Annotated in this window: 56 protein-coding genes; 44 read left to right on the top strand and 12 right to left on the bottom strand. The window is 44.3% G+C overall.

Going from position 1 to position 57,671, the window contains the following annotated elements; all coding sequences use genetic code 11:
- Positions 1-70: 70 nt before the first annotated feature.
- Entirely contained in the window at positions 71-772 is a 702-nt protein-coding gene (locus tag MHI48_RS18645; RefSeq protein WP_076328445.1) for a Crp/Fnr family transcriptional regulator, read from the bottom strand.
- 177 nt (positions 773-949) lie between these two features.
- Here MHI48_RS18645 and MHI48_RS18640 point away from each other — a divergent pair, with 177 nt between their 5' ends.
- Positions 950-1,672 carry a ZIP family metal transporter gene (locus tag MHI48_RS18640; RefSeq protein ID WP_076328446.1) on the top strand — a complete coding sequence of 241 codons (723 nt, stop codon included), beginning with the start codon at positions 950-952 and terminating at the stop codon, positions 1,670-1,672.
- A 129-nt stretch (positions 1,673-1,801) separates the two neighbouring features.
- On the opposite strand, the gene MHI48_RS18635 is transcribed toward MHI48_RS18640, so the two are convergent.
- Together MHI48_RS18635 and MHI48_RS18630 are read right to left on the bottom strand one after the other, a co-directional pair.
- The gene (locus MHI48_RS18635; RefSeq protein ID WP_036672895.1) at positions 1,802-2,503 is read right to left on the bottom strand and encodes a Crp/Fnr family transcriptional regulator; all 702 of its coding nucleotides are present in this window, start codon (positions 2,501-2,503) and stop codon (positions 1,802-1,804) included.
- 56 nt (positions 2,504-2,559) lie between these two features.
- Positions 2,560-3,552: a multicopper oxidase domain-containing protein gene (locus MHI48_RS18630; protein WP_076328447.1), complete on the bottom strand. Its 993-nt coding sequence runs from the start codon at positions 3,550-3,552 to the stop codon at positions 2,560-2,562.
- Positions 3,553-3,831: 279 nt separating this feature from the next.
- Between MHI48_RS18630 and MHI48_RS18625 the strand changes: the two genes are divergently transcribed.
- Genes MHI48_RS18625 through MHI48_RS18590 form a run of 8 tightly spaced genes read left to right on the top strand, consistent with a single transcriptional unit; the run spans position 3,832 to position 8,871 of the window.
- Complete coding sequence (locus MHI48_RS18625) at positions 3,832-4,056, top strand: hypothetical protein (RefSeq protein WP_405141413.1); 225 nt, start codon at positions 3,832-3,834, stop codon at positions 4,054-4,056.
- Positions 4,057-4,062: 6 nt separating this feature from the next.
- Positions 4,063-4,440 (top strand): hypothetical protein, encoded by a 378-nt coding sequence (locus MHI48_RS18620; protein ID WP_405141411.1) that lies wholly within the window; start codon positions 4,063-4,065, stop codon positions 4,438-4,440.
- A gap of 39 nt (positions 4,441-4,479) precedes the next feature.
- A complete protein-coding gene (locus tag MHI48_RS18615; protein WP_036672890.1) occupies positions 4,480-5,130 on the top strand; it encodes a hypothetical protein in 651 nt (216 codons plus the stop codon).
- The gene (locus tag MHI48_RS18610; RefSeq protein WP_076250061.1) at positions 5,127-5,687 is read left to right on the top strand and encodes a hypothetical protein; all 561 of its coding nucleotides are present in this window, start codon (positions 5,127-5,129) and stop codon (positions 5,685-5,687) included. Before MHI48_RS18615 ends, MHI48_RS18610 begins: the two co-directional genes overlap by 4 nt.
- A 45-nt stretch (positions 5,688-5,732) precedes the next feature.
- Positions 5,733-6,467, top strand: coding sequence for an SMI1/KNR4 family protein (locus tag MHI48_RS18605; RefSeq protein ID WP_036672888.1), 735 nt, complete (start codon positions 5,733-5,735; stop codon positions 6,465-6,467).
- A 21-nt stretch (positions 6,468-6,488) separates the two neighbouring features.
- Positions 6,489-7,790 carry a hypothetical protein gene (locus MHI48_RS18600; protein WP_076317542.1) on the top strand — a complete coding sequence of 434 codons (1,302 nt, stop codon included), beginning with the start codon at positions 6,489-6,491 and terminating at the stop codon, positions 7,788-7,790.
- Between the two features lie 31 nt (positions 7,791-7,821).
- Positions 7,822-8,244 carry a hypothetical protein gene (locus tag MHI48_RS18595; protein ID WP_076317543.1) on the top strand — a complete coding sequence of 141 codons (423 nt, stop codon included), beginning with the start codon at positions 7,822-7,824 and terminating at the stop codon, positions 8,242-8,244.
- Positions 8,245-8,265: 21 nt separating this feature from the next.
- Positions 8,266-8,871 (top strand): SMI1/KNR4 family protein, encoded by a 606-nt coding sequence (locus MHI48_RS18590; protein ID WP_256721183.1) that lies wholly within the window; start codon positions 8,266-8,268, stop codon positions 8,869-8,871.
- Between the two features lie 91 nt (positions 8,872-8,962).
- Here MHI48_RS18590 and MHI48_RS18585 read toward each other — a convergent pair whose 3' ends face one another.
- Entirely contained in the window at positions 8,963-9,316 is a 354-nt protein-coding gene (locus MHI48_RS18585) for a hypothetical protein (RefSeq protein ID WP_143780977.1), read from the bottom strand.
- A 108-nt stretch (positions 9,317-9,424) separates the two neighbouring features.
- On the opposite strand from MHI48_RS18585, the gene MHI48_RS18580 reads away from it, so the two are divergent.
- Positions 9,425-10,477: a leucine-rich repeat domain-containing protein gene (locus tag MHI48_RS18580; RefSeq protein WP_405141407.1), complete on the top strand. Its 1,053-nt coding sequence runs from the start codon at positions 9,425-9,427 to the stop codon at positions 10,475-10,477.
- A 149-nt stretch (positions 10,478-10,626) separates the two neighbouring features.
- Positions 10,627-11,448 carry a cupin domain-containing protein gene (locus tag MHI48_RS18575; protein ID WP_405141405.1) on the top strand — a complete coding sequence of 274 codons (822 nt, stop codon included), beginning with the start codon at positions 10,627-10,629 and terminating at the stop codon, positions 11,446-11,448.
- A gap of 593 nt (positions 11,449-12,041) precedes the next feature.
- Here the strand turns inward: MHI48_RS18575 and MHI48_RS18570 are convergent.
- The gene (locus MHI48_RS18570) at positions 12,042-13,088 is read right to left on the bottom strand and encodes an aromatic ring-hydroxylating dioxygenase subunit alpha (protein WP_211084762.1); all 1,047 of its coding nucleotides are present in this window, start codon (positions 13,086-13,088) and stop codon (positions 12,042-12,044) included.
- A gap of 406 nt (positions 13,089-13,494) precedes the next feature.
- Between MHI48_RS18570 and MHI48_RS18565 the strand changes: the two genes are divergently transcribed.
- Positions 13,495-13,941: a carboxymuconolactone decarboxylase family protein gene (locus tag MHI48_RS18565; RefSeq protein ID WP_076328453.1), complete on the top strand. Its 447-nt coding sequence runs from the start codon at positions 13,495-13,497 to the stop codon at positions 13,939-13,941.
- Between the two features lie 33 nt (positions 13,942-13,974).
- A complete protein-coding gene (locus tag MHI48_RS18560; RefSeq protein ID WP_076328454.1) occupies positions 13,975-14,901 on the top strand; it encodes a sigma-70 family RNA polymerase sigma factor in 927 nt (308 codons plus the stop codon).
- Between the two features lie 108 nt (positions 14,902-15,009).
- On the opposite strand, the gene MHI48_RS18555 is transcribed toward MHI48_RS18560, so the two are convergent.
- Both MHI48_RS18555 and MHI48_RS18550 read right to left on the bottom strand, forming a co-directional pair.
- Complete coding sequence (locus MHI48_RS18555; protein WP_405141402.1) at positions 15,010-15,963, bottom strand: hypothetical protein; 954 nt, start codon at positions 15,961-15,963, stop codon at positions 15,010-15,012.
- 240 nt (positions 15,964-16,203) lie between these two features.
- Positions 16,204-16,845: a spore coat protein gene (locus tag MHI48_RS18550; protein WP_051447307.1), complete on the bottom strand. Its 642-nt coding sequence runs from the start codon at positions 16,843-16,845 to the stop codon at positions 16,204-16,206.
- Between the two features lie 361 nt (positions 16,846-17,206).
- On the opposite strand from MHI48_RS18550, the gene MHI48_RS18545 reads away from it, so the two are divergent.
- The 3 genes from MHI48_RS18545 (at position 17,207) to MHI48_RS18535 (ending at position 19,763) form a co-directional block, all read left to right on the top strand.
- Entirely contained in the window at positions 17,207-17,743 is a 537-nt protein-coding gene (locus tag MHI48_RS18545; protein WP_405141400.1) for a hypothetical protein, read from the top strand.
- Between the two features lie 29 nt (positions 17,744-17,772).
- Complete coding sequence (locus tag MHI48_RS18540) at positions 17,773-18,501, top strand: DUF1361 domain-containing protein (protein WP_405141398.1); 729 nt, start codon at positions 17,773-17,775, stop codon at positions 18,499-18,501.
- A gap of 239 nt (positions 18,502-18,740) precedes the next feature.
- Positions 18,741-19,763, top strand: a complete 1,023-nt coding sequence (locus MHI48_RS18535; protein ID WP_405144688.1) for a serine hydrolase domain-containing protein — start codon at positions 18,741-18,743, stop codon at positions 19,761-19,763.
- A gap of 83 nt (positions 19,764-19,846) precedes the next feature.
- Here MHI48_RS18535 and MHI48_RS18530 read toward each other — a convergent pair whose 3' ends face one another.
- Positions 19,847-20,827 (bottom strand): serine hydrolase domain-containing protein, encoded by a 981-nt coding sequence (locus MHI48_RS18530; RefSeq protein WP_405141396.1) that lies wholly within the window; start codon positions 20,825-20,827, stop codon positions 19,847-19,849.
- A 253-nt stretch (positions 20,828-21,080) separates the two neighbouring features.
- Here MHI48_RS18530 and MHI48_RS18525 point away from each other — a divergent pair, with 253 nt between their 5' ends.
- The 7 genes from MHI48_RS18525 (at position 21,081) to MHI48_RS18495 (ending at position 26,774) form a co-directional block, all read left to right on the top strand.
- Positions 21,081-21,350 (top strand): DUF6809 family protein, encoded by a 270-nt coding sequence (locus MHI48_RS18525; protein ID WP_405141394.1) that lies wholly within the window; start codon positions 21,081-21,083, stop codon positions 21,348-21,350.
- 285 nt (positions 21,351-21,635) lie between these two features.
- Positions 21,636-22,943, top strand: coding sequence for an SPFH domain-containing protein (locus tag MHI48_RS18520; protein WP_047843479.1), 1,308 nt, complete (start codon positions 21,636-21,638; stop codon positions 22,941-22,943).
- A 53-nt stretch (positions 22,944-22,996) separates the two neighbouring features.
- Positions 22,997-23,686: a hypothetical protein gene (locus tag MHI48_RS18515; protein ID WP_405141392.1), complete on the top strand. Its 690-nt coding sequence runs from the start codon at positions 22,997-22,999 to the stop codon at positions 23,684-23,686.
- 18 nt (positions 23,687-23,704) lie between these two features.
- A complete protein-coding gene (locus MHI48_RS18510; protein ID WP_340935508.1) occupies positions 23,705-24,085 on the top strand; it encodes a hypothetical protein in 381 nt (126 codons plus the stop codon).
- A gap of 87 nt (positions 24,086-24,172) precedes the next feature.
- Positions 24,173-24,550 (top strand): DUF3784 domain-containing protein, encoded by a 378-nt coding sequence (locus MHI48_RS18505; protein ID WP_076317559.1) that lies wholly within the window; start codon positions 24,173-24,175, stop codon positions 24,548-24,550.
- A gap of 92 nt (positions 24,551-24,642) precedes the next feature.
- Complete coding sequence (locus MHI48_RS18500) at positions 24,643-25,128, top strand: hypothetical protein (RefSeq protein ID WP_076317560.1); 486 nt, start codon at positions 24,643-24,645, stop codon at positions 25,126-25,128.
- A 293-nt stretch (positions 25,129-25,421) separates the two neighbouring features.
- Positions 25,422-26,774 (top strand): glucoamylase family protein, encoded by a 1,353-nt coding sequence (locus tag MHI48_RS18495; protein WP_405141390.1) that lies wholly within the window; start codon positions 25,422-25,424, stop codon positions 26,772-26,774.
- Positions 26,775-26,891: 117 nt separating this feature from the next.
- Here the strand turns inward: MHI48_RS18495 and MHI48_RS18490 are convergent, their stop codons facing one another.
- The gene (locus tag MHI48_RS18490; RefSeq protein WP_405141388.1) at positions 26,892-27,530 is read right to left on the bottom strand and encodes a TetR/AcrR family transcriptional regulator; all 639 of its coding nucleotides are present in this window, start codon (positions 27,528-27,530) and stop codon (positions 26,892-26,894) included.
- 125 nt (positions 27,531-27,655) lie between these two features.
- Between MHI48_RS18490 and MHI48_RS18485 the strand changes: the two genes are divergently transcribed.
- Positions 27,656-29,218, top strand: a complete 1,563-nt coding sequence (locus MHI48_RS18485; protein ID WP_405141386.1) for an FAD-dependent monooxygenase — start codon at positions 27,656-27,658, stop codon at positions 29,216-29,218.
- 120 nt (positions 29,219-29,338) lie between these two features.
- Here MHI48_RS18485 and MHI48_RS18480 read toward each other — a convergent pair whose 3' ends face one another.
- Positions 29,339-30,877 carry a hypothetical protein gene (locus MHI48_RS18480; protein WP_405141384.1) on the bottom strand — a complete coding sequence of 513 codons (1,539 nt, stop codon included), beginning with the start codon at positions 30,875-30,877 and terminating at the stop codon, positions 29,339-29,341.
- A 155-nt stretch (positions 30,878-31,032) separates the two neighbouring features.
- Here MHI48_RS18480 and MHI48_RS18475 point away from each other — a divergent pair, with 155 nt between their 5' ends.
- The 7 genes from MHI48_RS18475 to MHI48_RS18445 all read left to right on the top strand — a co-directional run bounded on the left by MHI48_RS18475 (position 31,033) and on the right by MHI48_RS18445 (position 39,179).
- Positions 31,033-31,845 carry a helix-turn-helix transcriptional regulator gene (locus MHI48_RS18475; protein WP_405141382.1) on the top strand — a complete coding sequence of 271 codons (813 nt, stop codon included), beginning with the start codon at positions 31,033-31,035 and terminating at the stop codon, positions 31,843-31,845.
- A 135-nt stretch (positions 31,846-31,980) separates the two neighbouring features.
- A complete protein-coding gene (locus MHI48_RS18470) occupies positions 31,981-32,937 on the top strand; it encodes an aldo/keto reductase (RefSeq protein WP_405141380.1) in 957 nt (318 codons plus the stop codon).
- A gap of 139 nt (positions 32,938-33,076) precedes the next feature.
- Positions 33,077-33,673, top strand: coding sequence for a cupin domain-containing protein (locus tag MHI48_RS18465; RefSeq protein ID WP_036613444.1), 597 nt, complete (start codon positions 33,077-33,079; stop codon positions 33,671-33,673).
- Positions 33,674-33,880: 207 nt separating this feature from the next.
- Positions 33,881-34,561 (top strand): hypothetical protein, encoded by a 681-nt coding sequence (locus tag MHI48_RS18460; protein ID WP_340017740.1) that lies wholly within the window; start codon positions 33,881-33,883, stop codon positions 34,559-34,561.
- Between the two features lie 548 nt (positions 34,562-35,109).
- Positions 35,110-36,699 carry a methyl-accepting chemotaxis protein gene (locus MHI48_RS18455; RefSeq protein ID WP_340029118.1) on the top strand — a complete coding sequence of 530 codons (1,590 nt, stop codon included), beginning with the start codon at positions 35,110-35,112 and terminating at the stop codon, positions 36,697-36,699.
- Between the two features lie 24 nt (positions 36,700-36,723).
- Complete coding sequence (locus tag MHI48_RS18450) at positions 36,724-37,149, top strand: chemotaxis protein CheW (protein ID WP_017687852.1); 426 nt, start codon at positions 36,724-36,726, stop codon at positions 37,147-37,149.
- Between the two features lie 14 nt (positions 37,150-37,163).
- The gene (locus MHI48_RS18445; RefSeq protein WP_036672845.1) at positions 37,164-39,179 is read left to right on the top strand and encodes a chemotaxis protein CheA; all 2,016 of its coding nucleotides are present in this window, start codon (positions 37,164-37,166) and stop codon (positions 39,177-39,179) included.
- Between the two features lie 95 nt (positions 39,180-39,274).
- Here MHI48_RS18445 and MHI48_RS18440 read toward each other — a convergent pair whose 3' ends face one another.
- Positions 39,275-40,159, bottom strand: coding sequence for a LysR family transcriptional regulator (locus MHI48_RS18440; RefSeq protein ID WP_036672843.1), 885 nt, complete (start codon positions 40,157-40,159; stop codon positions 39,275-39,277).
- Positions 40,160-40,271: 112 nt separating this feature from the next.
- Between MHI48_RS18440 and zwf the strand changes: the two genes are divergently transcribed.
- The 8 genes from zwf (at position 40,272) to MHI48_RS18400 (ending at position 50,822) form a co-directional block, all read left to right on the top strand.
- The gene (gene zwf / locus MHI48_RS18435) at positions 40,272-41,795 is read left to right on the top strand and encodes a glucose-6-phosphate dehydrogenase (protein ID WP_036613459.1); all 1,524 of its coding nucleotides are present in this window, start codon (positions 40,272-40,274) and stop codon (positions 41,793-41,795) included.
- Between the two features lie 36 nt (positions 41,796-41,831).
- Entirely contained in the window at positions 41,832-42,497 is a 666-nt protein-coding gene (fsa, locus tag MHI48_RS18430; RefSeq protein ID WP_036613461.1) for a fructose-6-phosphate aldolase, read from the top strand.
- Positions 42,498-42,565: 68 nt separating this feature from the next.
- Positions 42,566-43,984, top strand: coding sequence for an NADP-dependent phosphogluconate dehydrogenase (gndA, locus tag MHI48_RS18425; RefSeq protein WP_036672842.1), 1,419 nt, complete (start codon positions 42,566-42,568; stop codon positions 43,982-43,984).
- Positions 43,985-44,230: 246 nt separating this feature from the next.
- A complete protein-coding gene (locus tag MHI48_RS18420) occupies positions 44,231-45,334 on the top strand; it encodes a metallophosphoesterase (RefSeq protein WP_036672840.1) in 1,104 nt (367 codons plus the stop codon).
- 333 nt (positions 45,335-45,667) lie between these two features.
- Positions 45,668-46,522 (top strand): BglG family transcription antiterminator LicT, encoded by an 855-nt coding sequence (licT, locus tag MHI48_RS18415; protein WP_036613466.1) that lies wholly within the window; start codon positions 45,668-45,670, stop codon positions 46,520-46,522.
- A 132-nt stretch (positions 46,523-46,654) separates the two neighbouring features.
- The gene (locus MHI48_RS18410; protein ID WP_076250091.1) at positions 46,655-48,574 is read left to right on the top strand and encodes a beta-glucoside-specific PTS transporter subunit IIABC; all 1,920 of its coding nucleotides are present in this window, start codon (positions 46,655-46,657) and stop codon (positions 48,572-48,574) included.
- 49 nt (positions 48,575-48,623) lie between these two features.
- On the top strand, positions 48,624-50,087 hold the full coding sequence (locus tag MHI48_RS18405) for a glycoside hydrolase family 1 protein (RefSeq protein WP_076250093.1): 1,464 nt from the start codon (positions 48,624-48,626) through the stop codon (positions 50,085-50,087).
- 168 nt (positions 50,088-50,255) lie between these two features.
- Positions 50,256-50,822, top strand: coding sequence for a 5' nucleotidase, NT5C type (locus tag MHI48_RS18400; RefSeq protein ID WP_047843459.1), 567 nt, complete (start codon positions 50,256-50,258; stop codon positions 50,820-50,822).
- 9 nt (positions 50,823-50,831) lie between these two features.
- Here the strand turns inward: MHI48_RS18400 and MHI48_RS18395 are convergent, their stop codons facing one another.
- Entirely contained in the window at positions 50,832-51,716 is an 885-nt protein-coding gene (locus MHI48_RS18395) for an AraC family transcriptional regulator (protein WP_083669597.1), read from the bottom strand.
- 242 nt (positions 51,717-51,958) lie between these two features.
- Here MHI48_RS18395 and MHI48_RS18390 point away from each other — a divergent pair, with 242 nt between their 5' ends.
- From MHI48_RS18390 to MHI48_RS18370, 5 genes are all read left to right on the top strand, one after another.
- Positions 51,959-54,580, top strand: a complete 2,622-nt coding sequence (locus tag MHI48_RS18390; protein ID WP_341344031.1) for a family 78 glycoside hydrolase catalytic domain — start codon at positions 51,959-51,961, stop codon at positions 54,578-54,580.
- A 114-nt stretch (positions 54,581-54,694) separates the two neighbouring features.
- Positions 54,695-55,168, top strand: coding sequence for a putative immunity protein (locus tag MHI48_RS18385; protein ID WP_076250096.1), 474 nt, complete (start codon positions 54,695-54,697; stop codon positions 55,166-55,168).
- A complete protein-coding gene (locus MHI48_RS18380; protein WP_076250098.1) occupies positions 55,143-55,682 on the top strand; it encodes a GNAT family N-acetyltransferase in 540 nt (179 codons plus the stop codon). The genes MHI48_RS18385 and MHI48_RS18380 overlap by 26 nt, the downstream gene beginning before the upstream one ends.
- Before the next feature lie 71 nt (positions 55,683-55,753).
- Positions 55,754-56,911 carry an acyltransferase gene (locus tag MHI48_RS18375; protein WP_143780982.1) on the top strand — a complete coding sequence of 386 codons (1,158 nt, stop codon included), beginning with the start codon at positions 55,754-55,756 and terminating at the stop codon, positions 56,909-56,911.
- Positions 56,912-57,076: 165 nt separating this feature from the next.
- A complete protein-coding gene (locus tag MHI48_RS18370; protein ID WP_036613482.1) occupies positions 57,077-57,637 on the top strand; it encodes an AAA family ATPase in 561 nt (186 codons plus the stop codon).
- Positions 57,638-57,671 lie beyond the last annotated feature (34 nt).

Raw genomic sequence — 57,671 nt, 5'->3', positions numbered from 1 at the left:
AGGTCTCTTTGTGCACACACAGTTTAATGTAATAGCGTGGGAGAAAACAGTGTAGCTGGGTGCAGGGTGGTCACGTATCCCTTTGTTCCTTCAAAGCTTGCAAATCATGAATGATGATCCGGCTGCGATCCACTTCGAGCAAATTCTCTTTTGTAAGCTGGTTTAAAAGCCGATTCGCTGTTTCCCTTGTAGTTCCAATGGAGTTGGCAAACTCCTGATGTGTCATGGGCAGGTTGATGATAATCTGGTCTCCATGCGTCTGTCCGTGCTGATCTGCGAGCATGAGTAGGAAGGAAAGTACACGATTGCGTACATCCTGACCAGAGAGCACCTGCAATTTATCCTGTAATTCTCTTATTTTGTCACCGAGCACACGCATAATTTTGATCGCAATTGAAGGTGTACTCAGCATTAATCGTTCGAAAAGTCGGACAGGTATGGCTAGTAGTTCGGTAGGGGTAATGGCTTCTGCGGTAGCCGGGTAAGGGTGCGCATTAAAAAAGCCGGTGTGTGGGAACATATCTCCTGTTTTGAGGAAAGAGACAATCTGTTCATGCCCGTTCTCATCGGTTTTATAAGCCTTTACAATGCCAGTACGGATAAAAAAGACAGCTTCTTTTTCGCTTCCTTCGCTGAAAATAACCGATTTCTTCTGAATGCTTCTGGAAATGGCGATATCTTCGACTTGCTTTAATTCCTCGGGGCTAAGGTCCTGGAAGATGGGGAACTGTTGTAGAAACTCTGCTGTTGTATCTTTGTTTACCCTACTCATGAGAATCTCTCCTCTCTGTGTTCATAGTTCTGAACGACGACATCATTTTATCATAACGTGATTTTTGAACACATCAGGTGATATAGATCACCGTAAAGCCACATCACTGTTTTTGATTACTCAACCTGGGTTAATGGAATGATAGAATATGATTGAACAAGAGAGGGGTCGGCCTGGATGTGGACTGCATTCATGTGGGGCGGCATCTCTGCCTCAGCGGTTGTCATTGGCGCACTCGCAGCCTTGTTTCTGAAGATTCCCAAACGAGTCATTGGATGGATCATGGCTTTTGGGACAGGAACATTAATAGGTGCAGCGACCTTCGAACTTCTCGGAGATGCGCTGAATGATGGAGGAATTATACCTACCGCCATTGGATTTACGGCGGGTGCCGTCGTGTATACCCTGTTTGACCTGCTCGTTTCTGCAAAGGGAGGAGCAGGGCGTAAACGTTCGGCAAAGTCGGGAGACTCGAATCAAAGCGGGCTTGGGATCTTTGCAGGCACGGTAATGGATGCTATCCCGGAATCTATCATGCTTGGAGCCAGCTTGCTCGCCGGAAACGGTGTCAGTGTGGTTCTGGTAGTATCAATCTTTGTCAGCAACATCCCTGAAGGTCTGTCCAGTACGGTTGGACTACAAGGCAAGTACAGTCGTGGCAAAATCATATTGATGTGGCTGAGTGTATTGTTGATCTCCGCGCTTGCAGCACTGGGCGGATATCTGTTTCTGGAACAGCTTCCAGAGGAGATGGGTGCAGCGATTGGTGCATTTGCAGGTGGTGGAATCATTGCCATGATCTGCTCGACGATGATGCCGGAAGCCTTTGAAGAGGGTGGGCCAATTGTGGGTTTGATTGCATCTATGGGATTGCTTGTGTCGCTGTTGCTGGATCTGTAGATGACAGAACAAGCTTCCGATCTATTGGTTGAATTTATATAAAAAGAGTATCCGAACAGAGTGGTTTCTGATCGGATACTCTTTTTTGCCAAAACAGCTTCCTCGCATCCACAAGCTTTCTTACCCAGTTCATTGGCTTCGGGCAGGCGATTCAATTTTTTCCCTAAGCTGCTCCAATTGCAGAATAAGGATGCAGTTTCCTGTAACCTGAAGCAGTCCCTGAGTTTGCATCATGGCAAGTTTACGACTAAGTGTTTCGGGTGTGATCCCGAGTAACAGAGCCATATCTTTTTTGAATACAGGCAAGCGGATCTCATGTTTTGCATGATTTCGGGTATGGAAATACAAAAGCAACTTGGCAATCTTCTGTTCCGTTGTCATCGCACTTAGCGAGCTGTTCCATTCATCTGTTTCACGGAGCAGCTTGGTAATGGCAAGCAGGAAATGATAAGCAAGCTTCGGATCGTGTTCAAGTAATTGGTCAAAGTCATGCTTGCTGATAGAGCAGATGGCCGAAGGCTCCAGAACTTCGGCGTTTGCGACATGTGGTTTTTGGTGTAACAGGGAATCTTGTCCGAAGAAATCACCGGGAAACAGAAACCGAATAATATGTTCCTTGCCATTTTCATTGTATTTGGATAACTTCACACCTCCCTGATGAACCACATAAAGCGTATCTGAGCGTTCTCCCTCCTGGACGACAACTTCGCCTTTGTTATATTTGCGGGTATGTAGAAGGGAGATCAACAAGACAGCTTCGGATGGATCAAGATGCTGGAACAGAGATACTTTGGAGAAACAGGCATCCTTCGCTTCGTGTGTACAGATCATCGTTTAATCACCTCGAATGGTTCAGGATAGGTATAGCCATTATCTATTGTCATGTCTCAGTGAGACATCGCGGGTCCACCATGATCAGTTCCATCCTTGGTCACACGCAGAACAGCGGCAGCTCCTTTGGCTACATGGTTGAACTGATGGGTTACAATCGCATAATCACCTTCTTCGGTCACGGTGAACTCTACGACAGCTCCACCACTTGCGGGAAGCATAACCGTCTGTATTCCATACTGGATGTTGCGTGGATTCCCATCGGTATACACACGGTCCATAATGGTACCCACAACGTGGAAGGATGAGACTTCATTGGGTCCTGCATTACTGACATAGACTCGCACCGTATCTCCTACTTTGGCTAACAGGGGATGTTTTATTAATCCATAATCATTGCCGTTAAATACGACATAATCCGGTTCCCCGTTCAAAAAAGCTTCATAATCATGCTCTTTATACCATTCACTCTGAACAAGAGTATACTCACGATCAACCAAGTGATCGGAAGGGTATCCTGCTTTGGGATCAACAATAATCATGCCGTACATCCCGTTGGCGATATGGGCAAGAACCGGTTTGGTTCCACAGTGATACATGAATACACCGGGTGAGGAGGTTGGATAGGTGAACGTACCTTCCTTGCCTGGCATAACATCAATAAATTTGCTGCTGGGAGCAGCATGTACAGCGTGAAAATCCATGGAGTGAGGCAGGCTGGAATCTTTATTTTTCAACGTGAACACCAAGGTATCTCCCTCGGTCACTCGTAGGACGGGTCCGGGAACGGTACCATTAAATGTCCAAGCGTTGTATATCACTCCTTCTGAGATTTCGACATCTGTAACCTGGGCCGTCATTTCAATATATACCGTAGTACCTTCTCTGCGAATGATCGGGTCCACCGGGGGTTGACTGATCGCAGAGGAGGAGGAGACTTCATCGTGGTGAACAGGTTTAACCGTATCGGTTGAACTACAGTGAGAGAGAGTTGCTGTGAATATAGCAAATACGAGTGACCATTTGTATACATTCAGTAAGGAGAACATAGTTGCACAACCTTTACTCAAGTGATGTTTTTCACAATCTAAAAAGCAGGTTTTCTTTCATTTCAGTAGTTATTTAGTTATAGATTACGTTATTGAGGTGGAGACGGGTGTGATGAGGCACACACTTGGGTATGTCGTATTAGAGGCATTTCCAACAATCTGTCTTCAATTGTTGTGCTGAGCAACGGAGTTTCATATAATTTTAGAGAGATGGATTGGTAAATGTTGAGTATTTTGACGCTGTGTATGTCGTAGTTTCAGAAGAAAGGTGGATACAGGATGAAACGTTTCGAAGATGAAGGTGCGTATAAGTATAGTTTCTATTCGGTCCTTCGACGGGGAGAGCGGATTGATGTGAAATGTCCCAAATGCGGTGGGCACGCTTCGATTGATCAACGGAATGGTCAAATGGGGTGGAAGTGTTACGAATGTTACGCTCAAGCTTTTGAAGAACCAGTATATCAATATAAAGCCAAGGGGAATTGTGCTGTATGTGAACGTTGATTTAACGTGGAAGTCACAGACGAGAAGAAGACGTCTCACCGATCGACGTATGTGGAATGTCCGCATTGTAGTTCTGTTAATCAGGTTGAATTACACGCCAAGCCGACATACCAAAGGTGTTTTTCCGAGATTTGTGCAGGGAAAGATCCTGTGTTCGGGCTGGAATTATACTTCCTGGATAATTTCAGAGGAAAAATAATATGGGCTGTGAATCGGGAGCATCTGAATTATCTCATCGCTTATGTCTCCGCAGATCTGCGTGTAAAATACGGCAATATGCCTATACGAACGGCTTCACATAGTATTCCTTCTTATATCAAGGATTCTAAGAACAGGGATGTGGTTGTGCGTACACTGTCGAAGCTTCAGCACAAGACTGGATGAGACTGAAATTGAAGCGTTAAAGCCGCAAGGAGAGAAGACATGAAACTACGAGTTAAACTTACTATTTTTGCAGTCATTCTGGGTATGTTGATGATTCCGGCTTATTTTATTTTACAGACATTTGGTGTATTTCAAAAAGAGACAGTATTATCTGACTATGCTCTGGCCGTTGATGTTAATGGGAAGTCCTACGGGGCCTGGCCGCTGATTAACAGTTTTGCAGCGATGGACAAAGAGGAAGATAACCGTCAGTTTTATTACCGAATTGATATGAATCATATCCAATACCTGTTTAATCTGGCCTATAAGGAGTATGATGTGAAGCCAGGCGGGGACAATCCGTATCTGGCTGGTACTGTAAACTATCAACGTACAGATCACAACTATGTACAGACCGAGAGACAGTATGAGAACGCCAATGATTTCACAACGGTTTTGAATCTGTATGATCAGGATGGGCAGGTGATCTACACCTACAATAACACCGGCAAGGGAGATAAACAGCTGGTAGAATCCATCATTCATCAGGGAATGAGCCGTAATAGTGGCGGTAGTAGCGAAGCTGCCCGCGATCCGTATATCAATATTACGGCGTTATTCCGTGACAAGCTGAACATCGATGTGAAACTGACGGTGGATGAGGAACACAAAGTGGTTACCATTCGAATGAACAAATCGGAGGCGAGATGATGAATGAGTATGGTGTACAACAGGGACCTGCTTATCTGGAAGGATTAATTAGGAAGGAAGAGAACATAAAGTCCGATGAAGTGGAGTGGAAAGGCAAACTTCAAATGAGTGATGGTCATGATAAATTCCATATTTTTTATTATGGTGACTTGACTGAAGATGATCTGATTACCTGGCATGATTCGACACCTCTTCTTGTATATGCGGAGCATACGGTCACGGGTGAGCGCTATCTGCTCATTGATACCGCCAAGCACGGCTATGATGCTATGTTATGTGAGACCTATTCGGAAGACGCACTACATGACAGACCCCTTCGTCCTTACCTGGATGTTGAAGGTGAGGACATATTTGAAGTAGAGTTGACGGCTTACTACAATGTGCCTTGGGATGAAGAGTTTGGCGAAGATGTAGATGAAAATGGTGCATATGAACTGATTACGGGAGAGCGCATGCATTTTGATCAGGTCAAGCGTGATGGATATGATGCCTTTGCCGTTCGCATTCTGAATCGTAAAGGAGTATGGACTGAAATTGTACAGGAAGAACTGGCTTAGATCCTGAAAACGAATGAACCAAACTGAGATGGGAGATGTCGACAAATGTATATTGTATCCCGTGTACTTAAGCCGGTTCCAACAGAGGAACTGGATCACTTTGAACAACAGCACGGCATCTCGCTACCTTTATCATACCGCACCTGGATTGAGCACTACGGGGAAGGTACATATACGGGGTGGATGAATGTGCAGAGACCGGACCCAGAAGTGTTGAAGCCTTTTGTTGAATATGATTTTTGGATACATACGGATGATTCGCCTATAAGTCAGCATCAACTTGAGCAGTGCATCTCCATCGGCAGTTCTGTAGATGGAGATTTCCTTGCTGTTCATCCGGAAGTTGAGGGGCTGTTGTGGCTACCGCGTCATGATGAAAATATCACCTTATGGACATGCTCGGAGACTGAATTTGGCGAAACGCTGGACCGGATCTATTGTGGGTATTACCATCAGGATAAACCAATAACGCCACTTTACTTTGAGCCGTGGAATGAGCTGCGGAAACATACGTTTTACCATTTTTCAGGGACGGAACAGGGAAGCTCCATGAAGGAACTCGCCGATACATGCAAAACAGAATTTAAGTGGGATGCTGTGTTGGAGAATGAGTACATGTGCAAGATGTTCATGGTGTCGATGGGAGGATATTTACGATTTAACTATGCAGCTGGGAGAGAAGTTGCCCTGTTCTATGAAGAAAAGAATGGTGCGGAGGAGGCGACGGATAACGAAATCAGTATGTTCTTGCAGGCACATCATTGTACGGCATATGAATAGGGGCAGAGTGGAGGGACACCTATGAGTTGGTTAAAGGAAGACATTGCGGAACAATGGCGCAATGAAGGCAAGCGTTATGCAAGGGATGTCAATGCATTTGTCCGGAGAAGTATGCAGGGAGAGCAACCGGATGAATCCGAGTTGGAGGTAGACTCCAGAAGCGGAATGAGTACTGAAGTATTCCATATGGTGGGACAGGCCAATCTCCATGGTGATGTGGAGGTGCTTCGACATGAGCTACCCGCAGCGACGTGGCCATTGAACGAGGCGTTTCAGGCTTCCATGCAAGCGGTCAAAGTTGTAGGTTATCTGAACGAGGAAACGATTGTATGTAATACGGGGATTTTCACGGAGAATAGTCAGATATATACGATGGATCAGCACGGATGGCAGTTGATCTCTCCATATACTTTTGCAGGTTGCTCATCGGATGGACTTGACTTTGCGCTTGCAGGACCGGATGGGATTCGTATCATTCGTCAGCCAGATCGCAAGTTGGAAGGACAGGAGATAGCGACATATCGATGGGAAGATATTCAAGCCCGGATACAGTCGGCATTACCTCGGATTGAATCACTTGCGGACTGTGAGCATCCCGAACGGACACTTGAAGGACTTATACCTATGGATGAAGGCAGAGCACTACTTATACACTCAAGATACGGGATATATCTTGTAACGCAAGATCAGGTGACCTTGCTTCATCCCGATCTGGCAGAGATTGAAGAGTATGAGCTAGAGGATACACAGATAGATATGGGACATGCAGCTGTATCAAGGGATGGTAGATGGATTGCCTATGGCAGCCAAGGAAGCAATCATATGGTGATGGACCGTCGGCTGAGCAAGACATACTCTCTCTATCCAGAATCGAGCTACCCTCATTATGCAGCATTCACCAGTGATAACCAGACCGTCTGGTTTAACGCATGTCATTTCTATAACGGGGTCACGATACAGGTCCAGCTGAAATCAATTGCAGGCAACGAAACGAAGGAAGATTGGCCAGTGATGGATGAGAATGCACGTGTGTATGCAGCGGTGGAAATAGAGGCAGGCATGGTGCTTGGGGATGCATATGGTTATCTATATTGTGTAAATGGCGAGGGTAAGGAAGTATGGCGTCATTTTGTGGGAAGTACCATCTATTCTCTCGCCGTATCACCAGAGCGATCCAAACTTGCAGTTGGCACATATGGTGGCATGCTGCATGTGCTCGATCTTTGTTCCAAAGAAATGGACGAGTACGGGATCGGTACAGGCACTCTTCGTGAGTTGGAGCGGTATGTGTTGTGGCGTGGAGAAGAACCTCTGCGCTGGTGAGGTAGCATTTTGACCTAGTAGGGGTGAAGGGATGGAACGTGAAGAGGCTGTAACGTTATTAAAATGTCACTCCTTTTCTTATGATGATCTGAGTCATCCCAAGATGGAGAACGGTTTTATTGGCAGTCTGCGGCCTTTCCGTGGACATTTGATTAAGGAGAATTTTCATGAGTTGATGGAGATACTGCGTGTTCTGGCGTCCGAACTTGCACGGCCTTCACTGGATCGGGAAGTCATGGCATGTCTATGGGGAATTACTCATATGGCCCGTGCTTGGGCCGTTGAACCCGAAGGCATGCTTCGCAGCAACAACCTCATTTCCGACGAACAGGTGACATTGATGGAACAATGGCTTAATTTGTTATCTTACGTAGTCATGATTCTAATTGAAGGCGGCGGAGAGGAAGAAGCGTTTTGGGAATATCATCAGTATCTACAAGAAGAGAAGAACTGAGTTAGGGGAGGTGTGGTGAGATTGGAGCCGAATGTATCATTAAACGTGCTAATGGACGAGCTGAATCACTTGTTAGATGAGAGAATACAGGATCAAGAGATTCGGCAATTGTTTGAAGAATATCAACATCGGGAAGGTGCATCCGAGGAAAGTCTGGATCTATTCGAAAAGGAGTATGGCGTCCGGCTGCCTGGCGATTTTCGTGCCTTTTACCAAAGGAAAGACGGTAGTGGCTACGGGTTGCATGTACTGTACCCGGGTGATGCCGAGACGGGCCGATGTACACCCTTTTATCTGATGTCATTGGAAGAGATTCGAGAGACCAAACAATACTTCTGTGAAGTGGATGAGAAGCTTGAAGAGTATTATTCTGCCGAAGAGATCAGCCAGCTGGACCCGGAGATCAAACCATACCTTTTCCATAAACCATGGATTCCTTTTGCAACAATTGCAGGTGGTTCACTGTATCTGATGCTCGATTTTGATCCAACGGCGGAAGGCACGTATGGGCAGATTATTATGTACGTGCACGATCCGGACTTTGTTTATTACCTTACACCTACCTTCACGGATCTCCTCAGCATGTCGAACCGTAATCTGAAGATGATGGATGAGATCACCTATTAAAATCCTGCACGAGTAGACAATTCCTTCAATAATAAAGAAGCTGCCGAAGCAGCTCCTTTATCTGAACAAGTACTTTGAATGAGTCTAATGATTACCACTGGAAGAAACGATGTCCGTGAAATCCTCCGCCTGGAGGTCCTCCGTGTCCACCTGGACCACCCGGCCCGCCTCCATGAGGTCCGCCTGGATAGCCACCTCCGTGAGGTCCACCGGGATAGCCACCTCCTGGGAAATGACCAGGGTGTCCACCGGGGTAACCACCGCCGGGATATCCACCATGCCACCAAGCACCACCGATCGGATATGGTAGTGGAACAGGAACGATGGGCGGGTATGGATAGGGATAAGGGTAAGGATACGGTGAGGGTGGCGGAGGTGGTGGATAATAAGGGTAAGGATAACCCGCAGGTTGCGGGGATGACACTGAACCAGGGCCGTATGCCATGTAACAAGCCTCCAATGATTGGATTGATGATATCAGCCTATGCCACAGTGGTTTCAGATGATACAGCAGATTGAAGATTAATGAATAATGAGTAATGAGGGGGAACATATGGTAGCCGTAGCTTTTCACACTGATCCAAGAGGAACGGCCTATGAACTGTTGATTGACGAATTGATCGAGAAGGCAGATCGTTTTATGCTGGTAGACAGACAAAGGTACGAAGAGAACGAGATACCTGAAGTAGTTCGTGTGTTAGAGAGATTGGAGCCCTATCTTGTGGAACGAGCTACGATGGAAGAGATGATGCTGAAAAGCGGAGCCTATTATTCCGAAGGCACCTATTATACATATCGCTGTACGCCGGAATCGGGTCACGTGCTCAAAGAAGAAGCCAATCGTTTTCATGATTGGTGTTATCCGTCATTGCCGGACGATCTTTGCTTTATGACAGAAGACGGAAATGATTATTTTTTCTCTGTGGCCCATGAGCATATGTACGGCATGAGGATCACATACAAAGAAGCGAGTGAACTTATGGAGCGGATTCCGGGGTTGTTCTTTGATTTGGACCGTCATAAGGAAATTGATCATCTCCTGGACGATGCGATCAGACATCAGACCGATAAGCTGGATATCAGCTTACATGGTTTAAGTGAGCTTCCCGAACGAATTCGGGAGTTGAAGCACTTGAAGGAGTTGACGATTTTTGAGCAGAATCTGTACTCACTCCCTGCAGGTCTGTTTGAACTTACTTCATTGGAAAGATTGGTCATTACAACGCTGGATCTGGAGCGTATTCCGGCAGAGATCGGGAAACTGAAGCAACTTCAAGAGTTAAGAATTTATTGTGGCAGTCCTTTTGAATCTGCACCTGGTTGGAGGCCCAAACCACAAACTGAGTTGGGATTAAATTGTATCCCGCCTGAGATTGGTGAATTAAGTGAGCTGAAGTATCTGGAGATAGTATATTCTGGTATACGTGAACTCCCCCCGGAGTTGGAAAAACTGAAGAATCTGCGTGCTATACTGGTGACAAATGCACTGATTGAAGGAACTCCGGATGTTGTCACAAGAATGCACTGGCTGGAGTATGTAGACTTAATGAATATTCCATTTGGCACCCATTGGGAAGAAGTCTGGGAAATGAAAAAGAACATGTAATAAATAGAGCCCTGCTCGGGATGTCCGAGTCAGGGATATTTGTTATGCGATGAAAACTTGGAGGAAATGGGCTCACGTATCTGGGCGCTGGGCATAAGCTGGCATATAGGTTATGACCTAAACCGAGAGCGAAGGGCAGGCGTTTTATTTTGGCAACCTCATACATGGATTACACTTTACCAACCACCGAATTTACTTACGATTTGAGCAATAATCCGTTATTCAAGAAGGATGAGAACAACTATATTAACGCTCTTTCCATCAAGCAGTTAAACACACTGGGCAATGCTTCTTTACTGGATATTTTCCTCAACACGGGCAATGTGGTTGAACCACATACGCATCAGAATGCAACGGAGTTGGTATACTGCATCAGCGGTGCGGCAGTTGTTTCCCTCATTAATCCATTTACCAACGAGCTTCTTCATTTCCCGATTACTCCGGGGCAGGTGGCTAACGTTCCTCAAGGCTGGTGGCACTATGAAGTGGCCACTGCAGATCACACGCACTTACTCGCAATCTTTGATGCACCGGTTCCTGAAGCGATATTTGGCTCAGACACCTTACGTCTTACACCTGCAAAACTTTTGGCTTATACGTACTGTCTGGATGAGAAAAAAGTTCAAGAAGCACTTGCTCCCATTCAAAAAACAGTGATTATTGGCCCGCCGGCAGATTGCCAGCCTTCAATTGCTCCTGCCTCTAACAGTGCTCCAAATGTGAATCATCAGCCTTACGTAATGCCTAATGTACAACCCAATGTACAGCCAAACATGCAACCAAACACACAACCCAATGTACAACCAAACATGCAGCCCAATACACAGCCAAACAACCAACCAAACATGCAACCTTACGTGAACCGTCTTCCGTACTGGGGCACTTGGGTTGATCCACGTATTATTCATGAGCCGGGCTGTCCGTATTATAGAGAGCTTCCTATGAATACGAATAATCAAGAGGACAGATGACGGTCATGAGGCGAGGTTTATCTAATACACATAAGTATTTCAGTTAAATTAGGTATAACAAAAGAAGCGTCCGCAAAGGAGCGCTTCTTTTGTTGATTAAAGGTGTCTTCAAACCTGCTGAAAGCCGATGCATACCTGAACGAGTCCGGAGCATGGAGTGCTAACGAATCGTAGGCGTCTTAATCAAGGGTTTGAAGCGTGCCCAGAAATCTAAAGAATCTGAGACACGTTATATCAGAATAAACAGCCGTATGAAGTGTTTTTATCGGGGGATTTTGGGAAATAACGAGTCTGAGGTTCCTTACAATTTTAAATGAGGACCTAGAGGCCAAATAAGATGTCCTGAGTTCCTAAGAGAATTTTCAACTAACATTTACACGATAACGGAGAGGGCAGAAATAACTTGAAGAAGCGGAGCGTTCGCCTAAAAGCTTTCTAAAAGAAAGCTACATCGAAAGCATACGCTATCACCGGATTTTCCCTATGAAAAAATGGAATAAAAAAATCTGGGGATAACAGCGATCGTAGAGTTATTCTGCCATCGGAGTGCCAGTGTAAATATATTCATTAGTTGAACTTATATATGATTTAATTTACGATGTGTAATTTCGTCCCAAGCCAAGCTCCGTCAATAATTGACGATAAGCAATCGAAGTACGGTCTGCGGGAATATGGGCCTCGGCATGCAGATCAAGGGGCAGATCCTCCGGTTTCTGTGACTCGACCATCTCGCGGTCTTCTTCAAATACCTGCAAGTTGAACTTGATTGTGTCTTCAATCGGAGCGTCTTTGTCAAAGTTGCGTGTGATTGGACAGAATAAACGTGTATAACGGGCAGAGATTGGCGAAGCACAATTCAGAATATTCAGCTTGTCGTCTCCTGGGAAATGTACCGTAAGAGAAGCCGCAAAAGGTGGGAACACTCGAAACTCGCGCAGCCATTGGAAACCTTCAGGTGCAACAAGATCTTGCCCTTTGCCATAGTTACTTACAGTACTCCAATACTCGGCCAGTAACTCATTACCTTCGCGTTTCACTTTGTATTGGGGGACTTCTGTGTTGTTTCGGTCACCAAACGTTTCGGTATGCACATAGGCAAAATGGGATACATCCAGGAATCCCTCCATTTGTCGTCCAGAGGAACCAGCAATGTCAAAGTTGGGTGGCAAAATATTGATATAATCCGGATCATCCCATCCAGGGAAGGAGGGGATCTGTTCTTCCGTTCCCGCCAAAGTGGTCCAGATCAAGCCATAACGTTCGACTGCCGGGTACACGATAAGTTTGAGCTTAGGCGAGATCTTGGAGCTTGGGTGCGCAGGTACTGCGGTACATTTTCCTTCACAATTATAACGGAAACCATGATAAGGGCAGACAATCTCGCCATTTTCTACCCAGCCTTTACTAAGTGGAGCCCCCCGGTGAAAACAAAGATCCTTGGCTACCACAACCTGATCATTACTGCGGTAGAGAACCAGCTTCACATCGAGTAATTGAGCAGCCAGGGGTTTGTCTGTTACTTCGGTTGCTTGGGCTACCGGGTACCAATATTGGGATAATACATGCCAGTCTTCAGCAGTGAACGTACACCCTCTAGGTAATTCGGAAGTCATCGTATGGTTTGCGTTGGAAGTTATCATAGGAAACACTCCTTGCTGATATGGATAAACGATTCTCTTTTTAATGTCAGAAAAGTTAACTTCATTAGCCGTATGTTACTACTCTTTTGGTCAAAATATCAATATATCCAACCTGCTTTTGGTTAAAATCACAAACGCTACAGCAAAAACCGTACATGAATACGGAAAAACGCGGATTTTTCTTACGTTAGAAGTTAATTGTAAAAAGAGAACAACCTTTCAGTATGTTTTTCCATTACTGATTATTAACTCCATGGAGGTTGTCCTACCATCAGAATTCAGTGTGAATATTCGTTAGTTGAGCAACTATTCTTGTGGGCATAAAAAGATTTTCGCAAAGAATGTCACAGATCCCGGCCGTCATTTGTCTACAGTATGTAAACCAAATGACGGAGGCGAATGAGAAATGAATTTAAGAACGAATTACAGAGTAGCGAGTCCAGGTGCTTTTAAAGCGATGATGGCAATGGAGCAATATATATCCGGGCAATTTGAAAATAAAGTATTGTATGAGCTGTTAAAAATCCGAGTGTCCCAGATTAATGGCTGCGCCTTTTGTCTCGATATGCATGCCAAAGATCTGATGAAACTGGGAGATTACGCGGATCATATTCTTTTGCTAAGTGTGTGGCGTGAAGGGGCTTTCTTCACGGATCAAGAACGTGTTATGCTGGAGCTGGCTGAAGCGGTGACCCGAATCTCGGAACACGGTGTACCCCTTGCGTTGTACGATAAGGTTCGTGAACATTTCAGTGAATCCGAACTGGTGGATCTGATCCTAGCCATTAACACGATTAATAACTGGAACCGGATTGCGATCACAACTGGGATGTATCCGGGTTGCTTTAACTAAAAAATACACGCACCATGCCAGAGGAGGCTTCTTATGAATTCTAATTTCCACGCCAATGAGCCAGAAGTGTCTTCTCTGGATGTTGGTGAGTTGTATATTCGTTATAAAAAATATGCATTTTCAATAGCTTACCGCATGCTGGGCAGTGTGGCAGAAGCTGAAGATATTGTGCAGGATTGTTTTGCGGGGATTCAGAGCACGTCTGCTCAGGATATTCGTAATCCCAAGTCCTACATCGCCAGATTGGTGGTGAACCGAAGCTTGAATCTGCTAAATTCCGCCCGTAATCAGCGGGAAAGTTATGTTGGTGAGTGGCTGCCAGAGCCGATGGGTGACAGTGAAGAGGCGAACATGCCAGAGGAAACGATGGAGAAAAAAGAGCTGATCTCCTACGCCTATCTGGTCATGTTGGAGCGTCTATCGCCCATGGAACGGGCTGTTTTTGTCCTTCGTGAAGCGTTCCGATATGATTATTCCGAAATAGCAGATTGGCTGGGCAAAACGGAGAGTAACTGCCGTCAAATCTTTAGCCGTGCCAGACGAAATCTGCCCGAAAGACTTCCGCCGATCGAGCAGAGTGATACGGATATGATAGCCAAAGGTGAATTGCTGAGCCGTTTTACAACGGCTTTCCTTCGTTATGACGTCTCTGCCATGCTGGAGTTACTGGCAGATCAGCCTGTATTTACAGCAGATGGCGGTGGCGTTGTGCATACCGTTATGAGAACAATGAATGTGCACAAAGGTGTGCTTGCACTCCTGACCTCACGGCGAGTCCTTACGCGATTACGTGAGAGAGAATGGGTACCGATGTGGATCAATGGCGAACTTCAACTCGCGTTGATGAAAGAAGGGCAGTTGTCCGAGGTACTCTGTTTGGAGCTGGACGCTTCCGGAGAGCGGATTGAGGGTGTGTATCTCGTCGTCAATCCGAACAAACTTACATCAATAGTGACTTAAACTCTTTGATCCAAACGTAACGACTTGATATATAAACTTAAAAGCGACAACCTCTGTCACGAGGATTGCCGCTTTTTTGGCATTCACATTTTGCGATTCAGCATCCGATTATTCCCGGGCAAATTGTTGTTGAACAGGTTCAATGATTGCTCTGACTTCAGGTGTAAGCTCATCATTGTTCTGATTGAGAACCAGTAAAATCTTTTCCATAGTGTCCAGAAGAACACTCTGCGTATCGGGCTCCCGGTAAGCCAAAGCTTTCTCGTAAGCCTGTTTCACCACAGGGTCCATGGTGCGAATTTCTTCATCCGTGTACCAATCATAAGCAGGTGTGTTGTCACTTCCGTAAAACAGATAATCCACAAATAACCCTTGCTTCACTGCTGATGTGCGATTGGAATTCGGGAAGTTGTTCAAAAAGGCTTCTTTCTCCAATACACGCTGGATTAATTCGTTCCAAGAGATGATAATGCCCCCATCTGAAGTTGTCATTTGGTTGGACTCGGTAGCCATAATATTAATGTATGCAGCAATATCAGCCTTAACAAAAGGCTTGAACTTTTGATATATCTCATAATTGATGATGGGGTAATACAAGCCTTCACTGGTTTCCAGTTTGAACCCGAGATCTGAAGCTTCCTGCAGAAGTTTCTTCACGGTCGGATCTTTAATTTCTTTGAGCAGACGACTATATGTAAGCTTCTGTTCGTAACCAAGTTGTTCATGGGCTTGAGATATGGCCTGTTGAAATTGTTCCGTATACATTTGGTAGTCCATATTAGCCAATTTCACGTTCTGCATGTTCTCCAGTTGCAGCGTCATTAGTGTGGCCTGCCAAGGGTCGACTTTATTGATATGATTCATCAGGTATTTACGCGCTTTAACCAGACTTTCTGTGGACTTCACTGCTTCTGTTCGATAGGTTTGGAATTGATGATACACCGCTTTGGAAGCGGGGACAGGTGCAGCTAGTGTTGTTGAAGGTGTGAGTATTGCGCCAATGGCAGTACAGCCGAGAGCCATAGCCAGTAAACCAAGTTTAGCAGGTTGCTTCCATCTCATTTGTATACCTCCCCATTAATGAAGAAAAAGCCATTTGAATTCTCGTATAACGGCATTTCACCCTATTTATATGTATGATCCGTAAGTTGAAAATGTACGGGTTTGTCTTTGATTAAACCAGTTTCTGGTAAGCGAATCAAGTGTCTTCAGTAGGAAAATGATTACAAATAATGAAAGAACAGCCCCTAAAACCCGAAAGGGTTAAGAGACTGTTCTGGGGAAGCGGATTTTATTTTCTAATTAATGAAGTGGTTTATTGTTAATAGGCATCTGAGGTGCCCCGGTTGCTGGAATGTATGCCTGAAGCATCTGTTGTGTATCACTTGGAGTGAGTTGAGGTACTTGGTAATAGGCGTTTTTATTCTGGAACATGAAAATTTCATAGGCCATCTCAATAAAATGCTGGATCTGCGAAGCGATGACTCGGCGAACCGTTCCATTTGTGATCTCGCTACAGGACATGCCGAGCAGACTCGCATGTGACTTGATCAGTCCCAGCATATGACCGCTAATCCCGGCATCCTTTACATCGGCCAAGCTCTGGTTTGGCTTTTTCGGTGCTGAGGGCTTAAGGCCATATACCGGTGGTACCATGTTGGGGATCATGTAGGTAGCTGTCTCTTGATGAGGCTTCTGTCCGGATGCAAAACACTCTGCTGTCAGATTGTACTGGGATAATATGAAGTTGTACTGCCGGTCGAGAATGCCAATCAGTTCCTGGCTCTGCACAAATGTACGAAAGATCATGTATTGATCCAGCACGTTAATGGTGGAGGACAGAATCTCATGCACATCGAACATCTCATGGCCGCCATGATTCATGTTAGGGGTGACATTTGGATTAGCATTCAATGTAGGTTGTACTAAATTTTGAGGGTGCATCGAATTTGGATTCATTGTAAATTTGATTCTCCTTTGGTAAATGGTATGATTCTATATAAGTTGAACGAAAGAATATTTACACTTGCCACTCCGATGACAGAACAACCTTCCGATCGCTGTTATCCCCAGATTTTTAATTCGATTTTACAAAGGTGAAAATCCGGTGATAAGCTTATGCTTCCGAAGTAGCTTTCTTGTAGAAAGCTTTTAGCGAACGCTTCGCTTCTGTAGTTTGTTTCTGTCCTCTGAGTTCTTGTGCAAATGTATAGTTCAACTTCTATAGTATGCTTGGAGAGTAGTGAATTTATGTAATATGTTAGGAGTATACGCACAAACAGGAATAGGTATGGTGGTGGTTAAGATGGAAGAGACCAATTGGGGTGTAGCAAAGGATTTGTTCGTCAAACATTATGGGAGCGCTATACAGATGCATCGAGAAGGCGTGTATGCGGACTATAAGCGATGGGACGTACCCCAAGAGTTAGAAGAACAATGGATAGGAGAGCGAATTCAACAATTAAGTTCCGAGTTGTCTATTATGAATTGGGATGCGGTGGATGAGCTTGCGTTGATTGCCAAACATCGGACAGAACCCAGTATTATTATGGCAATAACAGCATTTGCATCGAGACAATTGAAGAGTGCGGACAGTATGGTTCGTCTCGTGTACGCTGAACGTCTGATTGAGCTGATTAAACGGTATGAATCCTCTCTGCCGATGGACAAGTTACGGGAAACCTATCAATTGACGATGGACTTGCTGGTCGATGTGGCGACGAAACCGTTGGTGCTTGATCCAGGCCATGAATTACAGCAGTATGGATTAAAGGATAAACGAGGATTGAATTTGCGTGTTGAAAAGAATAAAGAAGAAATCATCCGCTATTTTCGAAACTAATTGAATTTTATCAAGTGAGGTCAGAATCATTGAGAAAACTGAATTATATTCGCATATTTATTTTCCTTAGTGTGGTTACTATAGTAACGCTTGGCTTGTACTACGTAGCCGCAGATTGGCTGGATCAGCGTTATTTCCGCTTCCTGATCTGGAATCTGTTCTTGGGCTGGATTCCTTTTGTGTTCTCTTATGCAGCCTATCTTCTAAGTGATGTGAAATGGAAAGGTGCCGCATGGCTTGCAGTTGCAAGTGGTCTGCTGTGGTTGTTATTTTTCCCGAACTCTTCTTACATTGTTACGGATCTGGTTCATCTGACAGCGAGAAGTTCCCGGTATTATGGTGGGAACGGGGTGGACTACACGTATTGGTACGATTTAAGTGTTCTATTAATGTTTGTCTGGACTGGACTCCTGCTTGGATTCCTGTCGATGTATCAGCTTCAGGAAGTGATCTATCACCGAATTGGACGCTGGGCATCCTGGATCTTTGTACTGGTTGGCAGTGCTTTGGGAAGTTACGGGGTATTGCTTGGACGTGTATATCGACTGAATAGCTGGGATGCACTGACGAATCGCGAGACGCTGATTGAACTTATGCACGAAAGTTTAAGTCGCCCTTCTCTTGCGTTTTGTTTGTTTTTTGGTACGTTTATCACTACAATCTATGCCACATTGTACTATCTGATTAATACGAGGTCTCCCCGTGAAACGAAGAAGATTACAGGAAGTCCCGAGTCGGACCTGCAAGCGTTACGCTAATTCATGTTGCCTCGAGACATGCAGCTAGATAGACTTACGGTAAAACGAGTGGAACAAGTTATTGAACAGCACTTGAGCATGCTTTGTCAAACTTAATCTTACGTTGTATGAAGAAGGGTTATTTCCTTTTATAAGGGAGTAATCCTTCTTTTTATGAAAATTTGGCAGGTATGCAGGATATGACGAAGAATTAAGAATGAGAATGTAATGAATACATAGACAAGTAGGTGAACAACAAAATGTTGAATGCGGTAGAGCTGACAACAAAAGTAGAAGAAGTAATGGAAAGCATTAATTTTTCGGGTGTTGTATTACTCCAGCAAGCCGGGAAAACCCTTTTGAATATGAAACGTGGTTATGCGAATCGCAGTGAAGAACTTGCCAATCAGGTGGACACACGCTTTGGAATTGCATCAGGATGTAAGGTCTTCACGGCAGTGAGTATATGCCAACTAATTGAAGCGGGCAAGTTGTCTGCGGATTCCAAGCTTACGGATGTGTTGGATGTGGAGTTTCCACTGTGGGACAAAGGGATCACCATCCAGCAGTTGTTAACACACACGTCAGGCATTCCGGATTATTTCGATGAAGAAGTGATGGATGACTTTTCAGAATTATGGAAAGACAGACCCGTCTACGCGATGCGGCGTTTAAGTGACTTTCTGCCCATGTTTCAGCATCTGCCAATGAAGTCTGCTCCGGGTGAACGTTTTCATTATAATAATGCGGGTTTTATTGTGCTGGGGCTTGTCGTGGAACAACATTCAGGATTGTCGTTTACAGATTATGTGGAAGAGCACATTTTCAAAAGGTGTGGCATGAAGGACTCCGGTTATTTCGTAACAGATCAGCTTCCGCGTAACACAGCTTTAGGGTATATCGATCATGAAGATGGCTCTTGGAATACTAATATGTTCTCCATTCCTGTCAAAGGTGGATCAGATGGTGGAGCCTATGTTACGGCACCGGATATGATTCGATTTTGGGGTGCTTTGCTGGGTAACCAATTGTTGAATGAAGAGGCGACACAGCAGTTATTAACTCCACATGCTCATCAAGAGGATGAAGAGTATTATGGGCAGGGTATCTGGATTGACCGTAAAGAGGAAGACATTTTCAAATTTCATGTCATGGGGTTTGATCCAGGAGTGTCGTTCATGTCTTCCGTGTATCGGGACTATGATCTACAACTGGTTGTGGTCTCTAATCAACAGTCTGGTCCGTATCCAATAACAATTGCTATCGAAGAAGCTTTGGCATGACGAATAACCCTCAACCTATGGTCAGGTTATGGCCACAAGGTAGAGGGTTCATTTATGAGACAAGATAAAAAGAATGCCTGCGTTTATAACATTTTCCATAGCTCAGGGGCGATTAATCGAGGGAAAACATCCAGCGGAGGTTTCTCTTTCTTTCGTTTGTCATTGGTTAACACCGTAACAAGTTCGAGCTCTGGGACAATATATACATACTGACCACCAAATCCTCGCGCGTAATAATAATGGAGATTGGGTTGGTCGTCTTCAGCAGCAATATTTTCGGAGTCAGACCTTTCGTTCGGATAGACATCCACCCACCAATGCCAAGCATAACTGCCGTGATTCGGTGGAGTGACTGTAATGAAAGGTTGCGTCGAACGGGATATGAGATCACTTGAAATGAGAGACTCACCCTCCCACATCCCTTGTTGTAGAAACAGCTGACCAAATTTCAACAGATCTACGGGTAACATTTTAAGACCGAATCCGCCGGTATGTACACCTTGAGGGTCACTTTCCCATTCGTAATCCTTAATTCCCAGCGGGCCAAAAAGATAACGCTCTGCGAACTCTGCTACGTTCATACCTGCATTTTGCATCAGGATGGCGGATAGGATCTGTGATACTCCTGAGTTGTACTCCATATATGTACCCGGTACATGGCTTAAGCGTTGTTCCAACGCAAAATCTACCCAATGATCGGTGCGGGTCATGCGAGGGAATGAATTCTGCCCGCCGAACTCGTCCCAGTTGAATCCGGCTGTCATCGTGAGCAGTTGTTCCAGTGTGATCGAAGGTTTACGCGGATCAGGATCGGATGTCAACTGTGGAAAGAAGGTGGAGATTGGGGTTGATGCCTCTGGCAACAAACCTTTATCCATCGCTATACAGATGAGCGCGGATAGCACACTCTTGGTACATGAATTGATTTTTGCAATATCAGTCGCAGCCTCTTGGTTGCGGTAGTGTTCGTACATAATCTCACCGCGTACGCTGACGAGGCAACTTCGCAGATCCAGCTGCGGAACGATCTGTTGTAACTTGGATGACAGTGATGAAGGATTCATAGTGTCCTTTCTGTACGGTTGATTTGTTATAGGATTTTGTAGAAATAGGTGTCCATTATCTTAGCATACTCACGAGGTAGGGCTCAACAAGCGCTACATTATTATGTCAAAGCAAGCATGCAAAATGCGATATCCTATGAAAGCTATAAGAATCACATGCGAATATCGCATAAATTCCCAGCATTGTCTGTCAATCTTATATAATTGTCATGAGAAGAGTACCAGACATGTATAAGAGAAAGGGGTCTGTGATGTGGGAAATATAATAGAAGAATTATATTACGGTAACCTGAGACCAGAGGAGAATATTGTTCCTAAAGATTCGGAGTATCGTTCTATTCATAAGGAGATTACAGCTTATATCGAAAAATTTCAGAAAAAGCTCTCGGAGGATGACTTTAAACAACTCGAGGTATTGTTTGATATGATGGATCAAGTTCATTCTATACATTCAAAAGAGGCTTTTGCCAGTGGTTTCAAAATTGGGACGTTGATTATGATCGAGAGTGGATACTCAAGCTAATATTCTGGTTTTTCACAATTTGTGGTTACATAGTTAACCTCTTTCCTATGAAGATATGGAAGAGGTTTTTACTATTATGAATATGCTAAATATAGGAAAAATATCATATGAAACATGAACTATGTTAGTGCGTATTAAGGTTAGAAATGGTAAAATATCAATGCCTAGACATGGAATAAGTAGATTAAAGACAATTAAATATAGGAAATAGTGTAGAATCAGTGTTTTAGCAAAAAAACTTTATAGTAAATTATAGTAATCTAATACTGAATTGAGGAATTGAACATGGCGATTATTGACGTAATTAAGTATGATGGCTCACCTGATGTGTTTGCTTGGAAACATCCCGAGACTGAACTGGGAACATGGACTCAGTTAATTGTGAATCAATCTCAACAAGCAATTCTTTTCAAGGATGGAAGAGCACTTGATATGTTTGGACCCGGAAGGCATACGTTGAGTACTGCAAATATCCCAATCTTGAACCGACTCGTTAACCTTCCGTTCGGAGGGAAGTCACCTTTTGCAGCAGAAGTATGGTATGTCAATCAAGTAAGCGCATTGGACGTTAAATGGGGAACGGCGAATCCGATTCAGATCCAGGATCCCAAGTATAATATTATTGTTCCCGTAAGAACATTTGGACAAATGGGAATTAAAATTTCGGATTCACGAAAATTTTTGGTCAAGCTTGTGGGAACACTGCCTGAGTTTAACCAAGCTAATATGATTAATTACTTCCGTGGGTTGATTATCATGAATATTAACTCCATGTTGTCATCATATCTAATACATAGAAAAGTAAGTGTTTTGGAGATCAATGCATATATCGCCGAGATATCACGACATTTTGCAGATACGGTAGCTTCTACTTTTGAAGAATTTGGTATTGAGTTAATCAACCTGTATATTCACAATGTTAATCTGCCTGAAGAAGACCCTTCAGTCATTCGATTAAGAGAAGCGTTGGCACGCAAAGCTGAGATGGATATTATTGGGTACACATATCAGCAAGAACGTTCGTTTGATACGCTTGAAGGTGCAGCGAAGAATGAAGGAAGCATGCAGTCAGACATTATGGGCGCAGGGCTTGGTATGGGCATGGGGGTTGGTCTGGGTGGTTCTTTCAGTGGCGAGATGTCCCAGATGTCTAAAGTGATGTCTACGAAGGAAACGCCTGCAGTAAGTATATGTAAGCAGTGCCATCATCCGAATCAGGAGAACAGCTCTTTTTGCAGCAAATGTGGCAATTCATTAGCCGAAAAATCGGTAGCAACAACAGATTGCAACAATTGTGGACATGCCTTGCCAAAGGGAACCAAATTCTGTCCTAACTGTGGTGACAAATACCATGCATGTCCTTCATGTGGGGCGGATAATGCGGAGAACGCATTGGAATGTATCCAATGTCATCAACCGATGCCTAGCCCATGCCCAAATTGTAACCATATGAATTCCGGTCATACAAAATTCTGTGGCAACTGTGGCACAAGTTTAAGCTTGAAATGTAGTCGGTGCCAACATGAAGTAAAACCCGGCCAGAAGTTCTGTCTCGATTGCGGAAACAATCTGCAAGAAGGAGGACAGGCATAGTGATGGTAAAACGGAGCAATCTCTTGATTTTGGATGTCGTCTATTTAATATGCATGTTAGTATCGTCAATCGTTTCTTTTACGCTGTTTAATCACGCGCTTCTGTCGTTTTCTTTTTGGATGAATCTCGTTGCTTCTTATGTAGCGATTACGGCTATTTGGATCTACGCGCGGTTCATCATGCAAAATATGGATCGGTTTAAACGGTTTGTTCCAGGTTACACAGCTTTAGGTGTAGTATTGGGTATTTATCTGATTTGTGTGATGATCTACACGTTGTTAACAGGTTCAGCAGATCATGCGCTTCGCTGGTTCGTATTGTTACACACGTTAACGATTGCGATCGCAATTATTTTGTGCGGAATCATTATGATCTATATTCAAAGTGCGCGCCGTCATGAAACAGATGAACATACAAAAATCGCAAACTTACAATTAATCGAAAAAGCCTTACAGCAATTGCTTCATACCATGGTGCAATATTCCGTCCTAACTGTGGAAGAGGAGCGCAAAACCGTTCAGTCATTAATTGAACTTGTAAAGTATAGTGACCCAATCACTCCGGATTCACTTGAGAAAAATGACCGTCAGATCTTGTTGGACATTGAATTGATGAACAGTGAGCTTGCAAATCAGTACGAAGCAGGGGAATTGGTAAATAGTGAACGTTTTGCTTCGCAACTATCCCAGTTAAAGTTCCGTTTGAAAGAGCGCAATCAACAGATCATGACAAGCAAATCATAAATTGCAGGAGGAGAAACTTTGAAAAAGAAATTTGGGATTATATTCATTATAATTTCATGTATAGCAATTCTGTTCTCTTTAGTCGAACTATCCGAGGGAACGGATGTGGCAATTATCAATGCATTTGTACTTTTTGTAAGTGGGATTGTTCTGCTTGTTATAGGAATTAAAATGTGTGGTCGACCTAAATTTCAACTTAAAGCCGATCAACATTATGTTGACGATTCTAGTAGTAATGTGCAATATGACGGAGGTAACTATCACGAGGAGTATGAAGAAGTCGAGGAATCTCAAGAACCTTTATCCTTAATATGTTCAGGGTGTGGAGCTAGAGTAAAGGTATATCCTACTTCGTCTGCGGATTGTGAATATTGCGGAACAACGATGAGAATCTCGTAAACCGTGTAGCGGACTAAATGACTTCTTTTACGGATACTTGTAATATACACTGCTAGGTAGAGTGTGATGTTTTAAGGAGGAAACGCGGTGAAGAAATTTTTTGGCATTTTATTCATTATCCTTTCGTCTGTGACGATCCTGTTATCTTTAATATTAATATCCGAGGGAACAGAAACAGCCATTATCAGTACGATAATTCTTTTTATCCCTGGGGTTATCGTACTTGTTACGGGCATTAAAATGTGTGGTCGACCTAAATCTCGTTCTAACACTGATCAATACCATCACAATTCTAATGATAATCAATATTACGAAGATCAGCATAATGAGAAATATGAAGATAGAGAAGATGAACCTCAAGAATCTGTATCCGTGAATTGTTCAGGGTGTGGAGCCAAGGTAAAGGTATATCCTGCTTTGTCTGCGGATTGTGAGTATTGTGGAACGACAATGAGGATCTCTTAGTCGTAGCTAACATAAATAGACTTTAACAGTTTTAGCGGACGGATACTTGTAGTGTGTCGGTTAGGCGTAGAGTTTGTTTGGGAGGAATCAAATTGAGGAAGTTTTTCGGGCTCATTTTTATGGTGTATGCAATTGGCACACCCATTGCTTTTTTCAATGCAGACAATCACAAAAGTGGGGATCTATTTGGCATAATTGGAGTTATTATTATTGAATTTTTATTTTTGTTTTTTGGTATTAAATTGCTTAGGAAAAAACGTGTTAAGAAAAAGCGTGTCCCGGAACGAAAGTTTTATGGAGGAGACTATGGAGGTCATCTTGATCGCGAAAATGTGAATCCGCATACTTATTCAAGTTACAATAGCAATACCGTTAGTTACAGTAGTCATAATACAATTAACTATACAGAGATCAATTTCTCGGATAAGGAAAACACTGAAGAGAAAGTCGAAGAAAAAGTTGAAGAGCCACAAAGGCCTGTTTCAGTGAGTTGCCCGGGGTGTGGGGCGAAGGCAAAAGTGCTTCCTAAACAATCAACGGATTGCGAGTATTGCGGAACAACAGTTGTAGCAAATTAGAACGGTTCAGAATGGATACGAGAAAGGATTAAGCCTGATTCCTATGGAGTCAGGCTTTTAATCTCCTCAATTTAGAATCTCTAAAAGACCCTCAAACGATCAAATACGTCATATAATTCCACGTGAATCACCTTAATGTGGTCCTTTTAATGAAACGTTTCGAATTTCACATTTATAATTAAGCCACATTATATTCAGTATTTGTAAGCGTTCTATTTTCTTGTTTACGGAAATGGGAAAATTATGATAACATGTACACGAAACGTTTCGAATTCATTTGAAGGGAGAAAATCATGAAAAAAGTAAAACAATTCAGCTTCATTTTAACTTTTTGTTTGTTAGCTAATCTAGCTTTAACTCCTATGGCTTCAGCAGGTGACTCAAGCAATTTAATTGGATTTCGAGCAGAATTGAAAGCGATTGCATATAAGACCTATACGTTTTTTGAGGACTATACGGATCAAAATACTGGCTTGACTTACGATGAAGTACGGCACACTGAAAACGGGATAGAAGAAGCTAAACGTACCTCGCCCACAAACATCGCAATGTATATGATGAGTACCGTTTCAGCGCAACAATTGGGCATTATTTCAAAGAAAGAAGCTGTACATCGCCTGCAAACAACTATAAATTCCCTCGAGAAGTTAGAAAAGTGGAACGGCCTATTTTATAACTGGTATAACACGGATGACGGTTCGGTGAAGAAAGATTGGGGCCAATTTATTTCCCAAGTCGATAATGGCTGGTTATCCGCTGGTTTAATTGTTGTTGGGCAAGCCTATGAAGAACTTCAGGGGGGAACAAGCAAGTTGGTTGAAAATATGAATTATACTCCGCTATATGATCCTGAAGTCGGCCAATTCCGCGGCGGTTATGATGTGGCTAAAGGCGCGCTGACGGACCACCATTATGGGATGTTTTATACGGAACCACGTGTAGGCAGCTATATTGCTATTGGGAAAGGTGATGTTCCTCAAGATCATTGGTGGAAGATGTATCGCACATTACCTCAAGAATGGGATTGGCAAGCTCAGATTCCTCAAGGCAAATCCGTTAAGTACGATGGAGTGGATGTGTTTGAAGGAAGTTATGTATACAAGGATAAAAAGTTCGTGCCAAGCTGGGGAGGCAGTATGTTTGAAGCTCTTATGCCCGGTATGGTCATAAAGGAAAAAGACCTGGGTACTCAAGCTTTGGGATTGAACAACCAGCGTCATGTCGAATTGCAGATCGAATACGCCAAAGAAAAAGGGTATGCCGCATGGGGCTTCTCACCTTCTGCCACTCCGACAGGTTACAGTGAGTTTGCAGCAACACCGTTAGGTACCTCAGGTTACAAAGATGGAGCAACGGTAACAGCACACGCAACATTCCTTGCTTTGGATTATGCCCCTGAAGCAGTTCGAAAGAACATTAAAGCTTTAAAGAACTTCAAAATGTTTGGCAAATATGGGTTCTATGACTCAGTCAATATTGAAACGGGAGAACTTGCAAAAGCTTATCTGGCACTGGATCAAGGGATGATTATGGTGTCGATCGCCAATTATCTTCAAGATGGCGTTATCCGCGATTATTTTCACAGTGATGTGATAGGGCAGACGCCAGAAGAATTATTGAAAAAAGAAGTGTTTTCCATTCAATGAAGGGCTGCTTTAGATTAGAGCAAGATCACTAACGAAATGGGACGAAGATTAAAAGATGGGCGGAACGAAGCAGGGTATCAGCATGCTTCGTTCCGTTTTGCGTTTACAATGGCGATTTTAAGACTTACGTTGTGGGGCATAAGCACAAAGAAAGACGCGTACGCCTTCAGTGATGATATGTTTATTTTGTTCCTCATCTAATGTCCCGATTTTTCCCGGTTGATTGAATACCAATAAAAACGTTAATGCAGCGAAGTGCTTTGCAGCCATTTTAGGATCAATCACATGAAGCAGTCCGTTTTGTCCAAACTCTGAAAACCTCCTGATAATCCCCTCTTCAGTTGCGTTATCCAGCCTATCAAAAAACGAGTCTGGCAGGTTGGCAGCTTCCACCATAACCAGACGGATCAAAGCCTTGTAATCGGACGAACCGTTTGCAGAAGCTACGATTTGTTCACAAAATAAAATAAGCGCCTGCTCAAGATCTTCGAATTTCAAGAGGTGGTCTGAAATCCCTTGCTCAATCATGACAAGAACCGCCGAACTGGATTCTTCCACAACGGCAAGCAGTAGGTTCTGTTTGTCGCCATAATAATCATAAACTGTCCGTTTGGAAACTCCCGCTTTAGTTGCGACCGCATCGACGCTGGAACGATCAAACCCGTCTGAAAGAAACAGATCTCGTGCCGCCGCAATAATTTTAGCTCGTTTGTCTGAAGAGCCTTTGCGGATTTTCTTGTTTTCCGTATGATCCATTCTTACGTTTTCCCCCTTATATGTATATTTAAGAAATGGATTAGAGTCTGCTTTACAAACTACACTGTACGGTGTAGTGTAACAAATGTAGCGTATCAAATCAATGATCAAGGAGGTTTTTATTCATGAATACCATACCGTCTGTTGTTGACGTTCTCATTGTCGGGGCCGGACCCACAGGGCTTACACTTGCCTGCGACCTTGCCCGTCGAAACGTCAACCATCGTATTATTGAACGAAGCACCGTGTATAACGTTGCATCTCGCGCCAAAGGAATCCAGCCTCGCTCGCTTGAAGTCATCGATGATTTGGAAGCCGTTCACTACATTGTTGATACAGGTGTTGTGGACTTGCCTGTTCGTTATTATACCGCAGATGGCAGAAGTGTGGACAAGCCGACTATTACCGTTGCAGCCAGCGCCGAACTTGAGACACCCTATCGTGATCCGGTCTGGATTGCTCAATTTGATGTGGAAAAAGCGTTGCGCGACCGATATGCAATGCTTGGCGGTCAAGTTGAGTTGGGCATGGAAGCTGTAGGGCTTGTTCAGGATGTGGATGGTGTATCGGTAACGGTGAATACAGCACAAGGAGAAGAGCAAATTCGTGCTCGTTATGTAGTCGGCGCTGACGGGGGCAAAAGCAATATCCGCAAATTTATACACTTACCGTTGGTTGGGGAAACACATGATCATGAGCGATGGTATCTTGGCGATGTACGATTGGAAGGGTTAGATCGTGACCATATCCATATCTGGACTTCTTCGGAGGGGATGGTCGGGGTGACGCCGCTGCCAAAATCCGATATTTGGCAACTGCAGGCTACAATTCCGGCAGACATTGATGAACCAGAGCAACCGTCGCTAGAGGTGTATCAAGCCATGTTTGACCGTCGCGCCGGGTCCGGACGTGTTCGGCTTACGGATGCTTCTTGGTTGTCCATCTACCGGGTCAACGTTCGTATGGTTGAATGTTACCGAAACAACCGGGTCTTTCTTGCCGGTGATGCTGCTCATGTTCATTCTCCGGCCGGTGGTCAAGGCATGAATACGGGAATACAGGACGCATACAACCTCGGCTGGAAGCTGGCGGCTGTCATACACGGAGCAGACACCGCCTTACTCGACACCTACGATGAGGAGCGCCGCCCAGTGGCTCAGGCTGTGCTCAAAGACAGCACTAAGAAGATGGGAGGCGTTATAAGAACGGCGACTGAAGGCGGAGGGTTGTCCCAATCCTTGAGCACCATATCCGACGATCTGACGAGCGGGCTTCTCATTTCCTATCGTTCAAGTTCGCTTACCCGTCCGTCTGCTCGAACAAATGCTACCCGCTTACTTCCTGGAGATCGTGCTCCTAATGCTACTGGACTACAAGGCACCGGGTTTGCAGGAAGTGTCTTTGACCTCTTGCGCGGCCCACACTGGACGCTTTTGGCTTTTGCAAACTACATCGATCCTTCTTTGAAGAACTTCACCAACGATGCACTCCATTTGCATTATATCTTTCCATCGAAGGTGGAGGAGGCGGAAGGCATAATAGACACTGCCGGGAATGCTTATCGAATTTACGATGTCGCAATTAAAGAACATGTATTGATTCGTCCTGACGGTTACATCGCCTTGCGCACCTCCATTGATGATACCGCATCGATCCTGAATTACTTGAATTTGTGTGGCTTATCATAGGATCGAGCGACCCAAGGTTCTGCCCGAGTCACATCGTCTTATTGAAAATAGAGTGCAAGAAATTCTATTCATGCAAAAAAGGGTCTTGCCATTTTCATAACAGGACCCTTTTTGAGTAAACTAAAAATCCCTCAAACGATCAAATACCTCATATAAATCCTCGTGATTGACCTTAACCAAATCATCTTGACGCAGTTCCAAATGCTGCTGTAATTGCTCCAGCAACTCCGTTAGAACAACATAAATCTCTTCCCGCTCAACAGTTTCAATAAAGCCGGTCTTGGCATCCATCTTGTTGAAGGTCTGTGTGTAGTTCTCAACCATGGAGACGAGCTGTTTGTGTATAGCTTCCTGATTGTTCAAATCTTGACTTAATTGCCGGATTTCCTTCAAGCACTGCTTGTACAATTGAGCTGCTTTTTTGGCGTGTGCCGCCTTGATGTGGTCCCGTCCATCCCAATCCCGAAATGGATTGTTCAGGTTCTCTTCAAGCCATTCCGGTTTGCGTGCTTTGGTGATTTCCATATCAAGTCCGGCAGCAACGGATTTTTTATATCTTGTTTTGATCGATTTGGCTGCATCGGCAGGCAGGCTGGTTAGCCACAGCGTAGCCAAATGTGGAAGTTGCTCTGGATCAGGGAATTCTTCACCATTGAAGCCGAACAGGTCATATGTAGTGAATATCTGCAAATTTGCCAAATGCTGAATCGACTCTATATGGGATACATTGCCGGGCTTACCCCACAGTCGCAACTCTGAAAGCTCAGGATAATACTGCACAAGTGGCTTCAGATTGAGCTCCGTGATATCTCTGATATACAGACCTTCAAGTCGTGAGATACCCGTAACCTGTGGCAGGCCCGATGGAACATTGAGAGTGATGCATCTACCGTCTTCATAAGCCAAGATACGCAGATCAGGAGACAACTCTCCTGTGAAATTCAGACTTTTCATCTTTGTGTTCAAAATTAATTCCTTCAACCCACTGACATCCACAATAAGTCTGGTCAGGTGGCTCTTGCTGATATCGAGCATCGTTTGACCATGATGTATGATATGAAGTTCATTAATGAGCGGGTTGTCCTCTATAAATGGAAAGATTGATTCCGTATATCCATCCATTTCAATATGTGTCAGACAAGGTAGCTTTGCGAGTTCGGCTACATCTTCAGAAGATGTAGGGCTGAAATCGCGGAGTGTACTCGTACTGCGCCGCATTACACGATCGCCAATCATCACTTCTTCGTCATCATCCGCAGCTTGTTTGAACTGCGCTCTTCGGATCGCATCGATACCTTCCCATTCACGCTGGAGATAGAGACTTTCTCCGATCGGCCAGCCTCCGCCATACGTATTTGTTTCCTCGGTGTAGAGAGGAGGGATGTTGCCTGCAAGCACATACTGTGAAGGAACATTAGCACTCACGAAACTATGGGCAAGTCGGTCATTCCAGAAATAGAAATTACAGATCAGCGGTTTCATCTGATGAAGATGCATTTCATTAGGCAGTTGATCACCAGTCCAATCCAACTGAAGGACGGAGGCAAGCGTGTCAGAAGTTTTACCCTCTGTTTCTTTCAGTCCAGTTACCTGGCAGGCTGTATATTGTTGTAATTTTTCGACGTACACGCAGTACACATCTCCAACATTGGGGATCATGTTATGCTCCTTTCGTTCTGCATCAATCGATGCTAAGCTACTTGTAAACTAAGTATTCTGCAGAACTAATAATAGATGAATTATATCAAAGTCATTCAGAGACTACCATTTTGGATAGAGTCGAATAGGCTTGAATACTTTTATAAAAAGGAACGATGTCTATGGATACAAGTATGAGCCGCAACAAAAAACTGGGTGAGTTTTTGAAATCACGGAGGAGCCACATTCAACCGGAACAAGTTGGATTGTCAGGATCTCATGGACAGCGAAGAACACCCGGTCTACGGCGGGAAGAAGTGGCAGTATTGGCTGGTGTCAGTGCAACGTATTACACGTGGCTCGAACAGGGTAGAGAGTTGGCGGCTTCACGAGAAGTGATGCAGAGTATAGCGAATGCGCTCCGTTTAACCCTGGAAGAGAAGAGTCATCTGTTTGACTTATGGGACCCTAATACGGAACATGAATTCCTTGCTTCGTATTCGCAACTGGAGCCAGGGTGGCAGAGCATTATTGGCCAGTTGACTCATCCTTCATTTATTACCAATGAACGTTCTGAGGTACTTGCCTGGAATGAAGCTGCAGACACGAACCTCTTCAACTTCTCGTCGATGAATGTGAATGAGCGTTTAATGATGCGGATTTTATTTCTGGATACAGCGCTCAGGGAGCGTATGCACAACTGGGAGGAATTCGCGCGGCACTCGGTAGCCGTATTCCGTACGTATTATGACAAGTATCCGAGTGACCCCGAATTTAGCAGAATCGTGAAACAATTGAGTGAAGAAAGTATAGACTTCCGAACGATCTGGAACCTGCACCAAGTTGAACTCAAACAAGTCAATCGTGTCCTGCTTGAAACGACGGATCGGGCAGATGGCGTTGTGCATGCATACGATATCTTTTCCATGAATAATCTGAACAGCCAATCAGGCATTCATTGTTGTATTTACGTTCCTGCTGCCATATAGAAAGTTAATCAAACTGGTAATTTCTTTACTAGCATAAACAGAGTGTGGTTGGGGTCTCGGAAGTGAAATAGAATGAACTCAAGTTCATACGTATCTAGTTAACGTTTCTATTTCAAGATGAAAAGAGGGAGCCACATGCTCAAAACAAGAACACTGGGAAATGATAAATTACGAATATCTGCGCTCGGCCTAGGTGTGATGATGATGCCGGATAATGACGAATCTGTACATACCATTCAGGGTGCGCTGGATGCAGGAGTCACCATGTTTGATACGGCGGATCTGTACGGAGCGTATGAAAAACAGCGATTTGGTGGGAATGAAAAACTGCTTGGACGCGCGCTTCAAGGTCGAAGGTCCAAAGCAATCGTTGCCACCAAATTTGGTATAACACACACGCAGGGCCCCAAGGGAGATCCGGCCTACATCAAAAAATCAGTAGATGCGAGTCTCTACAACCTGGGAATGGATTATATCGATCTGTATTATCAACATCGTCCTGATCCGAATACACCCATTGAAGAGACCATAGGCACGCTTGCCGATCTGGTTCAACAGGGGAAGATTCGATATATTGGTTTGTCCGAAGCGCCAGTAGCGATCATTCGGCGTGCACATGCTGTTCATCCGATTACAGCGTTGCAGACCGAATATTCATTATGGAGTCGAGAGCTTGAGGATGAGATTATGCCTGTCCTGCATGAATTGAACATTGGCTTGGTTCCATACAGCCCTTTGGGGCGGGGCTTCCTGACAGGTCAGATCCGTTCTATAGACGATCTGCCGGAAGATGATTATCGTCGTCACTATCCGCGTTTCCAAGGTGAGAACTTTCAGAAAAATCTGGAGGTTGTTGGATTGATCCAACAGATGGCTAAGCAAAAAGGGTGTACGGTCTCTCAACTTGCTCTGGCTTGGTTGCTTGGAAAGGGAGAACATATCGTTCCGATCCCAGGGACTCGCAATCTGGAAAGAGTTCACGAGAACTTAGGGGCGCTACAGGTTTCGCTTACGGATGATGAGATGAACCAGATAGATCACATATCTCCACAAGGCATTGCAGCCGGAGGCAGATTCCCTGGTCAAGTCTAGTTTGTTTATACAAGATTCTAAGAAACCTTAAAGTTCAGGATTAAAAACAATATATAACATGTGTCAACGGTATTATCTTTCTATTCTCCGGCATACAGTACAACAATGAGATGTATGCCCAAGGAGGAGAAATGATCGTATGATGAATCCGATTTTACAAGCCCCGAATGTTCCGCTGGCAGCCGATTCCAATGCGGTTGTCAATTATCAGAGGGATTCACGCAACTATGTAACCCAGTTGTTTGGAGAACAGCTGCCGACCATTGCAAATGGGTTCTTCAACGTGTACTTAAGCAAAGGAATCATTGTGCAACCACACTGGCACACCAATGTCACGGAGATGGTTGTGGTCATCACAGGTGAAATTACAGCGTCAGTCTTTAATCCGTTTACGCGTGAACGATTGACATATCGTCTGAAACCAGGTCAGGTTGTTGTATTTCCGAAAGGCTGGTTTCACTGGTTTGTGGCTGAGACAGATGATGTATATGTATTAACTATCTTTGATCAACCAACGCCTGATATTGTATTTGGAGCGGATTTCTTGGCAGCTACACCGCCGGAAGTGGCTCACCGCGCGTACTGTTTGGATGAAGAGGCATATGCGAGAGCTGTTGCTTCCATTAAAAATGATGCGATTCTGGGCCCTCCAATAGGGTGTGATACGCAGGTTTCTGATCAATCGACTTCACCTTCCAAGACGTCCGTGTCACCATCCAATAAGCTGAAATCTTAAGTCAAGATTCCTTATTCATTATCAAAGTACACAGCCTGTAACTGGAGAATATTAGTTGCAGGCTTTTTGATGTGTCGATGTAATAATCGTATGAAGTCCATGGAGGGGTTGGTATTATATTAGAAAAAATTCAAAATGCCTGAGTCAGTGGGTTACGTTCTCTGTTAGTATAGTATGAACATCCAACAAAAACGGAGGACTCATAGAATGAACATGTCAGAAATGAAAACGCTTGAAACTGCAATGAGTTATGCACCTATTTTGATGTTTGACAGAGCCGAACCCTTTTATCCTGATTTTGTTGGCATTTCTGTGTTGCATCAATCTGGGCCTTCACCATCGTTCAGAAGGGACATTAAGTTTCCGACCGAGGTAGTACAATATGTAATTGAATATGCAATCTGGTGGGATTATGAGATTGGACATCTGTATGAAATGGAGCATGTATGGGTTTATGTGGGTCATGACGGAGACGTAGTAGACTGTGAAGCCAGTTTTCATGGGAAGGTGCTGCGCGGATTATTGAAGGAACGGGTCAATGTGGTTGGACATCATGTATGTCTGTACTCACAGCCTGGCAAACATGCTTTCTCACCACTTCCGGTTGTATTTGAGTTATTGCCAAATCTGTATAGTGCAGCAGGTGCCGAAGCTGGATGTGATGGGCTACTTGTGAATGAGTTGTTTCAAGATTATTTTGAAACAAATGAACAGATCGATGCTCAGGTGGAGCGTTATCTACAGACCAAAGCGTTTGTACCTACTATGGAGTTCGAAGAATATTTACTAAAACCGGAGATGTTCATGACGTGGGATAATCTGTTTGGTATTATTCCGCACAGGATTAAGGACCGCCTAATGGAACTGGAGCAGCTATATAACACATAAATAATTAGTTTTAAACGGGTTTTATGTTAATTTAAAGTGTATTTTCTCGCTTCAGAACCAAACTTTGTTGATTCGGGTTTGGTTTTTTTTATGGGAAAATAGACTCACTATGAGTATGTATTTATTAGACTTAGGTCTTGAAATGTTGAGTGTGTACAGAAAAAATACATAATTTTTTTTGTGGAAAATGATATTTGTTAGACGTAAGAACTATATAACTTCTTGTATAAATAAAAGAAGATCATGTCACATGAAATTTTGTATGGAGATGTATGTGTAAGTCAATGCAGAATGTTGATTATACGTATATATGTAAATGAAAAAAACAATTTAATAGGTAAAAAGTATAATTTATATTAAAAAGAAGATTCTTTATATCTGAAATAAAAATTCATAATAGTGCAAATTTATAGAAATAAAAATCTCCTATTCAGTTTTAATATATTTATGTCGAAATAGATCGTAAGTTGTCTGGAGCGCGACCAAGAGAAGGGTTTACCAAGCGTTATATACATAACTGGACACTACGATGCCTAGGAGGAGATTACATGAAGTGGTTTGGAAATTTGAAAACAGCAACAAAGATTATCTCAGCGTTTTTAGTTGTGTCGATAATCCTTGCGGCGCTTGGCGTCTACTCTGTAGTAACATTGAGAAGTACGAATGAACGAATGCAAGAGATGTATAACAACAATCTAATCTCTGTGAAAGAATTATCCTCTGCTCAGATTGATTATCAAAGAATGCGTGTGAACGTGCGTGATTTGAGCTTCGAAACCGTTGAAACCGAAAAAACTCGGATCACGGAGAACATCGCTTCGATCCGTCAGAGTGTGAATGATCGCCTGACCATCTATCGTCCGCTTGCAACAACCCCTGAAGAAATAGAGTTACTCCGTAATTTTGATGCGGAATATCCAGGATATTTAACAATGTTTGAACGAGCAACTAATCTGGCTGTCGCAGATGATCAAAGTGCCTTTAATACCTTCCTTAAATCTGAGCTTAAACCACAAGGAGACAGGATTGTAGAACTCCTTACCAATTTGATCGACCTTAATGAAAGTATGGCTGAACAGGCGAATATACAATCTCAGGCTGCCTATTCACAAGCATTTAAAGTAACGATAATTCTTGTGGTTCTGTCCGTACTCTTCAGTATTCTCATTGGATATATCATCTCTCGCTCCATTTCGAAGCCGCTCATGGCTATGCTGGGTCTAGCTACGGAAGTTGCCAACGGAAATCTCACCCTTAAGTCGGACATATCCAGCAAAGATGAAGTGGGTCAACTAGCCGCGGCACTGAATCGGATGGTCGATAATCTGAAAGAGTTAATTAACAATATCGTGATGAACTCCCAAAGTGTTGCAGCTTCTTCGGAACAGATCTCAGCCAGCACACAGGAAATTGCGAGCACCAGCACAAGCCAATCCAGTGAGGCGGGAAATATCTCCGAATTGTTCAAGGAGCTTTCACTAGCCATTAACTCCGTCGCTGCAAGTGCAGAAGAAGCGGCTGAACTGTCCAACGATACGGTGAAGACTGCTCGTGAAGGTGGACTTGTTGTACAGACTTCATTGGAAGGTATGCAAGCTGTTAATACAAAAATGACCAAGCTTGAAGATGATTCTCGTAAAATCGGTGACATCATTGAAGTGATTGACGATATTGCTGAGCAGACCAATCTGCTAGCGCTGAATGCTGCAATTGAAGCGGCACGTGCCGGAGAACAAGGACGAGGATTCGCCGTAGTAGCAGATGAAGTCCGGAAGCTTGCCGAACGAAGTGGCGAGGCGACCAAAGAAATTACAGCCATCATCAAAGCAATGCAGGAAAATACGAGACAAAGTGTACAGGCTGTAGCAGCCAGTGTTGAGCAGTCTTCCATGACTGGACAGGCGTTTGATCAGATCATTGATATGGTCAATAACTCCTCACAGAAAGTAAACGAAATTGCTGCAGCATGTGAAGAGGAAGCAGCCCAAGCCGCAGAGGTGATGAGCTCTGTTGAATCCATTTCGGCTTCCAGTGAGGAATCCGCTGCAGCGTCTGAAGAGACGGCGGCAACATGCCAATCTCTGGCACGTCTGGCGGAAGAGCTGGCAAATTCTGCAGCAGCCTTCAAAACAAATTAATAAAATTGAATTGAGGGTGAATTGATGTCTTCACTTCAGAAGGAACAATATATTGAACTGTCTGTAGGTGCAGAGACTTGCGCCATTCGAATCGAAGAAATTCACGAAATTATTAAAATGCTTAGCATCACAGATATTCCATTTAGCCGTCCAGAGATCAAAGGGGTAGTTAATCTGCGCGGCAAGGTTGTATGTGTAATGAGCCTTCGTAATCTGCTGGGTATGCCGGATGAACCGGACACCAGAGCGACGCGTATTATCGTAGTTCGACATCAGGAAGAATATATTGGTTTGATCGTGGATCGCGTGAACAAGGTAACCACATATTCCGAAATACATCCGCCAACCGGCGGATATGGTCGTAACCGTGAAGGTTTATTCCATGGTGTGGGTCAACAGGAAGACAAGCTTGTGGGCATTTTGAAACTGGACGAAATATTGGGCGGTTAGGGAGGAATACACGAATGATGGATTTGTCTGCCTACCGTGACATCTTTATCGAAGAACTGAATGATCAACTGGAACGTATGGATCAGTCTTTATTGGCATTGGAGCTTTCACCTTCTGTAGAACTGGTTCAGACGCTGTTTCGGGCAGCCCATACCATCAAGGGATCGGCATCCACTATGGATTTCCGTGAATTAAGCGACCTTACGCATGAAGTGGAGTATGCTCTTGAATGGGTCCGGGAGAAAAAACCGGAGATGACTTCGGAGCTAATTGATACGTTGTTCCGCTCTTTGGACGCCATGAAGGTGCTTCGTGATCAGTACATCCGTGGGGAAGCCTATGCAGACTTTCGAGCGGTAGTACGAGAAATAAAGGATTTAATTCAGACCCCGGCAGTAGTAGGGCAACTTAAAGTACCTCAATTGCAACCAGCAGAATCGATTGTGGCACAGGTGGCTATAGTGTCAGGCAAGCAGTTATTGTCCATTCATATCGTGCTGGAGCAGAAGTGCATGATGAAAGCGGCCAGATATCATATTTTACGACAACGTATCGAGGACATCTGTGGTACGGTTATCGCTACTTCGCTCATGGAGAGTCAACCGGGCGCGCAGAATGAAGATGATCATTATGGTCAGTTCATCATCATCGTAGCAACGTCGAAGGACCCACAGCAGCTTAAGGCAGAGCTGTCTTCAGATTCGGATATTCATATGCTGGAGATTGATCCATATCTGCTGGAATCCAATGAGGTTGCAGCGACTTCTGCACCACTTGAATTAATCTCTGAAACAGAGCAAACGAAACAAAGCTTTCCTACCGTGAATACAACTGGGCCGGATGAGAAAGTGAAAGCTGCTCAACCTACAGTTCGTGTGAGTGTTGAACGTCTGGACCATTTGATGAATTTGGTCGGTGAACTGTTAATTGATCAGACATCCCTTGCAGATCTGAGTGGATCGGGTGCGCGTAAGGAGTCTTCAACACTCATCCGGACTATTAGTGGTGTATCCGATCATATGGGCAGGGTGATCAAGGAACTTCAAGAAGGTGTAATGAAGACACGGATGTTACCTATTGATCAACTATTCAGTCGCTTCCCGAGATTGGTTCGTGACCTTTCGCAGAAGCTGGGTAAAGACCTGGAACTGGTTATTCAAGGTGGAGAGACGGAGCTTGACCGGATGATTATTGAAGAACTAAGTGACCCGCTGATCCATCTCATCCGCAACAGTGCAGATCATGGCATTGAAAGTGCAGAGGTTCGAGCGGAGCTCGACAAGCCGTCCAAAGGACGAATTACCTTAACTTCATTTCATGAAGAAAATCATGTTGTTATTCGTTATTCGGATGATGGCAAAGGTATCGATGGTGAGAAGATTAAAGCTTCCGCCTTGGGCAAAGGTATCATTAGTGAGGAACAGGCTGCACGTCTAACAACACAGGAATCTGTCCATCTCATATTTGAGCCCGGTTTCTCCACAGCTTCTTCTGTCAGTGAAGTATCAGGGCGCGGTGTTGGAATGGACATCGTGCGTAGTCAGATCGGGCGCCTCAACGGTATCATTGATATTGACACAGAGGTTGGTGTTGGTACCACGTTTACGATTCGTCTACCCCTTACTTTGGCGATTATTAAAGGTCTGTTAGTCAGAGTGTCGGGCCGTGTGCTGATCTTGCCGATGTATAATGTTGCTGAGATTGTTCGAATTTCACCTGAAGATATTCAGATGATCCAGGGGCAACAAGCGATCCTGAATCATGGACGAATTGTACCTTTTCACCGACTGTGCGACAGGCTCAACTATCCACGAACGGACCGTAAATCCAAAACCATTCCATTGGTGATCGTGCGATCTGTTGATAAAATTGCAGCTTACGCAGTAGATGAGATCATCGGGAATCAGGAAGTTGTTATTAAGACACTCGGTACGTATCTGGGAGCGATGAACCATCTATCTGGAGCAACGATCCTCGGTAATGGTAAGGTTGCCCTTATATTGGACGCGTCCTATCTGGTGAGTCTTTAATCGTTAGATAACACAAATATTATGCAGGCCAAAGAGCCTCATTATCCATAACTGGATGGTGGGGCTCTTTGTTGTACTTTTTGGCATTATACCACTCAGGATTTGAAAATGAGATCCATAAACCGGTTGGCAGCTAGAGAAATCGGCATATTGCGTTTGGTCATAATCCCCACATGGGAAGGGGGGAGCGGGACATCAAGCTGAATTTCGAAGAGAGAACCTTCCTCCAGCTCTTTGGATATAAATTCACGTGTAACATAGGAAATCCCCAGTCCTCGACGCGCAAACTCAATCAACAGATCAACACTACCGACCTCAATCTCAGGTTTCAACGTGTAATTATAGCTGTTAAACAACTCGGTTATAGCCATCCGAACCCGGCTGTTTCGGGAGAAGAGAATCAGTTGATGCTCCAGAAGCATCTCAAGTGTCATGACTTTCCCCTTCAACTGAGCATAACGTTCCCCGGCTACAAAACAGTCCTTCAACTGAATACTTTCCCTGACTTCTAGCTGTGGATCAACAATGGGCATCCGAACAACACCAAGATCAATCTTGCCTTCTTTCAGAAAGGTAATCACTTCCGGCGTGGTTCCATGACTCAGATGTAGCTTGATGTTAGGGTACAAGGTGTGGAATTCCTCTAGATACGCCAGCATGTAATGCTTGAACAGGGAGTCACTGCCACCAATCCGGAGTTCACCATTGTCGAGATTCTTCAGTGCGGCCATTTTTTCTTCCGCAAGTGAGATCAGAATCTGGGATTGTTCAATATAGGAGTATAGACTGGCACCTTCCTGTGTCAACGCTACACCCTTGGAATTTCGATAAAACAAGGTAAGACCAAAGCTCTCTTCCAATTGCTTAATGGCATGACTGACGCTGGGTTGAGTGATATATAGTGCTTTCGCAGCCTGTGTCAAACTTCCCGTTTTGGCGGCCCAATAAAAGACTTTATATAGTTCGTAATTTGTAGTCATAGATGTGGTCTATAGCTCCTGTGAAATATATTAATTACTTGTATAGCTATAAAACGTATTATAGTGTAACTACAACAAAGAAACCAGAGTTACTTGGAAGGAGAACGGTAAGATGGAACCAACTACCATTGTTTTATTTGGTGCTACTGGCGATTTAGCCAAAAGAAAAATATATCCTGCCTTATATAACTTATATCTTGAGCAGAAGCTTCCTGAAACCTTCTCATTGATTGGTCTGGGGCGTAGAGATTGGTCTGATGAATTCTTTCAGGCACAAGTGGAAAAATCACTTAATGAATTTTCCAGACGCCAGGCTGATCCTGAAGTTGTGAAGTCATTTGTGAAAGCTTTCCGCTACAGTGTATTGAATATAAGCCATAAGGAAGATTATATAAAGCTGTTGGGATTAGTTGAACAAAGAGAAGCTGAACTTGGCATTCCGTCCAATCGCTTGTTTTATCTCTCGGTTGGTCCGGAATTTTTCGAACCGATTGCCGAGAACATTCAAGAAAGTGGACTGGGTTCCACAGAGGGATGGAAACGCCTCGTTATCGAGAAGCCATTTGGTCACGATCTACAGTCTGCGAGAGACCTTAATCGCAAATTAAGCGAATCGTTCACGGAGGAAGAGATTTATCGGATTGACCACTATTTGGGCAAACCGATGGTACAGCGTCTGGAGACGTTGCATCAGAGTAACCCAATCATGAAGGCGTTATGGAACAACCGTTACATCTCCAATGTGCAAATTACGGCAAATGAGACTGTAGGTGTCGAAGAACGTGCATCCTATTATGATCATGTTGGTGCAGTGCGAGACATGTTCCAGAATCATATGTTGCAATTGCTCATGATGATGGCGATTCAGCTTCCATACAACAGTACTTCCGAAAAAGTTGGATTGAAGAAAAAACACATTATGGAATCGATCCAGCCGTTACAAAAACAAACTGTGGGCGCAAACATCATCCGTGGACAGTATGCAGAAGGCAACATTCAAGGTAAACCGGTAAATGCTTATACTGCTGAACCGGGTGTAGCCGAGAATACGATGAATGACACATTCATTGCTGCCAAATTGCAAATTGATGATTTCTTCTGGCGTGGTGTTCCGTTTTACATTCGCACGGGTAAAAGAATGAAGGAGAAATCAACACGTATCGTGATTGAATTCAAAGAACCTTCAGGACAGACAAATGTGCTGAAAAACAAAGGTTCCAAGCCAAACCTGCTCGTCATTGAGATGAGTCCGGATCAGAGCATGACATTGCAACTTAATGCAAGTGATCCTGAGAATAAAGGTGAATTCAAACCGGTTCACATCGATCTTTCTCCGGATAAAGGTGACCTCGCGGAAGCTTACGAGAATCTGATTCGTGATGCTTTGCTGGGTGATCCAACCTTCTTTGCCCACTGGGATGAAGTAGAATTGTCATGGGCGTGGGTGCAGCCAATTCTGGATGCATTCCAGGAAAATTTGTTACCACTTCACCTGTATCCTGCGGGTAGCTATGGACCGGTTGAATCAGATGTTATGCTTGAAGAAGAAGGTCACCACTGGTGGTTTGATGAGCCGGCGGATCAGGAGTCTGTAGTTACAAATAGCATACCCTTGGCGGTTAATGCGAATCTCTAAACCAAAATAAAAAATATATCTGGAGGTAATTTAATCATGAAATTTTTTATCGATACAGCTAACGTGGAAGATATCCAAAAAGCATACAAAATCGGCGTATTGTCTGGCGTAACAACAAACCCATCTTTGGTAGCTAAAGAAGGCGTGAAATTCGAAGATCGTATTGAAGAAATCTTGCGTTTGGTACCTGAAGTGGAGTCCGTTTCTGCGGAAGTGACACCAGATGCCCTTACTGCTGAAGAAATGATCGCACAAGCAGACGAATTGATCAAAATTAACAACAGTGACAAAAACATCACGATCAAATTGCCAATGACACTTGCAGGACTTGAAGCTTGCCGTTACTTGACCAAAAAAGGCGTGAAAACCAACGTAACGTTGATCTTCACTGTGAACCAGGCGCTTCTGGCTGCTCGTGCTGGTGCGACATATGTATCCCCATTCCTGGGACGTCTTGATGATATCTCCGAGGATGGCGTACAATTGGTTACCAAAATTGCTGAATTGTTCCGTACACATAACCTGGATGCACAGATTATTGCGGCTTCTGTAAGACATCCGGATCACGTTACACGTGTAGCAATGGCGGGAGCGCATATTGCTACTGTTCCATTCTCCGTCATTGAACAAATCTCCAAACACCCACTGACAGATCAAGGTATGGACAAATTTGCAGCTGACTGGAAAAAAACAGTACAATAATCACTGAACATATATTCGTTTCAACTTACAATAAAACTATATAAATCATGGAGCATTGGGAGGACATAATGAGTAAACAACAGATTGGTGTTATTGGATTGGCAGTAATGGGTAAAAACCTGGCTTTGAATATTGAAAGCAAAGGTTTCTCGGTATCGGTATTTAACCGTTCCCCGGAGAAAACGAACGATCTTCTGAAAGAAGCAGAAGGTAAAAACCTGACAGGTGCGTTCACTATTGAAGAATTCGTGGAATCCCTGGAGTCTCCGCGTAAAATTCTGATCATGGTGCAAGCAGGTAAAGCAACAGATGCAACGATCGAGCAACTGCTTCCTCATCTGGATCAAGGCGACATTATTATCGATGGAGGTAATGCTTACTTCCCTGACACACAACGTCGCAGTAAAGAACTGGAAGAAAAAGGTTTCCGCTTCATCGGAGCAGGTGTATCCGGTGGTGAAGAAGGCGCACTGAAAGGCCCGGCAATCATGCCCGGCGGTCAGGAAAGTGCTTATCAGTTGGTAGAACCGATCCTTACAGCGATCTCTGCCAAAGTTGGCGATGACGCTTGCAGCACATATATCGGACCAGACGGTGCCGGACACTATGTGAAAATGGTGCATAACGGTATCGAGTACGGAGATATGCAGTTGATTGGTGAAGCTTATCACTTGCTCAAATCCGTATTGAACGTTTCCGTTGAAGAGTTGCATGAGATCTTCACCGAGTGGAATCAAGGGGAGCTGGATAGCTACCTGATCGAAATTACGGCAGATATTTTCTCCAAATACGATCCAGAAACAGGCAAACCAATGGTTGACGTTATTCTGGACGCGGCTGGACAAAAAGGAACAGGTAAATGGACAAGCCAAAGTGCGCTGGATCTCGGCGTTCCATTGTCCATGATTACGGAATCCGTATTCTCCCGTTTCCTCTCTGCGATGAAGGACGAGCGTGTAGCAGCTAGCAAAATCCTGAATGGACCAGCGACTGAAGCGTTCTCCGGCGACAAAAAAGCGTTCATCGAGAACGTGCGTAAAGCATTGTTTGCAAGTAAAATCGTATCCTATGCACAAGGATTTGCACAAATGCGTGCAGCTTCCGATGAATACGGCTGGGATCTGAAATACGGTAACATTGCCATGATCTTCCGTGGTGGTTGCATCATCCGTTCGCAGTTCTTGCAAAACATTAAAGAAGCATATGACAAAGATGCAGAACTCAAAAACCTGCTCTTGGATCCTTACTTCCAAAACATCGTTGAATCTTATCAAGGTGCATGGCGTGAAGTTATAGCGGCTGCTGTAAAACAAGGTATTCCAGTACCTGGATTCTCCAGCGCACTGTCTTACTACGACAGCTACCGTACAGAGCGTTTGCCAGCAAACTTGCTGCAAGCTCAACGTGACTACTTCGGTGCTCACACATTCAAACGTGTTGACAAAGAAGGTTCATTCCACTTCCAGTGGATGGACACTAACGAGTAATTTTAATTTCGAAAATATAGCATTCCTGCAGTTGTCCTTGAATTTAATTATTCAGGGCGGCAGCGGGAATGCTTTTTCTCGTTAATGGTTCGAATTTGAATATCATCAAATTGTAATAAAATGTACGAATCTGGGTTTGGCAAACAGATGATCTGACCCTTCAACTACGTTATACTTGTTCAGACGGACCTGTGTCCGTAATGAAAATTCAGAATACAACTTATTGACGTGGAGGTTAGACCGGGCATGTTTGTATTAGCGGGTATATTGTTTTTGGTCGTATACGGTTTATTAGTGTTCTACATAGGTTGGAGCGGTTGGAGTTGGATGAAACCAGTTGTGTCCGCCAGATTTCGATGGTTTTATATTATAGCGCTTGTATTCCTTGCCGTTTCCTTCATTTTGGCACGGGTATTTGGAAGCATTTCGTTCCTTGGTATCATCGGTTCTTACTGGCTGGCAATCTTCTCGTTGTTATTGTTGATCCTGCCCGTCGTCCACCTCACGATGTGGTTGCTGAGATTAACCCGTATTCCAAGACATCACACACAGAAATGGGCGGGAGTTGTTACGCTGGTGCTGTTAGTGTCCACATTGGGTTACGGAATTTTCAACGCTTACAGCCCTGTAGTGAGAACATATAATATCCAGATTGATAAAAAAGTAGAAGGTGTAGACAAGCTCAACATTGTCATGGCTGCCGATATGCACTTCGGACTTCTATCTGGCCCTGCACATGCCAAACGCATGGTGGAGGAAATTAATGCACTGAAGCCGGATCTGGTGCTGTATCCTGGAGATATTATTGATGACAATCTGGATATGTACCTCAATAGCGGAATTGCCGATATTATCAGTGACATTCAGGCTCCATACGGCGTCTATGCTTCACTCGGGAATCACGATAAGTTCGATGGTCCGATTGAAGATCTGATTGCTGCGCTGGAGAAGAGCAACATGCAAGTTTTGTACGATGACAAGATCGTGCTGAATGACAAGATCACCCTCATTGGTCGGAAAGACCGAACAGAGAAGGATCGGGCAGAAGTAGCTACGTTAATGCAAGGTACTGACTTGAACCAACCGGTACTTATGATGGATCACCAGCCGTATGATCTGGATATTGCGGAGCAGAATAATGTAGATCTGGTCGTATCTGGTCACACCCATCGTGGTCAGATTGCACCGGCTCAGTTCATTACACAAGCGATCTACGAGAATGATTGGGGTTATCTGCAAAAGGGCTCTATGCACTCCATCGTAACGTCAGGATTTGGATTCTGGGGACCTCCAATTCGTACTAGTAGTCGTTCGGAGATTGTACAGATTAATGTTACGTTCCAGCAATAATACGGTGGGCCCTTCGAGAGAAGGGTCTTTTTTGTTCGAAGCAAGTGATCAAGTGATGCTTATTGGTTGATTTCGTTTGAATCTGCTCCAAAATGTTAATACTAAAGCATATGCACCCTTAAACGTGGAAGCTTAGGGAAAAGACTCATGTAAGGGAATGAAGTGGAATAGCAATAGTAGGATTTTTGGGTTGACACCGTTTTCAGGTTATGATAAATTATATCCGAGGCTTGTTACCGGTAATGCGGGCAAAACCACTATGGAAATGATTTTATTATTTCTGTTTTGGTTTTGCCCTTTTTTATTCCTCAAAAAAAACCAGGTGGGTCCATAATGATTATTAAACAGATATTTAATAACAATATTGTCAGTACCGTGGATGACAAAAATCAGGAACTACTGATCCTCGGCCGGGGTATCGGATTTAAGTTCAAAGCAGGCGATGAGATTGATGAAGAGCGGATTGAGAAGGTATTTCGTCTTCAGGATGCATCGATTTATGAGAAATTCAAATCCATCGTAGCTGAAGTGCCGATTGAGATTCTGCAGGCAACAGATGATATTGTGACACTGGCACGAACGCAATTGAACAAAACCATCAGTGACGGGATCTATGTCTCGCTATCTGATCACATTCACTTTGCTGTTCAGCGCTTGGAAAAAGGAATGATTACTCGAAATCCACTTTCTTGGGAAGTTCAGCACTTCTATAAGGCGGAGTATGATGTGGCCAGAGAAGCACTGACCTTGCTGAAGGAAAGACTGGATATTGAGTTTCCCAAAGATGAAATCTGTAATATTGCCTTACATTTCATCAATGCGGAAGTCAATGATTCCATGAACGATGTCACCCATCTGATGCAGCTGTTGCAGGAGATCATGAATATCATCAAATATCACTTCAACGTCGAATTGGATGAAGATAGCGTCAATTATTTCCGCTTCATCACCCATTTGAAATATTTCTGTCAGCGTGTCATTACACATTCTTCACATGATGATGCTGAGGAGTATTTATATGAAGTGGTTCGGAAAAACTATCCGGAGACATTCAAATGTATTGGCAAGATCGAGACTTTTATCCATAAGAACTATCAGTATGACATGACTCACTCTGAGCAGTTATATCTAACGCTCCATCTGGAACGTTTGATGAAAACCAAGCGGGACGAAAAGTCCACGCAATAGAATCAAATTACAACTGGATATCCTATGGGCTTGTTACTGTTCAATCAGGCAATACCCGAATGAGATGGCGCCATCCATATGCGCTAGATTCGTTCGGGTATTTTTTATTGGAAAAATGAGGAGGAAAACATCATGAAACATCAGGATACGGCGCAGGAAATCATTAAAGCCGTTGGGGGAACAAACAATATTAACTCAGTTTATCACTGCGTCACACGTTTGCGCTTTGATCTAAAAGACAACGAGAAAGTTGATAACGGCTCACTCAAGAAACTGGATAAGGTCATGGGAACGAATATTTCCGGCGATCAATTCCAGGTCATTATCGGTAATGATGTGGCAAAAGTATTCGATGCCATGGTGAGGGAAAATCCAGCAATCCAGCAAACTACAGAAAAGAAAGAGCCAAAGTCGGATAAAAAACAAAATGTCGTGCTGAAAATTTTTGAAACAATCGCAGGTGTCTTTGCTCCAATGCTTCCAGCGATTACTGCGGCAGGTATGCTCAAAGGATTACTTGCACTATTCGTGTCCGTAGGTTGGATGTCTGCCGGAACGGATACGTATCGTATTCTTTCAGCCATTGGTGACGGCGTATTCCACTACCTGCCTTTACTGATTGCAGTCAGCGCTGCTCGTAAATTCGGCAGTAACCCGTTTGTTGCGATTGCACTAGGTACGGCACTCATGTATCCAGACATGACAGCATTGTTATCAAGCGGTGAATCGGTTGGATTCTTGGGAATCCCGGTTACAGCAGTAAGTTATGCTTCATCGGTTATCCCGATTCTTCTTGCAGTATGGTTGATGTCCTATGTTGAGAAATGGGTTGACCGTGTTATCCCTGCTGCACTCAAACTATTGCTTGTGCCGTTGATTACCTTACTTGTTATGGTTCCGGTAACGCTGATTGCGATCGGTCCATTGGGTACATTTGTAGGTAGCGGATTGTCTGGCGGCATCAACTGGCTGCTGAATGAAGGCGGATTGATTGCAGGTATTGTTCTTGGCGGCGCGATGGCGCTCATTATTATGACAGGAATGCACTATGCACTTGTGCCGATCATCCTGAGTAATATCGCTACACTGGGCTTTGATAAATTCTTGCCATTGACCTTTATCTCCAATATGGGTCAGGCTGGTGCAACACTCGGCGTATTCTTCCGGGCAAAAGATAAAAAACTCAAAACGGTGGCATTGTCCACGAGCTTTACCGCACTCATGGGTGTAACGGAGCCAGCTATGTACGGCGTAAATATGAAATACAAAAAACCATTTGCCGCAGCCATGATTGGTAGTGCAGTGGGTGGCGGATTCGCCCTTGCTTTTGGCGCGAAAGCTTACGTTCTTGCGGGTAATGGTGGTCTCCCAGGACTTCCTTCCCTGATCGGACAGACCTTCTGGTATTCCTTTGGGGGTATGATTTTGGCCTTTATCGTGGGTGCGATCATGTCTACGATATTTGGTATCAAGGAAGAAGAAGGAGACGCAGAGGCGTTGGCTCAATTCTCACCGGGTGCTTCTACAGCAGCAGCGAAAGTTGTTTCCAACGATGCTACAACCGTAAATGTGGACGACATGGGCGATCCAACACCAACGAGTGATGCAGTAGCTGTTGCACCGATGACAGGTAAATCCATCCCGCTCAAAGAAGTCAATGATCCAACATTTGGTGATGAATTGATGGGTAAAGGTGTGGCATTTGTTCCAACGGTGGGTGAATTGGTTTCTCCAGTGACAGGTACCATCATGAATGTGTTCAAAACAAAACATGCAATCGTTGTCCGCAGTGATAACGGAATGGAATTGTTGATTCATGTTGGAATTAACACGGTGAAGCTGCGTGGACAGTATTTTGATGCACATGTTGCTACAGGAGCACGTGTACAGGCTGGAGACAAATTACTCACGTTTGAACTGGCCGAGATTGCAAAAGAATACGATATTACAACCGCTATGGTTGTTACCAATACGGCTGATTACAAGCAGGTTCTACCTGTGAAATTGGGCGAAATCACGATGGGTGAAGACGTCTTGAAAGCTGAGATCTAAACTGTCCGTCTTAGGACTAACAATATCAACAAAAGAAGGAGAGATACGAATGATTAATCGACAAGGGTTTCCGAAAGGTTTTCTATGGGGCGGCGCTATTGCCGCCAACCAGGCTGAAGGTGGATTCGATGCTGGTGGCAAAGGATGGTCGACAGCCGACATGGTTCCTTATTTTGAGAAAAAGGACTACACCAACCTTAGAGAACTGATGCATGTTACCAGTGCAACGGTTGAGAAAGCAATGGCACATCACAGTGCAGAAGGTTATCCGAAGCGTTACGGGATTGATTTTTACCACCGTTTCAAAGAGGATATTGCGCTGTTCGCTGAGCTAGGCTTCAAGACATTCCGTCTGTCCATTAACTGGCCGCGTATTTTTCCGAATGGTTATGATGCCGAGCCGAATGAAGAGGGACTGCGCTTCTATGACGAAGTGTTCGATGAACTCCGTAAATACGATATCGAACCACTTGTAACCCTCTCGCATTATGAGATGCCTATGGCACTTGTCCTGAAATATAACGGCTGGGCTGGTCGCGAAGTGATTGGACATTTTGTGAGATATGCGGAAACGGTGATGACCCGATACAAGGACAAGGTTAAATACTGGTTGACGTTTAATGAGATTAACACAACCATTATTGAACCGTTCACAGGCGGCGGTATTATTGAAGACCGAGTTGAGAACACGATGCAGGCTTCTTATCAGGCACTTCATCATCAATTTGTAGCCAGCAGCCTGGTGACAGAGAGAGCACGTCAGATTAACCCGAACTTCCAGATCGGATGTATGCTTGCGCGTATGATTCACTACCCGGCGACGTCGAAGCCAGAGGATGTGCTGCAAGCACAGATCGATAATCAGCTGAACCTGTTGCATACAGATGTACAAGTTCGTGGTAGTTATCCAACGTTTATGGCTCGGTACTGGTCAGAGAACGGGATTACCATTGCCATGGAACCAGGAGATGAGCAGATCCTGCGTGAGCACACGGTTGATTTCATCTCATTCAGTTATTACACATCCTTGGTGTCCGCAGTGAACCCGGAGGAATATGGAGTAACTGGAGGTAACCTGTACAGTACGATCAAGAACCCGAATCTGGAGCGTACAGAGTGGGGCTGGCAGCTTGATCCGATCGGCCTACGCGTTGCACTGAAAGAGCTGTATGACCGTTATCAACTGCCATTGTTTGTGGTAGAGAACGGCCTTGGTGCCAAAGATACCGTTGAAGCAGACGGTTCCATCAACGATGATTACCGGATTGATTATCTGAGAAAACATATTACACAAATGAAAGAAGCCGTTATGGACGGAGTGGACCTGATGGGATATACCAACTGGGGAGCGATTGATATCATCAGTGCATCCACTTCGGAAATGTCCAAACGTTATGGCGTGATCTACGTGGATCAGGATGACAACGGACAAGGCACATTGAATCGTTATAAGAAAAAGAGCTTTGGCTGGTACCAAAAAGTCATTGCCTCGAATGGTGAGAACTTGGAATAGATTAATCTATATAGGCACTCCGGGCGTAGCTGGTATTACGGCGCCGGGGCGCCTTTTTAATATGATCAGGTAGAATTCTCATCAACGCTATTGGCATTTCAAGGTAAAAAAGATGACTACATAACATTCTGGATGGTATACTGTGTTCGTATTGGGGGAGGGATAACCATGAAGAAGCCTATTATTGCTGTAGATATGGATGACACGATATGTCATCTGGTCAAGCGGGCTATATATCACAACAACCTCAACTTCCCGACCCATCCGTTGCGCTATGAGGATATGATTCATTGGGATACATCCCATTTGCGTCATCCAGAGAGCACGCATGATGTATTTTATGGTCGGCCGGGTCTGTTCGAGGAATTGGAATTGTACGACGAGTATGTTGTAGATGAGATGCGAAAGCTGAACGATGCTTATGATGTTATTGTTGTGACGGCAGCAGAACCAAGAACAGTCGTTGAGAAGTGGAACTGGCTTCAGCAGCATATGCCTTTTATAACCGCAGAACAGTTTATTACATGCAAAAGAAAAAACCTGCTCGCTTTTGATTTGCTCATTGATGATGGAGCACATAACCTGATTCCCGCGCATGAGGACGGCAAAAAGGTCATCTGTATCCCACATCCATGGAATATACAGGAGCGTGAGCGATACAACTTTCCGTTGATGTCTTCATGGAAAGAGGCCAAGGCATACATAGATGAAGTGTTACAGGTTGTTGGTGTCTGAAAGTAAATCTTATTGTCCAGAGTGCTGTGCTCTGGATTTTTTGCGATAGGCGAGAGGTGTTTCGCCTGTTATTTTTTTGAATGCAGCATAGAATGAATCCATATCCCGATATCCAACCAGCTCTGCAATCAGGCTGACTTTGTGCTGTGAACTCTTAAGCAGTTCACAGCTTTTTTGTATACGGAGGTGTTGCAGGTGGCCGCTAAAGTTCTGTCCGGTATGTCGCAGAAACATTCGCCCAATTTGCTTCTCGCTCCAGCCCGATACACGTACCAGATCAGACATTCGAATACGGTTGCTCACGTGTTCCTTGATATAGTGAAGGATGTAATCAAAACCGGTGGAATGATGCTCTTCATCATGATCCTTTTGATAAAGTTGTCTGTAGGTCATCAATACCAACTGGCTTACCAAGGTGTATAACATGGTAGACGAACCGATTCCCGGAACGGAGGATTCACGGTACAGCTTCACCATTAGTTCTTCAATCCGGTCGTTGTGATCCACAACGGATATATAAGGAACCTGATTTTGTTCCAGATCCATCAGATGTTGAATGATTTCTTTTTCCTGAATGATTGCTGTCAGCGTGTGGATCAATTCAGCATTAAATAAGCAATTATATATAATTAACGGATGCTCGGTTACGTTGGTGCTGACAGGACGAAAGACATGAGGAACGCCGACAGGAATGACAAACAGCATCCCCTTTGTCACCGGAATGACATCTTCACCGATATGATGAAAGCCCTTTCCTTCGGCAACGTAGCTATATTCAATAAAATCATGTGCGTGAAAAGGAAGCACAAAATCTTCAGAGCAACGATTGACAAAAAGTTGCAAATGATTATGCAGAAAGTATTCACTTTTCATGAGTTGTACAGATGAATTCACAAGCAACCTCCTCGCACAGATGGCTGAATCACCGGATGAAATAGTCCTGATTACCGGGTATTTAGGGCAACAGGATCGATATAATTATATCGTAACCCCGAATGGGAAGCCAAGATGGAAAGGACGATCTGCTAATGTTCAACGTTAGTCACCTTCGCTGTGAGTATAGAATCAACCCGATAGGCCTTGATGTCAAATCACCGAGATTAAGCTGGCAGTTACAGTCTGATCGTCGGAACTGCATGCAATCCGCATACCAGATCCAGCTATCCCTGTCAGAAGATTTTGATGAGATTGCATGGGATTCTGGCAAGATAAGCACGGATCAATCCATACATGTGGAATTAAACCATTTTCAGCCTTCCCCGCAAACGCGATACTATTACCGGATTCAGGCATGGGATGATGCAGGAAATGATTCGGGCTGGTCCGAAACGGCTTATTTCGAGATGGGACTTATGGATAGTCATAACAAGTGGCAAGCAGAATGGATCACAGCTAAACCATCAGATGATGGAGATACGTCATGCTCGCGTATGCGCAAGCAGTTTAATGTGAAACAACCTGTTACTTCTGCCCGCATATATGTTACAGCACTTGGATTATACGAGTTGCATATGAACAACACAAGAGTAGGAGAAGATTATTTTACACCTGGTTGGACCTCTTATCGTAAGCGATTACAATATCAAACCTATGATGTTACCCACCTGCTTCAGGATGGACAGAATACTTTAGGTGCTAATCTGGGAGATGGCTGGTACCGAGGATATCTTGGCTGGAACAAAGAACGGGAGATATTTGGTTCAACGTCCGCATTGCTGCTGGAACTGCATATGAAATACGCAGATGGATCAGAGGAATGTATTATATCCAATGGGGATTGGACCGCTGCTCCTAGTGCCATTCGTATGTCGGACATCTATATGGGGGAGACGTATGATGCACAAATGGAGTCCGACTGGTCGGATTCATCTCAGACGAATTGGTCACCCGTGAACGTACTGGATCATCCCAAAGATATCATCGTTGCTCAGGAGAACGTACCCGTTACCCAAGTAGAACAGCTACAGCCAATCGCCTTGTTAACAACCCCACAGGGAGATCGTGTAGTAGACATGGGGCAGAATATGGTGGGATGGGTGAGATTCAGCATTCAAGGTGAGGCGGGTCAGACGGTTGAGCTGCACCATGCTGAGATATTGGATCATGAAGGCAACTTTTACACCGATAATCTTCGCGCCGCCAAGCAGTGTATTCGCTACACGTGCAAGGGGGATGGCGTGGAATCATTTGAACCACATTTTACGTTCCAAGGGTTCCGCTATGTGAAGCTGGTTGGCTTTCCGGAACACGTTCGTCTGGATGAATTCACCGGAATAGTACTGCACTCGAATATGGAGCAAACAGGTCAGTTCTCATGCTCCAGTCCGCTGGTAAACCAACTGCATCACAATATATTGTGGGGGCAAAAGGGGAATTTCCTTGATGTGCCGACAGACTGTCCACAGAGGGATGAACGGCTCGGATGGACCGGGGATGCACAGATGTTTGTCCGCACGTCCTCCTACCTGATGAATACGGCTCCCTTCTTCACCAAATGGCTGCGGGATCTGGAAGCGGATCAGGGAGAAGATGGAGGTATTCCATTCTTCGTTCCAGATCTGAGAGGTTCCACCTCAGAAGGGTGGGGAGACACCAGTCATTCTTCCGCCGCTTGGGGGGATGCAGCAGTTATCTGTCCTTGGACCATCTATGAGATGTATGGGGATGCCAGATTATTGGCCGAACAATATGAGAGTATGAAGCAGTGGATCGAGTATATTCATGTGCAGGGTGACAATCCGTATCTGTGGAACACGGGATTCCACTTTGGCGATTGGCTGGGACTGGACTCCAAGCCTGATAGTTATGTTGGCGCAACGGACACGGATTATGTGGCATCTGCCTTCTATGCCTATTCGGTTTCGTTAACTCAAAAAGCGGCTGAGGTCCTTGGAAAGACAGATGATGCTGAATATTTCAAGGAGTTGCACACAAACATTGTTCATGCGTTTAGAAATGAATTCGTGACTCCAGCTGGGAAAATTGCTGTTCCTACGCAAACAGCACATGTTCTTGCGCTTCAATTTGACCTGCTGGACGCGACTGCCCGCACTCGTGCTGTTGATCAATTGGCAAAACTCGTGAAAGAGGCGGGCAATCATCTTACTACAGGTTTCGTGGGCACACCTTATCTGAATCCGGTATTGAGTGATGCAGGTCTTCACGACCTGGCTTATACATTACTTTTTCAAGAGGATTATCCGTCCTGGCTATATCAGGTGACTCAAGGCGCAACGACCGTCTGGGAACATTGGGATGGGATAAAAGAGGATGGCAGTCTCTGGAGTGCTGATATGAACTCATTTAACCACTATGCGTACGGAGCGATTGGAGAATGGTTGTATCGTTACGTTGCCGGCATTCGGTCCGATGAACATCAGCCAGGATTCCGAATGGTGCATATCGAGCCGCAACCCGGACCTGGACTGGATTGGGTGGAAGCGAGTCTGGAGACGATGTATGGTCATGTTGCTTCAAGCTGGCACCGGTTGGCGGATGGTAAAATGGATATACGGGTGCATATTCCCGCCAACACGAGAGGTACGGTACGTCTTCCTGGAGCAGGTGCACAGATCGTTCTGGAACAAGGGAAACCGTTGGATCAGTTGGATCAGATAAGTGGAGTTCAGGATATTCAAAACATTGGAGACGATGTTGAAGTCACACTTGGATCTGGAAGTTACCAATTTACGTACAAAGACACGGATGCGAAAAAGGATCGGGATGTTCAGGAGGCTACATTGACAGAGTCCGTATAATGATAGAATAAGTGGTAAGATGTACACTTGAAGAGGATCTGCACACACGCAGGTCCTTTTTCGAACTTGTTGAGAGTAAATTTGTAGTATTTGAACAATGAAAGGAGCATGACCATGGCAAAACCTGCATTCAAAGATGCACCTTTACGTAGTGAAATAGAGGATTTGGCTAAGCAACAGGATCACCACACATTGGCCTGTTGGGCTGCGGAGTGTGCGGCACGTGTCTTGTATATATTTGAGAAGAAGACGGAGGATCTCCGCGCACGTGATGCCATTGATGCAGGAAGAGGTTGGATCCGTGGAGAGATTGCCATGGTTGATGCACGAAAGGCGGCTTTTGCAGCTCATGCTGCTGCACGGGAAGCCGATCATGTCGCTGCCTCTGCTGCCTCTCGTGCGGCGGGACACGCAGCTGCAACGGCCCATGTCAAAGGCCATGCGGTACATGCCGCAACCTATGCAGTGAAAGCTATCTTTTATGACTCTCTGATGGAAGAACAAGAACGTCGTGTCTTGGAAGAGAGAACGTGGCAATATCAATATCTGTTGGGAGGGTGTAATGATAATGGGGAAAGAACACGTTAGATTAATTAAACCATCACGAGCATATAAGGAAGCGTATTTGGCATTTTATGAAGACTGGGTCAGAAGTGGAGAATTGATGGTACCTTGGGTCATTTCCAAAGATCCTTATGCGTTCGATGAGATGTTGGCATTTTTGCAACGCAATGAACAAGGGATCGACATCCCGGAGGGCTGGGTCAAAGACAGTACATATTGGCTGGTCACGGAGAGTCAACAAATCGTGGGTGCTGTGAATATAAGGCATGAGCTTAACGATAAATTGTTCAACAGTGGAGGACATATTGGATATGGTATTCGTCCAGGAGAGCGGCACAATGGCTATGGTTCCGAAATTCTCAGGCTTTCTTTGGAGAAAACGAGAGAGCTTGGAATCACCAAAGTATTGATCGTATGTGATGCGGTTAATGAGCCTTCCAGAAGGGTTATCCTTCGAAATGGTGGCATTCGGGATGAAGACTATGTGGAGTCCAATGGCAACGTTGTTGAACGATTCTGGATAGAGAATGTCGAATAATGCAGAATAATGATGAAATAAAACGAAAATAATATGGATTATGATTGTATTACCCTCGTGTGCTGATTAAAATGAAGCATAGAATCTGGATTGCGGCCGGAAACTATCATCCCATATCAGGCACAAGTGAGGTTATCTTTATGAATCAACCGGTTAATCGGCCCCGGCGTATTGAGTATCTGGATCTCTATCGTGCTTTTGCCATCATGGCAGTAGTAGCTATTCATGCAACTTCAACAGCAGTTGCGCATTACCCCAAGCATACATTAGATCATGATGTGTATTATTTCTGGAACACGTTTTTGCAATTTGCCGTTCCAGCGTTTCTGTTTCTGTCATCCCTAGTCTTGTTCTACAACTACAACTCCAAGGTGAATGAAAAGGGTTGGATGCTCGCTTTTTATAAGAAGCGTTTATTTAATGTATTTGTACCCTATGTGGTGTGGTCCCTTATCTACTTTGCCATTAAACAGTTGCTTGCGGGCAAAGAACCTTTGACCCATGGTGTTCAATTTGCCAAACAATTAGTGATGGGAACCGCTCATACGCACTTGTACTTTTTTCTGATTATTCTTCAATTCTATATCGTTTTTCCATGGCTTCTGTCCCTTATACGCCATCGTTTGTTTAATCGGTACTTGCCATTATTCTTTATTGCTGGCCAAGCGATCTTCTATGCACTACATTTGCAGTTTCACTTCGAACGGACAGGAAGTTTGTTACCCAGTTATCTGATCGTGATTGGATTTGGCGCATGGGTTGGGTTGAACTTTGAGTGGGCATTGAGCAAACTGTATACTCACCGTTATGTGCTCATAGCTGCGTTGTTAGGTGGAGGTGCCATTTTTATATATGGTAATGCTTATATCAAAACCACTTTTGCTGCATACCCGCTTATTACCTATACCGTGCTGTTCCTGTTCCGTAATCTGTTTACCTTGTCAGCCTGCTTGCTCCTGTTGATCTTTAGTGAACGAATCGGCACAGGAAAACATACCGAGGTTCGTAAAGCTACTCGTATTCTGGACTCCTTGGGTACAGTTGCGTTCGGTGTATTTTTAATGCATCCACTCGTATTGCTCTTCTGGAGACGTGAATTCACAGATGACCTGGCTCGCCACTTCAGCGTGGGCATCATACTATCTTATATTGTGGCGCTCCTGATCTCATGGATCTGTGCGATGGGTTTGCGCCGGATGAAGTGGGGATGGGTACTGATTGGACGTTAAGTTAAAATAAACATATTTCATTTAAGATAAGAGTTTTCAAGCCCTCACCCGTTGAGGGAATCACTTGAAACCTCTTTTTTATTTGCCCTAAAGAAGGTATTATAGAGTTTAATGTCCATAAAATTGAATTAATGGAATGAACACCACCTTGTCAGGAGTGATCAAATGAAATTGGTGATTATTTTTGGTCCGCAGGCTGTGGGCAAAATGACGGTTGGGCAAGAACTGGAGAAGATAACAAAGCTTAAATTGTTTCATAACCATATGACGATTGAATTGGTGTCTCCTTTCTTCAGCTATGGCACACCACAAGGCAAAAGACTGGTAAGTCTGTTCCGTCAGGAGATTTTCGAAGAAGTGGCAAAGAGTGACCTGCCGGGTTTAATTTTCACATTTGTGTGGGCATTTGACCTGAAGCAAGACGGAGAGTACATTCGTCAAATCAGCGAGTTATTCGAATCTAATGGAGGACAGGTCTGTTATGTGGAACTGGAGGCTGATGCATCAGAAAGACTGGAGCGTAACAAGAGTCCGCATCGGCTGCTGCATAAGCCAACAAAGCGAGACATCGCGTGGTCTGAGCGAGATTTGCTTGATACGATGAAGCTATATCGATTGAATTCGGAACCGGGAGAAATCAAGCATGAGCACTACATACGGATTGATAACACCCACAAGAGTCCGGATGAAGTGGCCCAGTTAATCCAGGAACGCTTTAATTTGTAATCTGAGAAACGTCTAACTTAGCAGATAAGTTACT

This window comes from Paenibacillus sp. FSL H7-0942, assembly GCF_045040715.1.
GTDB lineage: Bacteria > Bacillota > Bacilli > Paenibacillales > Paenibacillaceae > Paenibacillus > Paenibacillus amylolyticus.
Note: the sequence above shows the minus strand (reverse complement) of the source record. Positions and strands in the feature narration are given on the sequence as shown.

What these genes read in the sequence shown, in the direction of transcription:
- MHI48_RS18645 (WP_076328445.1), bottom strand. Translation starts at nt 772, where the DNA reads ATGAGTAGGGTAAACAAAGATACAACAGCAGAGTTTCTACAACAGTTC.
- MHI48_RS18640 (WP_076328446.1), top strand. Translation starts at nt 950, where the DNA reads ATGTGGACTGCATTCATGTGGGGCGGCATCTCTGCCTCAGCGGTTGTC.
- MHI48_RS18635 (WP_036672895.1), bottom strand. Translation starts at nt 2,503, where the DNA reads ATGATCTGTACACACGAAGCGAAGGATGCCTGTTTCTCCAAAGTATCT.
- MHI48_RS18630 (WP_076328447.1), bottom strand. Translation starts at nt 3,552, where the DNA reads ATGTTCTCCTTACTGAATGTATACAAATGGTCACTCGTATTTGCTATA.
- MHI48_RS18625 (WP_405141413.1), top strand. Translation starts at nt 3,832, where the DNA reads ATGAAACGTTTCGAAGATGAAGGTGCGTATAAGTATAGTTTCTATTCG.
- MHI48_RS18615 (WP_036672890.1), top strand. Translation starts at nt 4,480, where the DNA reads ATGAAACTACGAGTTAAACTTACTATTTTTGCAGTCATTCTGGGTATG.
- MHI48_RS18610 (WP_076250061.1), top strand. Translation starts at nt 5,127, where the DNA reads ATGATGAATGAGTATGGTGTACAACAGGGACCTGCTTATCTGGAAGGA.
- MHI48_RS18605 (WP_036672888.1), top strand. Translation starts at nt 5,733, where the DNA reads ATGTATATTGTATCCCGTGTACTTAAGCCGGTTCCAACAGAGGAACTG.
- MHI48_RS18600 (WP_076317542.1), top strand. Translation starts at nt 6,489, where the DNA reads ATGAGTTGGTTAAAGGAAGACATTGCGGAACAATGGCGCAATGAAGGC.
- MHI48_RS18595 (WP_076317543.1), top strand. Translation starts at nt 7,822, where the DNA reads ATGGAACGTGAAGAGGCTGTAACGTTATTAAAATGTCACTCCTTTTCT.
- MHI48_RS18585 (WP_143780977.1), bottom strand. Translation starts at nt 9,316, where the DNA reads ATGGCATACGGCCCTGGTTCAGTGTCATCCCCGCAACCTGCGGGTTAT.
- MHI48_RS18580 (WP_405141407.1), top strand. Translation starts at nt 9,425, where the DNA reads ATGGTAGCCGTAGCTTTTCACACTGATCCAAGAGGAACGGCCTATGAA.
- MHI48_RS18570 (WP_211084762.1), bottom strand. Translation starts at nt 13,088, where the DNA reads ATGATAACTTCCAACGCAAACCATACGATGACTTCCGAATTACCTAGA.
- MHI48_RS18565 (WP_076328453.1), top strand. Translation starts at nt 13,495, where the DNA reads ATGAATTTAAGAACGAATTACAGAGTAGCGAGTCCAGGTGCTTTTAAA.
- MHI48_RS18560 (WP_076328454.1), top strand. Translation starts at nt 13,975, where the DNA reads ATGAATTCTAATTTCCACGCCAATGAGCCAGAAGTGTCTTCTCTGGAT.
- MHI48_RS18555 (WP_405141402.1), bottom strand. Translation starts at nt 15,963, where the DNA reads ATGAGATGGAAGCAACCTGCTAAACTTGGTTTACTGGCTATGGCTCTC.
- MHI48_RS18550 (WP_051447307.1), bottom strand. Translation starts at nt 16,845, where the DNA reads ATGCACCCTCAAAATTTAGTACAACCTACATTGAATGCTAATCCAAAT.
- MHI48_RS18545 (WP_405141400.1), top strand. Translation starts at nt 17,207, where the DNA reads ATGGAAGAGACCAATTGGGGTGTAGCAAAGGATTTGTTCGTCAAACAT.
- MHI48_RS18535 (WP_405144688.1), top strand. Translation starts at nt 18,741, where the DNA reads ATGTTGAATGCGGTAGAGCTGACAACAAAAGTAGAAGAAGTAATGGAA.
- MHI48_RS18530 (WP_405141396.1), bottom strand. Translation starts at nt 20,827, where the DNA reads ATGAATCCTTCATCACTGTCATCCAAGTTACAACAGATCGTTCCGCAG.
- MHI48_RS18520 (WP_047843479.1), top strand. Translation starts at nt 21,636, where the DNA reads ATGGCGATTATTGACGTAATTAAGTATGATGGCTCACCTGATGTGTTT.
- MHI48_RS18515 (WP_405141392.1), top strand. Translation starts at nt 22,997, where the DNA reads ATGTTAGTATCGTCAATCGTTTCTTTTACGCTGTTTAATCACGCGCTT.
- MHI48_RS18495 (WP_405141390.1), top strand. Translation starts at nt 25,422, where the DNA reads ATGAAAAAAGTAAAACAATTCAGCTTCATTTTAACTTTTTGTTTGTTA.
- MHI48_RS18490 (WP_405141388.1), bottom strand. Translation starts at nt 27,530, where the DNA reads ATGGATCATACGGAAAACAAGAAAATCCGCAAAGGCTCTTCAGACAAA.
- MHI48_RS18485 (WP_405141386.1), top strand. Translation starts at nt 27,656, where the DNA reads ATGAATACCATACCGTCTGTTGTTGACGTTCTCATTGTCGGGGCCGGA.
- MHI48_RS18480 (WP_405141384.1), bottom strand. Translation starts at nt 30,877, where the DNA reads ATGATCCCCAATGTTGGAGATGTGTACTGCGTGTACGTCGAAAAATTA.
- MHI48_RS18475 (WP_405141382.1), top strand. Translation starts at nt 31,033, where the DNA reads ATGTCTATGGATACAAGTATGAGCCGCAACAAAAAACTGGGTGAGTTT.
- MHI48_RS18470 (WP_405141380.1), top strand. Translation starts at nt 31,981, where the DNA reads ATGCTCAAAACAAGAACACTGGGAAATGATAAATTACGAATATCTGCG.
- MHI48_RS18465 (WP_036613444.1), top strand. Translation starts at nt 33,077, where the DNA reads ATGATGAATCCGATTTTACAAGCCCCGAATGTTCCGCTGGCAGCCGAT.
- MHI48_RS18460 (WP_340017740.1), top strand. Translation starts at nt 33,881, where the DNA reads ATGAACATGTCAGAAATGAAAACGCTTGAAACTGCAATGAGTTATGCA.
- MHI48_RS18455 (WP_340029118.1), top strand. Translation starts at nt 35,110, where the DNA reads ATGAAGTGGTTTGGAAATTTGAAAACAGCAACAAAGATTATCTCAGCG.
- MHI48_RS18450 (WP_017687852.1), top strand. Translation starts at nt 36,724, where the DNA reads ATGTCTTCACTTCAGAAGGAACAATATATTGAACTGTCTGTAGGTGCA.
- MHI48_RS18445 (WP_036672845.1), top strand. Translation starts at nt 37,164, where the DNA reads ATGATGGATTTGTCTGCCTACCGTGACATCTTTATCGAAGAACTGAAT.
- MHI48_RS18440 (WP_036672843.1), bottom strand. Translation starts at nt 40,159, where the DNA reads ATGACTACAAATTACGAACTATATAAAGTCTTTTATTGGGCCGCCAAA.
- zwf (WP_036613459.1), top strand. Translation starts at nt 40,272, where the DNA reads ATGGAACCAACTACCATTGTTTTATTTGGTGCTACTGGCGATTTAGCC.
- fsa (WP_036613461.1), top strand. Translation starts at nt 41,832, where the DNA reads ATGAAATTTTTTATCGATACAGCTAACGTGGAAGATATCCAAAAAGCA.
- gndA (WP_036672842.1), top strand. Translation starts at nt 42,566, where the DNA reads ATGAGTAAACAACAGATTGGTGTTATTGGATTGGCAGTAATGGGTAAA.
- MHI48_RS18420 (WP_036672840.1), top strand. Translation starts at nt 44,231, where the DNA reads ATGTTTGTATTAGCGGGTATATTGTTTTTGGTCGTATACGGTTTATTA.
- licT (WP_036613466.1), top strand. Translation starts at nt 45,668, where the DNA reads ATGATTATTAAACAGATATTTAATAACAATATTGTCAGTACCGTGGAT.
- MHI48_RS18410 (WP_076250091.1), top strand. Translation starts at nt 46,655, where the DNA reads ATGAAACATCAGGATACGGCGCAGGAAATCATTAAAGCCGTTGGGGGA.
- MHI48_RS18405 (WP_076250093.1), top strand. Translation starts at nt 48,624, where the DNA reads ATGATTAATCGACAAGGGTTTCCGAAAGGTTTTCTATGGGGCGGCGCT.
- MHI48_RS18400 (WP_047843459.1), top strand. Translation starts at nt 50,256, where the DNA reads ATGAAGAAGCCTATTATTGCTGTAGATATGGATGACACGATATGTCAT.
- MHI48_RS18390 (WP_341344031.1), top strand. Translation starts at nt 51,959, where the DNA reads ATGCAATCCGCATACCAGATCCAGCTATCCCTGTCAGAAGATTTTGAT.
- MHI48_RS18385 (WP_076250096.1), top strand. Translation starts at nt 54,695, where the DNA reads ATGGCAAAACCTGCATTCAAAGATGCACCTTTACGTAGTGAAATAGAG.
- MHI48_RS18380 (WP_076250098.1), top strand. Translation starts at nt 55,143, where the DNA reads ATGATAATGGGGAAAGAACACGTTAGATTAATTAAACCATCACGAGCA.
- MHI48_RS18375 (WP_143780982.1), top strand. Translation starts at nt 55,754, where the DNA reads ATGAAGCATAGAATCTGGATTGCGGCCGGAAACTATCATCCCATATCA.
- MHI48_RS18370 (WP_036613482.1), top strand. Translation starts at nt 57,077, where the DNA reads ATGAAATTGGTGATTATTTTTGGTCCGCAGGCTGTGGGCAAAATGACG.